Here is a 56,247-nt window from a genome sequence, read left to right on the forward strand (position 1 = left end):
CCAGGTCCTCGCTCGCCTTCACGGTCACGTCGACCCCGGCCGTCGCCCAGCCCTGGGAGAGGTTGCCGATCCGCTTGACCTCGCCGTTGCGGACGTACCAGATCTCCCCGCCGTCACCGCGCAGCTTGGTCACGCGCAGCCCGACCTCGATCACCTCGCCGGTGGCCACACCCGCGTCGATCACGTCCCCGACGCCGTACTGGTCCTCGAGGATCATGAACACGCCGGACAGGAAGTCCGTGACCAGGTTCCGCGCGCCGAAACCGATCGCCACACCCGCGACACCGGCCGACGCCAGCAGCGGCGCCAGGTTGATCTTGAAGGTGGACAACACCATCAGCGCGGCCGTACCGAGGATCACGAAGCTCGCCACCGACCGCAGCACCGAGCCGATCGCCGCCGCCCGCTGCCGCCGCCGCTCGGCGTTGACCAGCAGCCCGCCCAGCGCGGTCCCGTCCACGGCCTGGACGGTGCGGTTCATCCGGTCGATCAGCTTGGTGATCGCCCGCCGCACCGCCGCGCGCAGCGCCACCGCCACGACCACGATCAGCAGGATCTGCAGCCCCATCGCGAGCCACGTCGACCAGTTCTGCTCGACCCAGCTCGCCGCGTTCGTCGCGCTCTCCTGGGCGTCCTGGAGCGACGGCACGGCCGGGGCCGTCGACCCCGACGGGGACGGGGACGGCGATGCCCCGGCGGCCAGCAGGACGGCGGGCAGGGACGACACGGCAGGTACCTCCCAGGTGCTGCACGGTCCGTACCGGCGGGCGGTCAAGGTCACGAAAAGGTCACCGGACGGACAGGACCACCACACTAACGGGGCATTGTGTGTGCCTCCTGCCGATCCGCACAGGAGGCGCGAAGGAGAGACACGGCTCACGCGGGCTTGAACAGGCCATGATCCGGGGGATGTATCGGGTGTGGTCGAAAACACTCCCAGCCCGTTACCGGGACATGGTGGCGCGTTCACCAGGCATGAGGGGAGACTGACTGCAGATCGTCCCGGCGCGAGCCACGCGCCGCCGACGCCCAAGGAGGCACCCGTGCCGCATGTCCTGGTCCTCAACGCGTCGTACGAGCCGCTCGGCGTCGTACCGCTCCGCCGCGCGCTCGTCCTCGTCCTGGAGAACAAGGCAGTCTCCCTGGAGGAATCCGGCGCCTATATGCACAGCGCAACCGTCACCCTCCCCGCACCCAGCGTGGTCCGGCTCAAGCGATTCGTCCGGGTCCCCTACCGGGGGCCTGTTCCTCTGACCCGCCGTGCGCTGTTCGCGCGCGACGGGGGCCGGTGCATGTACTGCGGTGGCGTCGCAACCAGCGTCGACCACGTCATCCCGCGCAGCCGCGGGGGCAAGCACGTCTGGGACAACGTGGTGGCCTCGTGCCGCCGCTGCAACCACGTCAAGGCCGACCGCCACCTGGTGGAACTGGGCTGGAGGCTGCGCCACAAACCGGCTCCGCCGACAGGGCTGGCCTGGCGGATCATCGGCACGGGGCATCGCGACCCGCGCTGGTTGCCGTACCTGCAGCCCTACGGCGCGGATGATGCTCTGGCCCGGATCGACGGTATCTCCGCCTAGTCGACACGGGCCGGTCGTGTGTCCGGGGTGGTTGCGGTCGCAGGACACGCACAGGTGTTCAGGCCCGCGGCCCCTCCGGGCGGGCACCACGTACCGCGTACATGGCCGCCCCCAGGACGAACGCCGTCACCGCCGTCGCCCACGCGCCCGTCGCCGCCCCCGGCTGCATCGGCCACGCCCAGACCGTGGCCGCCCGGCCGCGTGCCGTGTTGGAGCCCAGGTAGACGGCAGTGACGTAGGCGAACGCGGGGAGCCAGCTGAGGCGGGCGCCCAGGAGTACGGCCGCCGCCGCGGTGAGGCCCGTACAGCCGAGGGTGTTGCGGAGCACGGCGGGCGGGCCGAAGGTCTCGGTATGGCCGAGTACGGCCGGGGTCACCAGCAGGGCGGCCAGCGCGGTCAGGCCGACCAGCTGCGTCAGACGGCGCGGCCACCAGCGGCGTACGGCCGTGCGGTCCAGCTCGTCCGACGGCGTGTACAGGCTCGCTCCGATCACCGCCGACGCCAGCAGCGGTGCCAGGGCGACGATCGGCACCCGGCGGTCGGGATCGAGGTAGGCGTCCAGCCGGCCGGCCGCCCAGACCGCGAAGCCGGCCGTCGCGGCGAGCGCGGCCAGGGCGGCGGGGAGGGCGCGCGAGCGGGCGTACAGGAGGAGTCCGGTCACAGGGCCGGCACCCCCTTGGCGTCACAGCCGGCGCGGGCGGCGAAATAGGCCGACAACCACTCCCGCCGGCCGTGCTCGTCCATTCCGGCCAGCCTGGCCCGCGCGGCAAGGATCCTGCGCTCCTCGGCAGGACCGCTCCCGGGCACCTTGCCGCTCTTCTGCAGGGAATTCGGCGCGAGGTACGACTCCACCGCGTCGTCCGCCCACAGGACGCGGGTGGTCACCGCCCCCTCGGAGCAGTCGCCGCGTCCCCACAGCGCGGTGACGGCCTCCCACGCGAACTGCTCCGGATCGGTCAGCCGCCCCCGTACGGCCGACCAGCCCAACGGGCTGATCATCGGCAGCTGGGCCTCGCCCTCGCGCAGGGCACCACCGTGGTCCGCCCAGCGCGCCGGCAGGTTCCGCACACCCTCCAGCTTGCCCGTGACCCCCGACAGGGCCTCGCTGACCTGCGGGAGCATCCCGGCGTACCGGGCGTTCACGCACACCGCCGGGGTGCTGGAGGTGTCGCACACCTGACGGTCGGCGAGCGGGTCGGTGTGCCACAGGCCGTCCCCGGCCTGCACCAGCAGCGTGCCCGCGGCCAGCGCGGCGGCCAGCGGCAGCAGCGCCGTCACCCGGTGCCGGGCCGCGTACGCCAGCGCGGCGGCGCACGCCAGTCCGCCGGTCCACACCGCCATGGCCCACGGCTGCCACCACACCGGCAGCTCGCCGACCGCGAGGGGCGTGGCCGGACTGAGCGGACGGGTCACGTCCGGGCCGTCGGCCGACAGCACGCCGAGCCCGAGGTACCCGGCCATCGCCAGCAGCGGGGCCGCCAGCCGGACGGGCACGGCCCGGCCCAGCACATGCCCGGCCAGCGCGCCCGCCGCCATGGCGACCGTGTCTCCCGGAAGCAGGGCCGGGTGCGGGTGGTCGCCCTGCGCGTAGGGCCAGGTGGCGAGCAGCGCCAGGGCCGCCGTGACCAGGTAGCCGGCGGCCACCCAGAGCGCGACGGGCAGAGCCGGGGCGAGCAGGCGGGTCAGCGGCGGCCGTACGGTCGTACGCCACAGCTCCTCGGTGCGGCGCCGCCGTTCCCGGCCGCCCTGCCAGCAGCCCGCCGCCGCGGCCAGCGGAAGGGTGATCAGCATGGCCGTGTGCACCTCGGTGGCGGTCTCCGCCCACCCGCCCTGCCAGCGGTCCGCCGTGCCGGCGAGCATCGCGCCGAACGTCAGCAGCACCGCCGCCCCGGCCCAGGGCGCGAAGCCGCGTACGGCCTCGGCGCGCAGCGGGTGCGGCGCGCGTACCGGCGCCTGCGGTTCGGTGACGACGGGCATCACACCGCCTCCCGCGCACCCGGCGCGCGGTGCGCGCGCAGCGCCGCCGTGTACCCGCGCTCGATCGGATGGTCGCCCGGCCCGCCGGACGCCTCGCCGAGCAGCGAGAGCGCCTCCGGCGTGCCCCGGTACGCGATCCGGCCCCCGTCCAGCAGGGTCACCTCCGTACATGCGGCGGCCACGTCCTCCACCAGATGCGTGGAGACCACCACGGTCGCCGAGGCCCCCAGCTCGCGCAGCAGCTCGCGGAACTCCACCCGCTGCTCCGGGTCCAGACCGGCGGTCGGCTCGTCCAGCAGCAGCACGGCGGGGTCGTTGACGATCGCCTGCGCGATCCCGACCCGGCGGACCATGCCGCCCGACAGCGTCCGCACCTTGGCGTCGACACGGTCCGCGAGGCCGACCCGGGCCACCGCCCGTTCCACGGCCGCCGGCACCCGCGCGGCCGGCACCTCCTTCAACCACGCCACGTACGCGACGAACTCCCGCACGGTGAAACCCGGGTAGTAGCCGAACTCCTGCGGCAGATAGCCCAGCCGGCGCCGCACCCCGGCCAGGGCGCGACGGCCGGCGGTGTCCTCGCCGAGCAGCTCCACCCGGCCGGCGTCCGGCCGCGCCACCGTGGCCAGCACCCGGATCAGCGAGGTCTTCCCGGCCCCGTTCGGCCCCAGCAGCCCGTGCACACCGGTGCCGAGCGCCAGGTCGAGCGAGTCGAGGGCGAGCGTTGTGCGGTGCCGGACCCGCAGGCCGGTCACACGTATGGAACCCATGGCTCTCCAGGAGAGGGATGAGAGGGATGAGAGGGGTGAGGGGGCGCCTGCTCCGGGCCCGGCCCGGTCGGCGGGGGAGTGGCCCGGGCGCCGTCAGGGGCGCAACGGGCGGTCGTACGCCGGGCGGCGGAGCGCCAGCAGGGCCGCGCTCAGGACGGCCGCCGCCGCCCACGCGCCCTGCGTGGCCGTGCCGTCCAGGCAGCGGGAGAGCTGCTCGGACAGCCGTGCGGTCGCCGCGGCGTCCGGCGTGACCGCCACCGGTGACAGGACGGCGCACAGCCAGCCGCCCCCCGTCACCCCGGCCGCGACCCGGCACCCCACGAAGGAGGCCAGGGCCAGCGAGGCCAGCGCCAGCGTCAGCCCCGGCAACAGCCAGGCCGCCGCGGCCGGCGCGCCCGAGGCGGGCAGCAGCAGCCCGGCCAGCGTCAGCAGCGGCACGCTCACCACGAGCACGGCGACCGTACGGGTGAGCGCGAGCCGCAGCCCGCCGCCCGGAGTGGCCGCGGCCACCTCGTGCAGGGGGTCCGCGTGCGGGCCGTAGGACAGGGCGACCCCGGCGACGGGCACCACCGGCGCGACCGCCAGCAGCAGCGCCCGCGCTCCCGCGAACCCCGCCCCGTAGGAGAGGGCGAGCGCGGCGACGGCCACGATCAGCACCGCCGGCAGCCACGCCCCGCGTACGGCGGGCCCCGCGGCCCACAACAGCCGGGCGAGCCGGGACAGCGCGGGCCGTCCGGCAGCCGCGGGGGACACGACCGGCGCCGGCGCCGACTCCAGCACCGCCGCCCGCACCCGCGCGAGCACCGCCCCCGCCGCCGTACCGCGCACCGCGGCCGACACCCGGGACGCGCACCCCGCGCAGTCCTCCACGTGCTTCTCCAGGGACCACGCGTCCGGCTCCGGCAGGACGCCCTCGGCGTAGCGGGCGACCAGGTCGTCGGAGGCGTGCCAGGGCCGCCGTCCGCGGTGTGTCATGCCGTACCTCCCAGCGGGGACGGGTGCAACCGGTCGAGGGCCTCCCGCAGTTCGGCGCGGGCGCGGCGGGCCCGGGACTTCACCGTGCCCTCCGGGATGCCGAGCAGCCGGGCCGCCTCCCGGGTGCTCAGCCCGTCGACGACCGTCGCCCGCAGCACCTCCCGCAGCTCCGGGGAGATCCGGTCGAGCGCGGTACCGACATCGCCGTACTCCAGGCCGGCCAGCACCCGGTCCTCGGCGGACGGCGCGGCGGCGGAGCCGTGGCGCCAGGATCCGCGGTCCGGGGCCTCCGGCTCCGGCAGCGGTCCCGCCACCCGCGCGGCCCGCTCCTGCGCCCGCCGCGCGTCGACCAGCCGGCGCGCGGCGATCGTCCACAGCCAGCCGCCGGCCTCCTGCCCGCGGTGCCCGGCCGCCGACCGCCACACCGTGACGAACGTGTCCTGCAGCACCTCCCGCACCAGCTCCGGGTCGGCGCACCGCCGGGACAGCCGCGCGTGCAGCCACCCGGCGTGCCGGTCGTACAGCTCGGCCATCGCCTCCGCGTCGCCCTGTGCGACGGCCCGCACCAGGGCGGCGTCCGCGCCGCTCCCGTCGTCCGTCTCCCGCTGGCCCCCCATGGGGCGGAACAGTCTCACACCCCCTCTATCGATCACCGGAGCGGTGCCGGATCACCCCGGCGCCGGTTTTTGCCGGGCGTGGCGCGGGGCTCACGGGGTAGGCCTGCGGTAACCCGACCCGTCCCAAGCCCCAGCATCCGCACACCGACAAGGAGGCCCCCGTGGCCGCACCGGTCCGACTCTCCATCCCGGCCCAGCCCCAGTGGAAACCCGTGGCGGAGCCCTCCGCCGACACCGACCGGGCGCCGCTGTGCGTGTTCAGCGCCGAGAGCGCGTGCGCGCAGGCACCGCTGACCAGTGAGCCGCCGCTGCCCGAGGCCGCCCCCCTGACCAGCGAGCCCCCGCTCGCCGAGGCCGCCCCGCTGACCAGCGAGTCCGACCCGGTCCCGGACTCCTTCGCGCCGGGGCTGTAGATGGCCGCGGCGCCCGACGAGCACCCAGCCGAGGACCTCGCCCGGCTCGCCGAGCTGCACGGGGTCGCCACCTCCTACCGCCCCGCCCCGGACCGCACCGTCCAGGTCCCCGCCTTCGCCGTGACCGCCGCCCTCGCCGCCCTCGGTGTCGACGCGACCGGCGGCCCGGACGCCGTACGCACCGCCCTCGCCGCCCGGGAACGCGAACTGCGCGAGCGCCTGCTGCCGCCGACGGTGGTCCAGTGGACCGGCGCGGAGCCGGCCGCCGCCCTCACCGCCCTGCCCGCCCTCGCCGAGCTGCCCGCCGGCACCCGGCTGCACGTGGAGACGGAGGACGGGGAGGAGCGGGCCGGGACCGGGGATCTTCCGCTCGGCGTCCACCGGCTGACCGCCACCGCCCCCGACGGGCGCACCGGTGAGGCCTGTCTCGTCGTCGCCCCGGACCGGCTGCCCGCCCCGCCCGGCCGCTCCTACGGCCTCCTCGTCCAGCTGTACTCCCTGCTCTCCCGCCGCTCCTGGGGCATGGGCGACCTCAGCGACCTCGCCGAACTGGCCGGCTGGGCCGGGCGCACCGCGGGCGCCGGGTTCGTCCAGGTCAACCCGCTCCACGCGGCCGTACCCGGCGCCCCCACCGACCCCTCGCCGTACCGCCCCTCCTCCCGCCGCTTCCCCGACCCCGTCCACCTGCGGATCGAGGACATCCCCGAGTTCGCCTACGCCGAGGACCGCGAGCGGCTGACCGGGCTGCTGGAGCGGGCCGGACGGCTGCGCGCCGACGTCCTGGAGAAGGGCGCCCTCATCGACCGGGACGCCGTGTGGGAACTGAAGCGGGAGGCACTGGAACAGATCCTGGCCGTCCCCCTCGGCCCCGGCCGCCAGGCCGCCTACGACGCCTTCCGCGCCGCCCACGGCCAGGCCCTGGACGACCACGCCACCTGGTGCGCCCTCGCCGAACTCCACGGCTCCGACTGGCACCGCTGGCCGGACGGGCTGCGCGACCCCCGCTCCGCCGCCACCGCGCGGGCGCGGGCCGAACTCGCCGACCGGGTGGAGTTCCACGCCCGCCTCGCCTGGCTCACCGACGGCCAGCTCCGGGCCGCCCAGCGCGCCGCCCGCGAGGCCGGCATGCCCGTCGGGATCGTGCACGACCTCGCCGTCGGCGTGCACCCGGCCGGCGCCGACGCCTGGGCCCAGCAGGACGTGTTCGCCGCCGGCATGTCCGTCGGCGCCCCGCCCGACGCCTTCAACGCCCGCGGCCAGGACTGGGGCCTGCCGCCCTGGCGCCCCGACCGGCTCGCCGCCACCGGCCACGCCCCCTACCGCGACCTCCTGCGCGCCCTCTTCCGCTACGCCGGCGCCCTGCGCATCGACCACGTCATGGGCCTGTTCCGCCTCTGGTGGGTCCCCCAGGGCAGCCCGCCCACCGACGGCACCTACGTCCACTACGACGCCGACGCCATGCTCGCCCTCCTGGCTTTGGAGGCGACCCGCGCCGGAGCCGTCGTGATCGGCGAGGACCTCGGCACCGTCGAACCCGGCGTCCGCGAGACGCTCCAGCGGCGCGGGGTGCTCGGCACCTCCGTGCTCTGGTTCGAACGGGACTGGGAGGGCGACGGCCGCCCGCTGCCGCCGGAGCGCTGGCGCGCCGACTGCCTGGCCACCGCCACCACCCACGACCTGCCGCCCACCGCCGCCCGGCTCACCGGCGACCACGTCGACCTGCGCGACCGCCTCGGCCTGCTCACCCGTTCGGCCGCCGAGGAACGCGCCGAGGCCACCGCCGACGCCGCCGAGTGGCTCGCCCTGCTCGGCAGCCTCGGCCTGCTGGACAGCCCGGCGGCCGGACCGCCCGGCTCCGACGAGGAGGAGGAGATCCGCGCCGTCCACCGCTTCCTGCTGCGCACCCCCGCCCGGCTGATCGGCGTCTGGCTCCCGGACGGCACCGGCGACCGCCGCCCGCAGAACCTGCCGGGCACCTGGGACCAGTACCCGAACTGGCGCCTGCCGGTCGCGGACTCCGCCGGCCGCCCCGTGCCGCTGGAGGAACTGGTGACCTCGCCACGGCTACGGGCCCTGCTGGAGGTACTACGGCCGGCCGGCGCCGGAACGACGACTCGGCGCTGACCCGGGGTGCCCCCAGTTAGGCACCCCGGGCGCGCGGCCCCGACACCGGTTCGCTAATTTGATTCCGTGGACAAGAAGAACGCCCTGCGCGCCGGCGCCCTGGCCGCCGGTACGACGCTGATGATGCTGCTCATGTCGTCCCCCGCGCTCGCGCTGACCCGCGACGACGGCGACGACCCCGGCAACGGCCTGAGCGTCATCGAGACGCTGGGCCTCTACGTCATTCTCCCGGTCGTGCTGTTCCTGGTCATCACCGGCCTGGTGATGGTTCTCGACCGCTCCCGGGCCAAGAAGGACACCACCTCGTCCAACATCAACGTCAAGCCCGAGGCCCGCGCCAAGGCCTGACCGGCCCATCGGTCCCTTCGCCGGGGCGCCGCTCACCCTCCCACCGGTACGCGCACACGCCGTACCCGGGGTGAGACGGCGCCCCGGCGTTTTTCCGCCCGCGTCCAGCGGTGCGGCTCAGGGGTGCGGTTCAGGAGTGCGGCTGAGGGGTGCGGCTGAGGGGTGCGGCTGAGGGGTGCGGCTGAGGGGTGCGGCTCAGGGGTTCGGGGCCGTCAGGTAGCGCTGGACCGTCGGGCCCAGCCACGCCAGTAGTTCCTCGCGGGGCAGTTCCCGGGCCGGTGGCAGGCGCAGTACGTAGCGGGTGAGGGCCAGGCCGAGCAACTGGGCGGCGCACAGCGCGGCCCGCGCGGGGACCTGCTCGGGGTCCGGGCACACCTGCCGGGCCACCGGCAGCATTTGCTCCCGGAAGACGCCCTGCATCCGCTCGGCACCGGCCTGGTTGGTGGCGCCGACCCGGAGGACGGCCGTCAGCTCCTCGTTCTCCTCCCACAGATCGAGAAAGTGGCCCACCAGCGTGCGGCCCACCTCGTCCCGGGCGATCCCCGTCAGGTCCGGCAGCCGCAGGTCGAGCGCGACGGCGGCGGCGAACAGCCCCTCCTTGCTGCCGAAGTACCGCATCACCATGGACGGGTCGATCCGCGCGTCCTTGGCGATGGCCCGGATGGTGGCCCGCTCGTAGCCGTCGGCGGCGAAGCGCTCGCGGGCGGCGGCGAGGATGGCGGCGCGGGTGGCGTCGGAGCGGCGTGCGGTCATGCCAACAAGCGTAGGCCTACATGTGTTGGCTCCACAAGCGTTGGCCCACGGCCGTTGGCCGGCGACCGCTGGCCCGCAACCGTTGGCCCGCAGCCGTTGGCCACCAATCGTTTGCCAACGGCTGTTGACTCGCCGCCCGACCCGTCCTACCGTCGTAGCCAACAAGCGTTGACCAACACATGTTGACCAACAGGCGTTGGCACCCCCAGGAGGCCACCATGAACGGCACCACTGGCACCGGCGGCAAGGGCAGCACCCCCAACCCCTCCGCCCCCTCCGCCCCCTCCGCCCCCTCAACCCCCTCAACCCCCCACATCCTCATCGTCGGCTCCGGCCCCACCGGCCTCCTCCTCGCCGGCGACCTCGCCACCGCCGGCGTCCCCGTCACCGTCCTGGAAAAGCGACCGCACAGGATCAGCAACCTCTCCCGCGCCTTCGTCCTGCATGCCCGCACCCTCGAACAGCTCGACGCCCGCGCCCTCGCCGACGACCTGGAGTCGGTCGGCCAACGCCTGGACCGGCTCCGCCTCTTCGGCCGGCTCACCCTCGACCTCTCCCGCCTCCCGTCCCGCTACCGGCACCTCCTCGTCCTCCCGCAGTACGAGGTCGAGAAGGCGCTGGAGCGGCGGGCGGTCGAGGCGGGGGCCGGGTTCCGGTACGAGACCGAGCTGACCGGGCTCACCCAGGACGCGGGCGGAGTGACGGTCCAGGTCCGGGGGCCGGAAGGCCGGACGGAGACGCTCCGGGCCGCGTACGTCGTCGGCGCCGACGGCATGCGCAGCGCCGTGCGGCAGGCGATCGGGCTGCCCTTCCCGGGCCGGTCGGTGATCCGGTCCGTCGTACTCGCCGACGTCCGGCTCGCCGAGGAGCCGCCGACGGTGCTCACGGTCAACGCGGTCGGTGACGCGTTCGCCTTCCTCGCGCCCTTCGGTGACGGCTACTACCGGGTGATCGGCTGGCACCGGGGCCATGACGTCGCGGACAGCGAGCCGCTGGACCTCGCCGAGATCAAGGAGATCACCCGCCTCGCCCTCGGCCGGGACTACGGGATGCACGACGCCCGCTGGATGTCCCGCTTCCACAGCGACGAGCGCCAGGCGCCGGCCTACCGGGTCGGACGGGTCTTCCTCGCCGGGGACGCCGCGCACGTGCACACCCCGGCCGGCGGTCAGGGCATGAACACCGGACTCCAGGACGCCGCGAACCTGAGCTGGAAGCTCGCCGCGGTGGCCGGCGGTCACGCGGATCCCGGGCTGCTCGACACCTACCAGGCCGAGCGGCACCCCGTCGGCCGGGCGGTGCTGCGCAGCAGCGGCGGGATCGTCCGCCTCGCCATGGCCAAGCGGCCCTGGACGCTGGCGGCGCGCGCGGCACTCACCGCGCTCCTCGACACGGTCGGCCCGGCGCGCCGCAAGGCCGTCGGCCAGATCACCGGCATCGGCTACCGCTACCCCGCGCCCCGCGGCGCCCACCGCCTCACCGGCGCCCGCGTCCCGGACGTCGCCCTCGCGGGCGGCGGCCGGCTGTACGAGGCGCTGCGCGGTGGTCGGTTCGTACTGATCGCCCCGGAGCCGTACGAGGCGGGGGCCGGACGCGCGGACCGGCTGGCCGTGGCCCGCTGGGCGAGTGGCCGTCGTACGACCGTGCTGGTGCGTCCCGACGGATACGCGGCCTGGGCCGCCGACTCGGCCGGCCCCGCGGAGACCGAGGCGGCCCTCGCCCGGCACCTCGGCCCGGCCGGCCTCACCCGCGAGGCGGTCGGTCCCGCCCGCTGAACCCGGCGACGGCTACTCGGCCGTCGCGTCCAGCAGTTTCCGCAGCAGGCCGGCCAGGTGGCCGGCCTCTTCGGCGTCCAGGGCGGACAGGGCGGCGCTCTCCGCCGCCAGGCCGGCGCCCACCGCCTCGTCGATCAGCCGCAGTCCCTCCTCGGTGAGGGTCACCTTCAGGCCGCGCCGGTCGTGCGGGTCGGGGGAGCGGCGCAGCAGGCCGGCGCGTTCGAGCTTGTCGAGCCGGCCGGTCATCCCGCCGGTGGTGAGCATGAGGGTGGCCGACAGTTCGCGGGGCGAGAGGGTGTACGGCTCGCCGGAGCGGCGCAGGGTGGCCAGGACGTCGAACTCGCCGCGCGAGATGCCGTAGGGCTTGTACGCCCGCTCCATCCGGTCGCCCATCGCGCGCGAGAGCCGGAAGATCCGGCCGAAGACCTCCATCGCCCGGGTGTCCAGGTCCGGCCGTACCCGGCCCCACTGCTCGATGATCGCGTCGACGGCGTCCGCCGGCTGTTGCTGCATGCGGAGAGTATCGGCCCCGCTTCCGCTCACCCGCAAGAAAGTCACTTGCAAATAAGTAGCTTAGAGCTAAGCTACTTAGCAGTGACCCACTCGACCCGCTGATCCCAGTGGATCCAGCGATCGAACACCACCCCCGCCTCTCTGGAAGGGGTTCACCATGGCCATCACCCGTCCGGCCGGAACCACCGCCGTCATAGCCGTCACCGCCCTCGCCCCCGTCTCCTGGGGCACGACCTACGTCGTCACCACGGAGTTCCTGCCGCCGGACCGCCCCCTCTTCACGGCCCTGGCGCGGGCCCTGCCCGCCGGTCTGCTGCTGCTCGCCCTCACCCGGGTGCTGCCGCGCGGGGTGTGGTGGGCCAGGGCGGCGGTGCTCGGGGTGCTGAACATCGGGGCCTTCTTCCCGCTGCTGTTCGTCGCGGCGTACCGGCTGCCCGGCGGGATGGCCGCGGTCGTCGGCTCGGCCGGGCCGCTGTTCGTCGTCGGGCTCTCCGCGCTGCTGCTCGGCCGGCGGCCGGAGCCGCGCACGCTGCTCACGGGACTGGCGGCCGCGTTCGGGGTCAGCCTCGTCGTGCTGAAGGGGGCCGGTGCGCTCGACCTCGTCGGCGTCCTCGCGGCCCTCGCGTCCACCGCCGCCATGGCCACCGGCACCGTGCTGACCAAGCGCTGGGGCCGGCCGGAGGGGGTCGGTCCGCTGGCGCTCACCGGCTGGCAGCTCACCGTGGGCGGCCTGCTGATCGCGCCGGTCGCCCTCCTGGCCGAGGGTGCCCCGCCCGCCCTCGACGGCCGTGCCGTCGGCGGTTACCTCTACCTCGCCCTGGCCAACACGGCCGTCGCCTACTGGCTCTGGTTCCGCGGGATCGGCCGGCTCACCGCCACCCAGGCCGGCTTCCTCGGCCCGCTGTCCCCGCTGACCGCGGCGGTCGTCGGCTGGGCGGCCCTCGGCCAGGCGCTCACCCCGGTGCAGGTGGCGGGCATGGCGCTGGCGTTCGGGGCGACGGTGGCCGGTCAGCTCGGCGGCGGTCGGCGACGACTGTTCAGTTTCGCTGAAAAGAACGGTCGTAAAGATTCGATGGACCTGACAGTTCCGGCGCTGCGACGGTAAGGGCACCCCCTACGGCTCACGGAAAGGTTCCCTGTGACTGCAGTCGCGCACCAGACCGCCACCACCGCCCCGGCGGCCCGCCCCCGCAGGGCCGCCGCCCCGCTCCTCGGTCTCGCCTGTGCCGCACTCGCCACGGTCGTCTGGTCCGGCAGCTTCGTCACCTCCCGCGGGCTGCACGACAGCGTCCCGCCCGTCCAGCACGCCTTCTGGCGCTGGGTGATCGCGCTGGTCACCGTCGCCCCCTTCGGCGCCCGGCAGGCCTGGCGGCAACGCCACCTGTTGCGCCGTCATGCCCGGTACGTCCTCCTCGCCTCCCTCCTCGGCGTCGCCGTCTACAACACCCTCGTCAACCAGGCCGGACTGACCACCCCGGCCGCCACGATGGGCATGATCATGGCGGCCTCGCCGGTGCTCATGGCGCTGCTGGAGCGGCTGGGCGGCGTACGGCTGGGGGCGCGCCGTGCCGCCGGGCTGCTGCTGGCGTGCGCGGGCGTGGCCCTGCTCCTCGGCGGCGAGGCGGGCTTCACGGCCGGCGGACTGTGGATGCTCGCCGCCGCCTGCTGCTTCGCCGGCTACAGCGCGCTGCTGCGCCGCCGGCCGGCCGAACTCGCCGGCACCGCCTTCCTGTTCACCACGTTCCTCGCCGGCACCGTCCTGCTGCTGCCCGCGCAGGCCGTCAGCCTCGCCGTGCAGGGCGGCTTCCGCCCCGCCCCCGGCACGATCCTGCCCCTCCTCTACGTCGGCGTGGCCTCCTCCGCGCTCGCCTTCTTCGCGTGGAACAAAGCCGTCGCCCTGGTCGGCGCCACCCGCGCCGGCATCGTCTACTACCTCCAGCCGGTGTGTGTGGCCCTGCTGTCCTGGGCGCTGCTCGGCGAGCACACGGGGTGGCCGCAACTGCTGTGCCTGGCGCTGATCCTGGCCGGAGTCATGCTGGGCGCGGGCTCCCGTCGCTGACGGCGGTGTCCGCGAGGCCGCGCTCGGGCAGCCGTAGCGGCGGCAGGTACCGTGCGTGCATGGCCGAGTGGGACCTGAGGAAGCTGCGGATCCTGCGCACCCTGCGCGAACGGGGCACGGTCACCGCCACGGCCGAGGCCCTGCACATGACTCCGTCCGCGGTCTCCCAGCAGCTCACCAACCTCGCCGCCCAGCTCGGCGTGCCCCTGCTGGAGGCGCAGGGCCGCCGGGTCCGGCTCACCGACGCGGCCCGGCTGGTCCTGGCGCACACGGAGCCGGTGTTCGAGCAGCTGGAGCGGGCGGACGCGGCCCTCGCCGCGTACGCGCACGGCGAGGCCGGAGAGGTCCGCGTCGGCGCCTTCCCGACGGCCGTCCCCGCCCTGGTCGTACCGGCCGTACGGGCCCTGCGCGCGACCCATCCGCGGGTGACCGTCCGGGTCCGGGAGGCGGAGGCCGCCGAGGCCTACGACCTGCTGGCCGCCGGTGAGGTCGACCTCGCCCTGTCCCTCGCGGCCGAGGCCCCCAGCGCGGCCGACCCCCGCTTCACCCACGTCCCGCTCCTCGCCGACCCGCTGGACGTCGCCCTGCCCCCCGATCACCCCCTGGCCTCCGCCCCCGACCCGACCCTCACCGACCTGGCCGCCGAGTCCTGGATCTTCGGCGGCAGCGGCCCCTGGTCGGACATCACCCGGCGCGCCTGCGAGGCGGCCGGCTTCAGCCCCCACCAGGGGCACTCGGCCTCCGGGTGGACCGCGATCCTGGCCATGGTGGAGGCGGGCATGGGCGTCGCCCTGGTGCCGAGGATGGCGGCCGGCCGGCGAGCGGGCGTGGTCCTGCGGGAACTGGGCGCCGACGGCCCGGTACGACACGTGGTGGCAGCGGTACGCCGCGGCGCCGCCGACGCCCCGGCGACCGCCAGGGTCCTGCACGCCCTGCGCCGGGCGGCGAACCCGGCACCCGAGGGCTGAGCGCGGACGCGGCCCGGCGGTCTTCCCTCAGCACGGTGGCCGGGGCCGGGCCCGAGATGCTGAGTCACCGAAGGGCGGCTAGCGTGAAGTGAAAAGGGCCGCGATCAGGGGTGTGCCCGCCGCAGGCGGCGAGTGCCCCGTCCACCGGGGCCGACAGCCGATGTGGCGCAGGCCCGCTGCTCGTCCCCCCGCGGCAACACCTACGACCGCGCCGCCCGATCCCCGCGGCCGCGGCCATCGCCCCGCACCGGAAACCCCGCGAGGGCGTGGAAGGAAGGTAGGCCCATGAAAGCACAACGCGTGAGGCGTCTCTTCGCGGTCACCGCGACCGGCGTCCTCCTGGCCGGTGGCGCCGCGATCGGCACGGCGGGCACGGCCTCGGCCGCGACCCCGACCCAGGTCTCGACCCACCACGGCTGCTGGGGCAACTGCTTCGACAACGGCTTCCGCACCGGCTTCGCCCCCGGCTTCGGCTTCGGCGGCGGTGTCGTGGTGATCGTCGTCAGCTGAACGCCCGACGCGGCCCCGAACCGCTGAACCGACCGCCCTGCCGGGCGGGCTGACTGCCCGTCCGGCAGCGGCGTGCCGGGCGTCGCGGACCCGGGCTGATCCAAACGAAACCCCCTAACCCCGCCGTACCTCGTACAGGAAGCAGCCGTACTCCACCGCCCGCACATGCACCAGCGCCACCTCCGGGTCGGTGAAGGCCTCTGCCAGGGCCGGCCGGAAGCTGTCCGCGTCCCTGACCAGGCGGCCGCCGAGGATGTGACCGGCGGACGAGTAGCGGCGCAGGACGCGGTGGTCGTTGGTGAAGGGCAGGGTGTCGCCGGCCGGGCCGGGGCACTCCTCGGCGTGGATGAAGACGGGGCCCTGCTCGTCGTAGGCACCGGGGTCGGCGCCCGTCCCGGCGGCCCACCGGCGCAGCGGCGCGTACGAGACGAGGGCGATCCGCTCGCCGGGCTCACTGCGGCGCAGGCAGCAGCGCAGCGGGGCGCCGCCCTCCTCGTCGGTCACCGCGGCCATGGGGCGGCCGGCGTCGTCGGTGGTGCGCAGTTCCTTCAGGACGGCGGGATCGATGGGATGTGCGATGGGGGTCGTCATGCCCCCAGCGTCCCGTCCCGGCGCCACGCGCACCGGCGGGATGCGGACATCGCGTTCCCCGTCGATCCCATGGAAGGATGGCGCAACCGACACATAACGAGGAGATGACCGCGTGCCTGGCACAAACCTGACTCGCGAAGAGGCGCAGCAGCGGGCCGAGCTGCTCACCGTTGACTCGTACGAGATCGATCTCGACCTCTCCGGCGCGCAGGAGGGCGGTACCTACCGGTCCGTGACCACGGTGCGCTTCGACGTGGCGCGCGGTGGTGCCGAGTCGTTCATCGACCTGGTGGCCCCGACCGTCCACGAGGTGGTCCTCAACGGCGACCAGCTGGATCCCGCCGAGGTCTTCGCGGACTCGCGGATCGCGCTGCCGGGGCTGCTGGAGGGCCCTAACGTCCTGCGGGTCGTCGCGGACTGCGCCTACACCAACACCGGCGAGGGCCTGCACCGCTTCGTCGACCCGGTGGACGAGCAGGCCTACCTGTACACGCAGTTCGAGGTCCCCGACGCCCGCCGCGTCTTCGCGTCCTTCGAGCAGCCGGACCTGAAGGCCACCTTCCAGTTCACCGTGAAGGCGCCCGAGGGCTGGACCGTCATCTCCAACTCGCCGACCCCGGAGCCCAAGGACAACGTCTGGGTCTTCGAGCCGACCCCGCGGATGTCGACGTACGTCACCGCGCTGATCGTCGGCCCGTACCACTCGGTGCACAGCGTGTACGAGAAGGACGGGCAGTCCGTGCCGCTCGGCATCTACTGCCGGCCCTCGCTCGCCGAGTTCCTGGACTCCGACGCGATCTTCGAGGTCACGCGGCAGGGCTTCGACTGGTTCCAGGAGAAGTTCGACTACGCCTACCCGTTCGAGAAGTACGACCAGCTGTTCGTGCCCGAGTTCAACGCGGGCGCCATGGAGAACGCGGGCGCGGTCACCATCCGCGACCAGTACGTCTTCCGGTCCAAGGTGACCGACGCGGCGTACGAGGTCCGCGCGGAGACCATCCTGCACGAGCTGGCCCACATGTGGTTCGGCGACCTGGTCACCATGGAGTGGTGGAACGACCTGTGGCTGAACGAGTCGTTCGCCACCTACACCTCCATCGCCTGCCAGGCCTCCGCGCCCGGCTCGCGCTGGCCGCACTCGTGGACCACGTTCGCCAACTCGATGAAGACCTGGGCGTACCGGCAGGACCAACTGCCGTCCACCCACCCGATCATGGCGGACATCCGCGACCTGGACGACGTGCTCGTCAACTTCGACGGCATCACCTACGCCAAGGGTGCCAGCGTGCTCAAGCAGCTGGTCGCGTACGTCGGCGAGGACGAGTTCTTCAAGGGCGTGCAGGCCTATTTCAAGCGGCACGCGTTCGGCAACACCCGCCTGTCCGACCTGCTGGGCGCGCTGGAGGAGACCTCCGGCCGTGACCTGAAGACCTGGTCGAAGAAATGGCTGGAGACGGCCGGCATCAACGTCCTCCGCCCGGAGGTGCGGACGGACGCGGACGGTGCCATCACCTCCTTCGCCGTCCGCCAGGAGGCCCCGGCCCTGCCGACGGGCGCCAAGGGCGAACCGACCCTGCGCCCGCACCGCATCGCGATCGGCCTCTACGACCTCTCCGACTCCGGCAAGCTGGTGCGCACCGACCGGATCGAGCTGGACGTCGACGGCGAGCTGACCGCCGTACCGCAGCTGACGGGCAAGCGCCGCCCCGCGGTCATCCTCCTCAACGACGACGACCTGTCCTACGCCAAGGTCCGCCTGGACGAGGACTCCCTGAAGGTGGTCACCGAGCACCTCGGCGACTTCGCGGAGTCCCTGCCGCGCGCCCTGTGCTGGGCGTCGGCCTGGGACATGACGCGGGACGCCGAGCTGGCCACCCGCGACTACCTCGCCCTGGTGCTGTCCGGCATCGGCAAGGAGTCCGACATCGGCGTGGTGCAGTCCCTGCACCGCCAGGTCAAGCTGGCCATCGACCTGTACGCCGCCCCGGCCGCCCGCGAGTTGCTGCTCACCCGCTGGACCGACGCCACGCTGGCCCACCTGCGCACGGCCGAGGCGGGCAGCGACCACCAGCTGGCCTGGGCCCGCGCCTTCGCGGCCACCGCCCGCACCCCGGAGCAGCTGGACCTCCTGGAGGCCCTGCTCGACGGCACGCAGACCATCGAGGGCCTGGCCGTCGACACCGAGCTGCGCTGGGCGTTCGTCGAGCGGCTCGCCGCCGTCGGCCGGTACGACGAGGCGGAGATCGCGGGCGAGTACGAGCGGGACAAGACGGCGGCCGGCGAACGGCACGCGGCCACCGCCCGCGCCTCCCGCCCGACCCCGGAGGCGAAGGCGGAGGCCTGGTCCTCGGTCATCGACTCCGACAAGCTGCCCAACGCCGTGCAGGAGGCCGTGATCAGCGGCTTCGTACAGACCGACCAGCGGGAGCTGCTCGCGGCGTACGCGGACAAGTACTTCGAGGTCGTCAAGGACATCTGGGAGTCCCGCTCGCACGAGATCGCCCAGCAGATCGCCATCGGCCTGTACCCGGCGATCCAGGTCTCGGAGGCCACCCTGGCCCAGACCGACGCCTGGCTGGCCTCGGCCGACCCGACCCCGGCCCTGCGCCGCCTCGTCTCGGAGTCCCGCTCGGGCATCGAACGTGCCCTGAGGGCCCAGGCGGCGGACGCGGCGGCGGACTCCGCCGAGTAGCCGCCGCTACGACGACAAGGGGCGCCCGGTGCAGCACCGGGCGCCCCTGCGCATGCGTGGTTACTTCGCCGACAGCTCCGCCGCCACCAGCTCCGCGATCTGCACCGCGTTCAGCGCGGCGCCCTTGCGGAGGTTGTCGTTGGAGATGAACAGGGCGAGGCCGTGGTCCACCGTCTCGTCGCGGCGGATGCGGCCGACGTACGACGGGTCCTGGCCGGCCGCCTGCAGCGGGGTCGGGATGTCGGAGAGGGCGACGCCCGGCGCCTTCGCGAGCAGCTCGGTGGCGCGCTCCGGGGAGATCGGGCGGGCGAAGCGGGCGTTGACCTGGAGGGAGTGGCCGGAGAAGACCGGGACGCGCACACAGGTGCCGGCGACCTTCAGGGCGGGGATCTCCAGGATCTTGCGGGACTCGTTGCGCAGCTTCTGCTCCTCGTCGGTCTCGTTCAGACCGTCGTCGACGAGGTTGCCCGCGAACGGCAGCACGTTGAAGGCGATGGTGCGCTTGTAGACCTGCGGCTCGGGGAAGTCGACCGCCGCCCCGTCGTGGGTGAGCTTGTCGGCCTCGGCGGCCACCTTCTGCACCTGGCCGTGCAGCTCCGCCACGCCCGCGAGACCCGAGCCGGACACCGCCTGGTACGTGGCGACGACCAGCGCCTCCAGGCCGGCCTCCTCGTGCAGCGGCTTCAGCACCGGCATCGCGGCCATCGTGGTGCAGTTCGGGTTGGCGATGATGCCCTTGGGACGGTCGGCGATCGCGTGCGGGTTCACCTCGGAGACCACCAGCGGGACCTCGGGGTCCTTGCGCCAGGCCGAGGAGTTGTCGATCACGACGGCGCCCTGGGAGGCGACCTTTTCGGCCAGCGCCTTGGAGGTCGCGCCGCCCGCAGAGAAGAGCACGATGTCCAGGCCGGTGTAGTCGGCGGTGGCCGCGTCCTCCACCGTCACGCCGTCCAGCACGGACCCGGCCGAGCGGGCCGAGGCGAACAGGCGCAGCTCCGTGACCGGGAAGTTCCGCTCCGTGAGGATCCTGCGCATGACCGTGCCGACCTGACCGGTGGCTCCGACGATTCCGACCCTCACAGCGACTCCCTCTATGTGTCTCTTGCCTGACCGGGGCGTTTCCATCATGCGGCCGACCCCGGTCCACCTGTCCAATTCTTTGCCGCGCGTGCCCGAGGAATGGGACACCCTCACCCGGCGGGCGGTTGCACACGTCCGCCGGGCACCCCGCTGAGCTGCAGAAATTCTCTCCGCGGCGGGCACGCGCCGGAAGCCGTGCTGTCCCGCCCCTGCCCGTCCGGGTCCGCGCCATACGAGGGTGTGACGTACGCCTCTGCGCCCGCCCGGCGCCGGCCGAACGTTCCGGCCCGCTGCCGCGTCGTAGGGGCACACGCGTGAGGGGGTGGCTTGTGCTGCGCGGAAGGACGCGCCGTGACCAGGGGGCGTACGCCGCCGGTGCGGATCGCATCGGCGGTGATCCGCTGGACGCGGCCCAGGAACGCCGGGTGCGGGCGGTGCTCGCGCTCGGCGGGGTGCCGCAGTCGGACCTGCCGGACGGGGTACAGCAGGTCCGGCTGCGGCTGCTGGAGCGGGCCGCGAGCGGTCGTGAGGCGCCGCGGGACGTGTCGGCGTGGGCGGCGGTGGTCGCCTCCAACCTGGCCATGGACTGGCACCGGGCCAAGCGGCGCCAGGAACGGCTGGGGGAGCGGCTGGCCGCGCTGCGCTCGCCCGCGCACCCCTCCGGAGAGGAGACCAGCCTGCTGTCCCTCGCCGTCGCCCGGGGCCTGGACGAACTGCCCGCCGCCCAGCGGCAGGTGGTCGTGCTGCGCTTCTTCGCCGACCTGCCGGTCCGGGACATCGCCGCCGAGCTGGGCATCCCGGAGGGCACGGTCAAGAGCAGGTTGCACACGGCGGTCCGCGCGCTGCGCGACCGGCTGCACGGGGACGAGGTGGTGTGACATGACCGCCGGACACGAGGGCGCTCGCGGCGCCGACGACAGCGCCGGGAGGCGCGGGGAGTACGACGGCATGGACGCCCTGATGGCCGCGATCATCGGCGACCCCCTGCCGGAGGAGGCCCGGCGGGACCCCGCCTTCCTCGCCGAACACCGGGCGGCCGAGGCCGACGTGGCGGTGCTGCGCGACCAGCTGTCCTGGCTGGCGGAGGCGCTGACGGGGGAGGAGGAGACAGAGGAGACAGGGGAGGAGACCGCGGAGGACGCGGAGGACGCGGAGGACGCGGAGGACGCGGAGGGCGTACAGGGCGCGGAGGACAGGTCCGGGGTGTCCGGGGACGCCGTGCCGGCCCTGCCGCCCGCCCGTCGTCCCCGGGGCCGTGCCCGCCCCGCCGGACCGGACCGGCCGCCCCGGCCCCCGCGGCCGGGGCGGCCGAGCGGGCCCCGGCGGGCCCTGCGGATCGCGCTCGGCTCGCTCGCCGGTGCGGCGGCCTTCTCCCTGGCCCTGGGCCTCGGCTGGCTGGTGACGCAGGCCGGCGGCGGCGCGGACGACAGGGGCGGGGCGTCCTCGGCCGCGAAGGGCGCCGGGCACCAGGAGGCCGGGACCGGCTGGCAGCCGCCGGACCCGGAGCGCGAACTGGCCTGTTCCCGGCTGGTCGTGGAGGGCACGGTGGCGAAGGTGGAGCCGTCGGAGGACTCCTCCGGGAGCCGGGTGACGCTGACCGTGACCCGCTCCTACAAGCCCGCGCACGCCCCGGCCGAGGTCGCCTTCCTGCTGGACGCGGACGCACGGCCGGCCCCGCGCCGGGGACAGCATGTGCTGGTCCGGGTCGGTCACGGCGACACGTACGCGACCCAGTGGGCCGTCGGCGACTCCCGGGTGGCCGCCGAGCGTGCCTGGATCACCGACGCCCTGCCCGCCTCCCGGACCACGCTCTGCCCCTCCGGCGACGCTCCCTGAGCGGAAAAGGAGGGGCGGGAGTCCGTCAGGACGCCCGCCCCTCCCCTTCGCGTCACTCCGTTACGGCGTGACCTTATCGATCTTCACGCTGCCGGTGCCCGCGACCGTGCCGCGCGCGTTCACCAGCTGGACCCGCCCGAAGAACTCGCGGCCGGCCGGGGCCTCCGCGGCGGCCGTGACCTGGCCGGTCACCGTCGCCGAGTCGCCCGTGCCCAGCTTGACCGGGGCCGAGCCGTCGACCGTGACGGAGCCGAGCGCGGTGGAGAAGAACACGTCCCGGTAGTCGTAGTCGGTCGAGCCGGACGGCACCGAGTAGCCCACGACCTCGATGGTGTAGGTGCCGGCGGCCGGGGACGGCACGGAGACCGCCTCCTCGGAGTCACCGTCGGCGGACTTGCCGACCTCCTTGCCGGCGGAGTCGTACACCGTCAGGTCCAGGTCGGCGGCCGTGTCCGAGACGCCCCCGATGGCGACGTCGAGCGAGGTCGCGCCGGCCGGCACCGCGACCGTGGTGGTCTGCGTCTCGCCCTCCTTGATGGCGGGGCGGGTCGTCTTGGCGGAGCCGAGCGGGCCGCCGACCAGCTTGCCGTCCAGAGCGGCGTACGTGTTGGTCACCTTCCAGGAGGCGGTGGCCGGGGTGCCCACCTTGGCCTCGGGGACGGTCACCGTCTGCGGGTCGAAGGCCGCGCCGAGGACGGTGACGTCCAGCCGGTACGGGTTGTCGAGCAGCGGGGACGTGCGCCGGGACTCGACCTCGACCTCCCAGACGCCGGGCTGCGGGTCGGCGTAGGAGCGTACGTCGGGCTTGCAGCCGTTGCCGTCCAGGTAGTTGTTGTAGCAGTACGGGGTGCCGGTGGTGTCGGACGGGGTGCCGTACGGGTGGATGGCGATGAACCGGGTCTGGCTCTTGTCCTTCAGCCCGCCGATCGCGACCTCGAGCGACGTCGCGCCCTCGGGCACGGTCAGGAAGTAGGACCGGGTGCTGTTGCGCTGCACCGAACCGGACGCGGAGTAGGTGTACTTCACCGGGGCCGCGACCACGACCGTGGTGAGGATCTGCTTGTCGACGCCCTCGGTCCTCGGGTCGTCGACCTCCAGGATCGCGCTCTTGAGGCCCGCGGAGCGCGGGGCCGCCTGCACCTTGACCGTGACCGGCTGGTTCAGCGGCAGCCGCACCGCGTCGTCGCCGACGATCCGGAAGGTACGGCCGGCGTTGTTCTCGAAGTGCAGCTCGTGCCGGACCGCCTTGTCCGGGCCGGACGTACGGGTGATCGTCACGTCGTACGTCTTCTTCCCGCCCGCCTTCAGACCGCCCTCACGGTCGTACAGGCCGGTGCCGAAGCCCGGGGTCTTCAGGGCGTAGTCGATCGCGGTGTCGACCGGGGCCTTCACGGTGTAGTCGTGTGCGGAGGCCTCGTCCTTGATCGACTCCCAGGCGTCCACGATGTCGATGAGGCCCGCGCCCTCCTCGTACGCCTGCACACCCTTGATGTGGTCGGCGGTCGAGGTCAGTGCCGTGCGCAGCTTGGCGGGCGTCAGGTCGATGCCCTTCTGCTCGGCCGCGGACAGCAGCAGCGCGGAGGCGCCGGCGGCCTGCGGGGAGGCCATCGAGGTGCCCTGGAGCATCGAGTAGCCGGCCGGCAGCGCGTAGCCCGCCTCGGCGACCGGGCCGCCCGGCAGCCAGGTCTGGGTGGTGTTGATCGCGGCGCCGGGGGCGACCAGGGTCGGCGTGAAGCCGCCGTCCTCACGCGGGCCGCGCGAGGAGAAGGGCATCATCGCGTACTTCTTCTCCACGACCGAGCCGTAGTTGGCGGCCCAGGTCTCCTTGGAGATCGCCGCGCCGACCGAGATCACCTTGTCGGCGAGGCCGGGGTCGCCGATGGTGTTGGCGCCGGGCCCGGAGTTGCCGGCGGAGATCACCAGCTGGACGCCGTAGGTGTCGATGAGCCGGGTGTACAGCTCCGCGCGCGCGTTGTTGCCGTCGTTCAGCGCGGGCAGGCCGCCGATCGACATGTTGACGATGTCGACCCCGCGCTTGGTGACGAGGTCGATCATGCCCTCGGTGAGCGCGACGTTGGTGCAGCCGCCGGTCCAGGTGCAGGCCCGCGAGGAGACCAGCTTGGCGCCCGGGGCAGCGCCGTTCATCCTGCCGCCGAACAGGCCGTTGGCGGCGGTGATGCCGGCGACGTGGGTGCCGTGCTCGGACTCGATGACGCCGATGTTGACGTAGTCGGCCTTCGCGCCGGAGGAGTTGTAGACGACGTCCTTGCGGGTCTCGACCACGAACGGCACGCGCTCGGCGACGTCGGTCGAGGGGTCGTCGGTGCCGAAGTACCCGACCTGGAAGTCGTCCTTGTACGGCTTCATCGCCGGGTCGTCGGAGAAGTCCAGGTTGTCGTCGGTGTCGACCCGGACCGTGCCGGCGGCCGCGTCGTACAGCACGCCCCAGGCGTCGGTGGTGTCACCGTCCCGGTTGAGGTCGCCCTTCTCGTCGCCGCCGGTGGTGGCGGACTCGTACATGTAGTTGAACTTGTACGAGCCCTCGGGCGCCGAGAACTTCTCGGTGCCCTGTGTGGCGGTGGTGATGGAGAAGGACGGGCCCGTGACACCGGTGGTCATCCGCCGCCAGGTGCCGTCGGCGTCGGCGACCGGGTCGGTGGCGGTGACCCAGTCGACGATCTTCCGCTCGCCGGTGGTGGTCTTCTGCAGCGCCGGGTGGCCGAGGTCGATGCCGGAGTCCAGGATGCCGATGGTGATGCCGCGGCCGTCCGCCTTGGGGTGGTCCTGGACGAAATCGACGGCACCGGTCTCGAAGGACGGGTTGTACGGGTTCTTCGCCGGGGTCTTCCTGCCCGGAGCGGCGTAGCCGGCCGTACCGGCCGTGGACTTGGCGGCGCCGGGCGCCGGGTCGTCCAGCGGGATCTCCTGCTTGAGGTCGATGGCCCGTACCGAGGAGAGCTTCACGGCGGCGGCGATCGCCGAGTCCGCCCGGCCCGTGGGGACGGTGGCGCGGACGTAACCGAGCTTGTCGTCGGTACGGCCCACCAGGCCGCCCTTGACCGCGTCCAGCTCCGCGGCGACCTGCTCCGTCTGCCCGGGCGAGGTCGCGATCATCATCGTGACGTTCTTGTCGCCGTCGGCCTTGGCCTCGGCGAGCAGGGCGGCGTCGTCCGAACCCAGCTTGTCGTCGGCGGACTTGACGGCGGGGTCGGCGGCCGGGGCGGGGGCCGGGTCCGCGGCGAGGGCCAGGGGTATCGGCCCCGCGGCGGAGAGGGCGGCCACGACACCCACGGCCACGGCTATGCGGGCCAGGCGTCTCGGGCCGGATATGGGATCACGCTCGGGCGTGTGGGTCATCGGCATTCCCTCAGGTCAAGGAACGAGCGGACGAGAGCGCTCAGCCTGACCCAAGGGTTCGGACTTTGGGGACCGTTGACCCAATCGAAATGAAGGTATGGGGAAAACCCGCGATGAGATATGAGCGAAGTCAGCCGTTATGGACCGGAATCCGCTCAGTTCTCCTTCGAACGCGCGTAATGCCGGGAGGCCTTGGCCCGGTTGCCGCACGCGGCCATCGAGCACCAGCGGCGGGTGCCGTTCCGGGACGTGTCGAAGAAGTACAGGACGCAGTGGCCCCCGGCGCAGCTGCGGATCCGCTCCGGTGCGCGGGTGAGCAGCTCCAGGTAGTTCCGGGCGGCGAGCCAGGCCGGGCCCCAGGCGGGGTCGGCGAACTCGGGTTCCTCGGCCGGACCGCCGGCGGTCAGCCGGGCCCGGATCCGGCCGTGCTCCAGTACGGCGTCCACGAGTGGTGCCGCCTTATCCGGCGGCCCGTCCACCGCGGCCTTGATCGCCTCGCGGGCCGCCCGCAGATGGTCCAGCGCCTCCGCGTCGGCCGGGTGGGCCCCGGCGAGTCCGTTGCTCGCGAGCCACACGGCCAGCCCGTCGGTGTCCGCGAGCAGGTCCTGGATGACTCCGTCCCGGTTCCACCGGGTGTTGAGCAGGTCGAGCGCGAGCGGCTCGCCGGTGAGCGGGCGGGGATCGCGGGCGGTGGACATCGGGCACTCCTTCACGGCTAACCAGTCAAGCGTACGTGACCGGTTGACCCGGCCGTCTATAACCCCTAACGTGAAGAACAACGGTTAGACATGCCCGGCAAGGGCACACCGAAGAGGAGAGTCATGACCTTGCGCACCGGCCACACCGGCCTGAACGTCACCGACCTCGACCGCTCGCTCGCCTTCTACCGGGACCTCCTCGGCTTCACCCTGCTCGCCGAGGGCAAGGAGGACGACCGGCGCTACGCCTTCCTCGGCGACGGCGGCGACCGGCCCGTCCTCACCCTCTGGCAGCAGGCCCAGGGCTCGTACGACCGCGGCCGGGCCGGGCTGCACCACCTCGCCTTCACCGCCGACTCGATCGACCGGGTCCGGGAGTACGAGACCGCGCTCAGGGCCGCCGGTGTCGACTTCGCCCATGACGGCGTCGTCGCCCACCGGGAGGGCGCGTCCTCCGGCGGGATCTTCTTCCACGACCCGGACGGCACCCGCCTGGAGATCTCCGTACCGCACGGTGCCGAGACCGCCCCCGCCCCGCACACCTCGGCCCCGACCTGCGGCTTCTTCTAGTCATGAGCGTCTACCACGCGGGTTCGCGGGCGGTGCAGGACCGGGCCGGCGTCCGCGACCGCGCCGACCACGTGGGCCGCTCCCTGGGCCAGGACATCAAGCCGGTCGCGGCGGCCTTCCTGGAGCAGCAGCCCCTGCTGGTCGTCGGCGGGCCGGACCCGGGGACGGGGAGGGTGTGGGCGCACGCCCTCACGGGCACCCCGGGTTTCGTACGGGCGACGGGGCCCCGGCGGATAGCGGTGCACGCGGCTCACGCTCTCAGCGGAGGCACAACCGTCGGCACCATCGCCCTGGACCCTCGAACCCGCCGCCGCATGCGTCTCAACGGCCGGCTCGAGCCGACGGCAACCGGCTTCACCGTCGACGCGGACCAGGTCTTCTCCAACTGCCCCAAGTACATCCAGCGAAGGGAGTCCTACGAGACGGTCGACCGCACCCCGGGCACCCCCCGCCACCTCACCGAACTCGGCGACGAGCAAGCGGAGTTCATCCGAGCCGCCGACACCTTCTTCCTCACCACCGTCCACCGCACCGGCGCCGACACCAGCCACCGCGGCGGCAACCCCGGCTTCGTCCAGGCCGCCTCACCGTACGAGCTGACCTGGCCGGACTACTCCGGCAACGCCATGTTCCTCAGCCTCGGCAACCTGTACGCCGACCCCCGTGCCGGCCTGCTCTTCCTGGACTGGGAGACGGGCAGCACCCTCCAGCTGACCGGCGAGGCCCGCACCGAGTACGCCGAGGACGGCACCCGTACCGTCCGCTTCACCCTCACCGAGGCCCTGTGGACCCCGGACGCCCTGCCCCTGCGCTGGTCCGCGCCGGAATATTCACCCGCCAACCCGGAGCCGTAGCGTTAACGTCCGCCCATGCGACGGAACTTGAGGGTGGCGGCCTACGCCGTGTGCGTCCGTGACGGACAGATCCTGCTCGCCCGGTCACCGGCGCCCGACGGCAGGCCCGAGTGGGTGCTGCCCGGCGGCGGCATGGAGCACGGCGAGGACCCCTACGACACGGTCCGCCGCGAGGTCACCGAGGAGACCGGCTACCGCATCGAGGTGACCGGTCTCCTCGGCGTCGACTCCCACCGGCTGATCGGCGACCCCCGCGTCGGCCGCCGCATGGACCACCAGGGGCTGCGGATCGTCTACGAGGGCGAGATCACGGGCGGTGAACTCCGCTACGAGGTCGGCGGATCCACCGACTTCGCCGCCTGGCACCACCTGGACACCGTGCCCGGCCTGGTCCGGGTGCCGATGGTCGACATCGCCCTGCGGCTCTGGCGTGAACGCCCGCCCCACGGACACCTGGAGGACGTACCCGTACCCCGGCAGATGAACGAGGAGTGACCGGTCCCCGGCCGGCCGCGATCCACTCCATGACCGCACCCGGTACCCCGTGATCCACGTACGGTGTTCGGCGCTGCGCGTTGCGGCCGTGTTCACGCGCAGGTCATCCCCGGTGCCAACGATCCACAGTGAGCGGGCCGTTCGTGTGTGCGACGGTCCGCGAACACTGCCGACGCGTTCGCACTCGGGGAGATCGCGCCATGTCGCGCATACGCTCTGTCGCCGCCTCCGCCCTGGAGGTCAACCGCCGTACCGTCCTCGCCGCCGCCGGAGCGGTCTCGCTCTCCGCGGGCGTCGGCTACGCCCTGCGCTCCACCGGCAGCCAGGCCGCCACCGCGCCGCCGGAGGCGGCGCAGGCGCCGGTCGTCAACTCCCGGCGGGCCGCCGCGACGGCCCCGCTCGCCCCCTACACCAAGGGCACCACCGTCGCCTCCGTCGCCGCCCCCCGCAGCGGCTCCGGCTACCGCCGCCTCGGCGACGGGCCCGGCTGGAAGCGGGTCGTGCGCGCCGAGCTGGCCGCGCCCAGGTCCGGCCGCGCGGAGCACCGTACCGCGCTCGCCGCGTTCGTGCAGTTCACCGACCTGCACCTGATGGACGTCCAGCACCCGCTGCGCCTGGAGTACCTGCGCTCGAACGACGTGCACGCCTGGCGCCCGCACGAGGCGCTCACCGTGCCCGGCGCGATCTCCCTCGTGGAGCGGGTCAACGCGCTGCGCGGCGCCCCCGTCACCGGCGCCCCGCTGCACTTCGTGATGACCACCGGCGACAACACCGACAACAACGCCCACTCCGAACTGGAGTGGTTCATGAGGGTGATGAGCGGCGGCCGGATCACCCCCAACTCCGGGGACCCGCGGCACTACGAGGGCGTGCAGAACTCCGGGCTGAAGCTGTACTGGCAGCCCGGGTCCGGCACCCGCGACCACGACAAGGCGCTCGGCTTCCCCTACCTCAAGGGCTTCCTGGCCGCCGCCATCCGCGAGGTGAGGAGCCCCGGCCTCAACCTGCCCTGGTACTCCACCGTCGGCAACCACGACTCCCTCCCGCTCGGCTGCTACGGCTCCCACGGCGACCGCTACCTCGCCGAGGCGGCCATCGGCGGGAAGAAGCTGATGAGCGTCTCCGCCGCCGACGCCAGGAGACTCCAGGACGCCATCCGATACGCCAAGGACCCCAAGGGCACCGGCTACCGGGACTTCCTCAAGGCCCACGCCCGCTCCATGCGCTCGGTCACCCCGGACGAGAAGCGCGCCCCGTACACCCAGGCCGACTACCTGAAGGCCCACCTGGACCCGGCGTACCAGGGCCTCGGCCCGGTCGGGCACGGCTACTCCTCGGCGAACCTGGACGCGGGCACCCAGTACTACGCCTTCCGCATCTCCGACGACGTCATCGGCATCAGCCTCGACACCACCGACGCCGGCGGCCACTACGAGGGCTCCATCGGCACCGCCCAGCTGAAGTGGCTCGACCGGACGCTGAAGGACAACAAGGACTCCTACGCCGTCGTCTTCAGCCACCACACCAGCAAGACCATGACCAACACCCGGCCCGACCCGGCCCGCCCGGGGGAGAAGCGGCACGGCGGCGCCGAGGTGGTCTCGGTCCTGTCCGCCCACGCGGGCGTGCTGGCCTGGGTGAACGGCCACATCCACAAGAACGTCGTCACCCCGCACCAGGCCTCCGGCGGGCGCTCCTTCTGGGAGATCTCCACCGCCTCGCACGTCGACTACCCGCAGCTCGCCCGGATCATCGAGCTGGTCGACAACAAGGACGGCACGATCTCCCTGTTCACCACGCTGATCGAGTCCGCCGCCCCGCACCGCACCGACTACGCGGACCTCTCCCAGACCGGCCTCGCCGCCCTCTACCGCGAGCTGTCCTACAACGCCCCCGGCGCCAACAAGACCCTCGCCGGAAGCGCCGCCGACCGGAACACCGAGCTGGTGCTGAAGAAGGGCTGAAAGTCACTCAACCGGGTTACACCAGGCAACCCTCGCACAACGCACCGAGGTCCCTCCCCCCGACCGCACCACACATCACAGGTTGGGGAAGACATGCGCGTACGCACGGCTCTGGTGGGCACCACGGCCCTGCTCCTCTCCGCGGCCCTCGCGGCCCCGGCGGTGGCGGCCACCGGCACCCGGTCCACGGGTGGCCACACCGACACCCGCAAGGCGATCGAGGCGGCGGTCGCGGCCGGCGTGCCGGGGGTGACCGCGACCGCGCGGGACAGCCACGGCACCTGGTCGGCGACGGCCGGCGTGGGCGACACCCGCACGGGCGCGCCGCGCTCGGCCGCCGACCGCTACCGCGTCGGCAGCATCACCAAGACCTTCGTCTCCACGGTCCTGCTCCAGCTGGAGGCGGAGGGCCGGCTGTCCCTGGACGACAAGGTCGACACGTGGCTGCCGGGCGTCGTCCGCGGCCACGGCCACGACGGCCGCCGCATCACCGTCCGCCAGCTCCTCAACCACACCAGCGGCATCTACGACTACACGTCCGACGCCGGTTTCGCCCGCGCCTACTTCGCCAAGGACGGCTTCTTCGAGCACCGCTACGACACCCTCGCGCCGCGCGACCTCGTGGCGATCGCCCTGCGGCACAGGCCGGACTTCGCCCCGGGCACCTCCTGGAACTACTCCAACACCAACTACGTCGTAGCCGGCATGGTGATCGAGAAGGTCACGGGGCATGCGTACGCCACCGAGATCCGCCGCCGCATCCTCCAGCCCCTGCACCTGACGGCCACCTCCGTGCCCGGCACCAAGGTCACGGTCCCGCGGCCCAGCAGCCGGGCCTACTCCAAGCTCGCCGAGACGGACACGGGCCCCACGTACGACGTCACGACCCTCAACCCGTCCATGGCCTCCTCGGCCGGCGAGATGATCTCGGACTCCGCGGACCTGGACCGCTTCTACAGTGCCCTGCTCGGCGGCAAGCTCCTCCCGCCGCGCCAGCTGAAGGAGATGAAGACGACCGTGAAGATCGACGGCGTGCCGAACATCCGCTACGGCCTCGGTCTCATGGACACCAAGCTGACCTGCGGCGTTCACGTCTGGGGCCACGACGGGGGCATCCACGGCTCCGCGTCCTCGGCGGTGACGACGGCGGACGGCCGCCACTCTCTCGCCCTCAACTTCAACGGGGACTGGACCGGGGACACGGACGCGGTGATCGAGGGGGAGTTCTGCTAGCCGCCGTTTCATTCGCGTAGTTCTGCGTTAACACGTACGCAATGTCCGTACCGCCTCATATCGGCTAACCCGCTTTTCACGGGGATGGCTCGATTTATGTGCAAGGCGGGTGGTCGTGTGCGAACGAGGCACGGACTGCGTGTGCTGTCGGTCTACGAGGGGTTCTTCTCCGGGGGAGCCCGGATCGTGCACTCCGACGTCGTACGGGGACTGGCCGAGGGCGGCCAGTCCCACCAGGTGCTCAGCATCCATGGCGAGGTCCACCGCGAGGCCACCCGGCAGCGCATGGAGGACGACCCCTGCTACCGGGCGCTGACCGCCGGCGGGGTCGGCGTCACCTCGCTCGGCCGCACCGCCGGGCTGGTCGACGGCACGCTCGCGGCGAACGTTTTCAGCGGGCCCGAGCTGGCCGAAACCGCACGGTCCATGGCCGCCGCGGATGTGATCCTCTCCTTGAAGGAGCAGCCGCTGGCGCTGCTCAACCAGGCCGGGCTGCCCCGCCGCCCGGTCGTGGTCTGCCTGCACCGCTCCGACCCGGAGAACCAGGGCCCCGCCCTGGCCGAGCTGAAGGCCGCCATCGCCGACGGCACGGTGGCCGCCTGCGTCTGCTGCGCCGAGTCCACGCGGGACGCCTACGAGGCCGCCGGTGTCCCGCGCGAGCTGCTGCACGTCATCCCCAACGGGGTGGACCTGCTCCGCTTCCGCCCCGACCCGGCCGCCCGGGTCGCCTTCCGCGCCTCCCTGGGCATACCGGCCCCGGCGCCGGTGACCGTGTTCGCGGCCCGCTACGCCCCGATGAAGAACGTCCCGCTCTTCCTGCGCGCCGCCCGCGCCTGGCTCGCCCGCGAACCCGAGGGGCACGTCCTGATGTGCGGCGCGGGCATGACCGACGGCAACCCGGCGCTGCGGGCCGGCATCGAGAGCGCGTTCGGCGCGGACCGGCACCTCGCGGACCGGGTCCGCCTCCTCGGCGTGCGCGGCGACATGGAGACCGTGTACGCCGCCGCCGACGTCGTCGCCCTCACCTCCGTCTCCGGGGAGGCGGCCCCGCTGTGCCTGATCGAGGGCATGATGTGCGGCGCGGTCCCGGTGACCACGGACGTGGGCGACAGCGCCGGGATCGTCCGGGGCCACGGCTTCGTGACCCCGTCGGACCCCGAGGCCGTCGCCCGGGCCTGGACGGCGGCGGCCGCCGGCCGCGCCGGTCTCGCCCCGGCCCTCGCGGCGAGCCGCGAACGCTTCAGCCGTACGCGCATGATCGCGGCGTACGCGGCGCTGCTGGACGATGTGCACGCGAGGGCCTCGCGCCTGCCGGAGCCGCTGTAGCGGTCACGACACCCGGCTGAGCACCGGCAGGTAGCCGAGGGACTGTCCCGGTGCCGTCGGGTGGTACGACTCGGTGATCGCCAGCACGTCGACACCGCGCAGCCAGGGCCGGGCCGAGCAGATCTCGTGACCGGCGAAGGCGGCGGTGACGTCGGCGAAGGTGAACCCGTGGGCGGTGGCGCGCCGGGCGATCACGGCGTTGAGGTGGTCCACGGCGTCGTTCAGGGTGGCGCGTTCGCTGTCCGGGAGGCCCAGCGCGCAGGCGCCCTGGAGGTGGTACAGGTGCGGGTAGCCGAGCACCACCACATGGGCGGCGGGGGCCCGGTTGCGGATGGCCGAGTAGAGCCGGTCCAGGCCGGCGGAGAGGGACCCGTCCATGGTGGTGCGGGCCCGGGCGACCGCGGACGTGCAGCCTTTGGCGCCGCCCAGCGCGCAGTTCGCGATGACGGAGACGAAGCCCGAGTCGCTGCCGCCGACGGTGAGCGTGACCAGTGCGGTGCGCGGGCTGAGATGGCCGAGCTGCTCGGTCAGCACCTCGTCGGCGCCGGCACCGTTGCAGGCGGCGAAGGCGAAGGAGGCCGGCGCGTGGGCCTCGGCCCACAGCACGGGGAAGGCCCGGCTGCTGCGTTTGCACTCCTTGCCGGAGGCCAGGTAGTCGCCGGCTCCGGCACCGGAGGAGTAGGAGTCGCCGAGGGCCACGTAGCCGCCGGCCGCGGTGCGGGGTACCACCTGTGCCGTCGCGGGATCGGCGAACGCGCAGGCGGCCGCGAGGAGGAGGGAGCACGCGCCTGCCGCTATTCGGGGGTGTCTCATGACTCTCCTCTACCGTGGCCCGCCCGCGCCCCGCCCGCCCGGCTGGTCCGTTCCGGTGAGTCCTCACCCGGCCGGCGCAGGAGAACAGGACAAGCGGGCGGCCGTCGCTACCGGGGCAGCACCACGACGTACGCGGCCGGGTCGCGGTCCCCGGACGCCATGAGCGCGGTCCGCACCACCGCCGCCTGCTGCTCCAGGGAGTCCCGGAGCTTCTTCGGCGTGAGGTACACGACCGTGATGCCGAGGCGCTCCAGGTGCTCGCGCTTGCGGGCGTACTCCGACCACAGGGCGTCGTCGTCCTGCCGGGGCGCGCGCGTGTCGAGTTCGACGGCGACCGCCTGGTCCGGCCAGTAGGCGTCGACGCCGCCGAGGTGCGGGCCGCCGGGCAGGCGCAGGTCGACGTTCCAGACCGGGTCGGGCAGGCCGTACTCGCCGACCATCCGGTACAGGCGGTCCTCGGCGATCGAGCGGCCCTCGGCGAGCAGCGCATCCACCGCGTCCACCACGTGCGGGCGGCCGAGCAGCTTCGCCTGGGTCAGCTCGCGGACCACGGCCGCCGGTTCGCAGTGGCCGCCGCGCACCGCCTCGGTCAGCAGCCGCCGTACCGCCTCCGCGTCCGTCAGCTCCGCCACCGCGTCCGCCAGCGCCCGCGGCACCGGCGCCACCGGCAGTCCCGCGACGGTGTGCGGGGCGGGCAGGGCGGGGGTGCGCAGGACGCGGACGTGGCCGGTGGAGCGCAGCCGGCGCAGCCGCGGGACCAGGACGTCCACCTGGTCCAGTGCGGGCAGCGGCGGGGCGCACGAGAAACCGTGCAGGGCCAGCGCCGCGAGGCCGGTGAGCACCGCGTCCGCGTACAGCGGCCGGTGCGGGCTGTCGGCCGTCGGCTGGGCGGGGACGGCCGGTTCGGCCGCGCGGGCCGCGTACAGCAGGGCCCCGTGCAGCCGCTCCTCGGCGGTGGGCGGGCCCGGGTGCAGCAGGATCACATTCGGGAGCAGTTCCCGCCAGGGGCCGTCGGGGCGGCACTGCTCGGACAGCTCGGCCGTCGTCACACCGTGGGAGCGGAGTTGAGCGGCCGTCACCACGCGGCGGTGGACGTCGGCGAGGTGGCGCAGGGGGCGGGGGGAGAGCGGGGTGTTGTGGGTCATGGCGTCGGGATTCCCGTGCCCCGTCCCGCCTTTAACCGCTGTTACACGCCCGTCGAGGAATGCGGACAACACAGGACTAAAGGTCAGGTGTTCGGATGCCGAGTAGGGACGGAAAACCCCTGGTCCGAATGGGTGCGGACCAGGGGTTACGGCTATGTTTGCCCGAATTTCGTAACGGTCACCGACCGGGCAAGCTCAGGCCAACGCTCACCGGTCGGTGGCCGCCGCGTCGCACTCCTGCGCGCGCAGCGCCCGCGCCAGGTCGTCCCGCGCCTCCAGCACCAGCCGGCGCAGCGCCGGCGCCGCGTCCTCGTGCGCCCGCAGCCACGCGTCCGTCGCCCGGAGCGTCTCCGGACGGTCCTGGTACGCCGGGAACAGGCCCCGCACCACGTCCATGCCGATCTGGATCGACCGCTCCCGCCACACCCGCTCGATCGCGGCGAAGTACTTCTCCGCGTACGGCGCGGTCAGCTCCCGCTGCGAGGGCCGGGCGAAGCCCGCGATCGTCGCCTCCACCAGCGCGTTCGACAGCGCGTCGGACTCCACCACCTGCGCCCACGCCTGCGCCTTGACCGCCGCCGACGGCCGCGCGGCCAGGCAGCGCACCTGGTGCCGCTTGCCCGACGCCGTGTCGTCCCGGGCCAGCTCCGCCGCCAGCACCGACTCGTCCGCCACCCCGTACGCGGCCAGCGGCTCCAGGAACGCCCAGCGCAGCTCCTGGTCCACCTCCAGGCCCTCGATCTCGACCGTGCCGTCCAGCAGGTCCTTCAGCAGCTTCAGATCCGGCTCGGCCGACGCCACGGACGCGAAGAACCGCGCCCACGCCAGCTGGTGCTCGCTGCCCGGCCCGGCCTCCCGCAGCTCCCGCAGCGCCCCCTCGGCCAGCAGCTCACCGCCGGTCTCCCGCCACTGCGGCGCCGCGTAGTGCACCAGCGCCGAGTTCACCCAGGCGTGCAGCATCTGCAGCACACCGATGTCGGACTCGCGGCCCGCGAACCGCAGCACCAGGTCCACGAAGTCCCGGGCCGGCAGCAGCGCGTCCCGGGTCATGTTCCACAGCGCCGACCAGCACAGGGCGCGCGCCAGCGGGTCGGTGATCGCGCCGAGGTGCTCGCGCAGCGTCGCCAGCGAGGTCTCGTCGAACCGGATCTTGCAGTAGGTCAGGTCGTCGTCGTTGACCAGCACCAGCTCCGGCGCCTCGGCACCCGCCGGCTCCGCCACGACCGTACGCGGCTCGTGCACGTCCGTCTCCACGCGCGCGTACCGCTGAAGAGCGCCCTCGGGCGTACGGCGGTACAGGCCCACCGCGATCCGGTGCGGACGCAGCTCCGGGTGCGACTCGGGCGCCTCCTGCACGATCGCCAGCTCGGCGATCCGGGCGCCCTGGGTGTCCAGCAGCACCTGCGGGGTCAGCGCGTTCACCCCGGCCGTCTGCAGCCAGGACCGCGACCACGCCGTCATGTCCCGGCCGCTGGTCTCCGCCAGCACCGACAGCAGATCACCCAGGCGCGTGTTGCCGTACGCGTGGCGCTTGAAGTAGCGCCGGGCGCCCTCCAGGAACGCGTCCTGGCCGACGTACGCCACCAGCTGCTTGAGCACCGAGGCGCCCTTGGCGTAGGTGATGCCGTCGAAGTTCAGCTTGGCGTCCTCCAGGTCACGGATGTCCGCCGTGATCGGATGCGTCGACGGCAGCTGGTCCGCCCGGTACGCCCAGGCCTTGCGGCGGTTGGCGAAGGTGATCCACGCGTCCTTGAAACGGGTCGCGCCCACGTTCGCGAACGTGCCCATGAAGTCCGCGAAGGACTCCTTCAGCCACAGGTCGTCCCACCACTCCATGGTGACCAGGTCGCCGAACCACATGTGCGCCATCTCGTGCAGGATGACGTTGGCCCGGCCCTCGTAGGAGGCCTGCGTCACCTTCCCGCGGAAGATGTACTCCTCCCGGAAGGTCACCAGACCCGGGTTCTCCATCGCGCCCAGGTTGTACTCCGGCACGAACGCCTGGTCGTACTTCCCGAACGGGTACGGGTAGTCGAAGTGGTCGTGGAAGAAGTCCAGGCCCTGCTTGGTCACCAGGAACACGTCGTCCGCGTCGAAGTGCGGGGCGAGACCCTTGCGGCACATCGCGCCGAGCGGGATCTCCAGCTTCGTGCCGTCCTCGAAGGTGCGCGTGTAGGAGTCCGTCACATAGTGGTACGGGCCCGCCACCACACACGTGATGTACGTCGAGATCGGCTTCGTCTCCGCGAACCGCCACACCCCGTCGGCCTGTTCGCCGGCGCCGTTGCTCCACACCGTCCAGCCCTCGGGCGCCCGCACCTCGAAGCGGTACGGCGCCTTCAGGTCCGGCTGCTCGAAGTTCGCGAACACCCGGCGGGCGTCGGCCGGCTCGTACTGCGTGTACAGGTAGACCTCGCCGTCCTCCGGGTCGACGAAGCGGTGCATGCCCTCACCCGTGCGCGAGTAGGCGCACTGGGCGTCCACCACCAGCTCGTTCTCCGCGGCGAGGTCCTCCAGCGCGATCCGGGAGCCGTCGAAGACCTCGCCCGGGTCCAGGTCCCGGCCGTTCAGCGACACGGAGGTCACGCGCGGCGCGACCAGGTCGGCGAAGCTGGAGGCGCCCGGCTCGTTGCAGCGGAACCGGATGGTGGTCACCGAGCGGAAGGTGCGCGGCTCGCCGCCCCCGTCGCCGACGGCGGACCTCAGGTCCAGGGACACGTCGTAACCGTCGACGGACAGCAGGGCGGCCCGCTCCCGGGCCTCGTCGCGGGACAGATTCTCACCGGGCACGGACGGCACTCCCTCGTGATCGCGTGTATGGCGGCTGAACAGGACCGATCCTGCCATGAGCCCCTGACACGAGGACCGGGGAATGGCACAGCGAGCAGCGGCGTTTTCCCGGGAAAGCGTTCCTCACGAGGAGAGACATGTCGGACAAGACCCCCGTCGATTTCTGGTTCGACCCGCTGTGCCCCTGGGCCTGGATGACCTCCCGCTGGGTGCGGGAGGTGGAGAAGGTCCGCGACATCGAGGTCCGCTGGCATGTGATGAGCCTCGCCGTCCTCAACGAGGACAGGCTGGACGAGCTGCCCGAGGAGTACCGCGAGATGCTGGAGACCAAGGCGTGGGGCCCGGTCCGCGTCGTCATCGCCGCCCAGCAGGAGCACGGCGAGGCGGTGCTCGGCGACCTCTACACCGCGCTCGGCACCCGCATCCACAACCAGGGCGAGGGCCCGGAGAAGTCGGCCGTGGCCGCCGCGCTGCGGGACGTCGGCCTGCCCGAGTCCCTCATGGACCACTGGGACTCCACCCCGTACGAGCCGGAGCTGCGCGCCTCCCACAAGGAGGGCATCGAGAAGGTCGGCCAGGACGTCGGCACCCCCGTCATCGCGGTGCCCGGCCCCGACGGCGAGCAGATCGCCTTCTTCGGCCCCGTCGTCACCCCCGCCCCCAAGGGCGAGGAGGCCGCCCGCCTCTGGGACGGCACCCTCGCCGTGGCCTCGGTACCGGGCTTCTACGAGATCAAGCGCAGCCGCACCAAGGGCCCGGACTTCAGCAACCTGTGACCGCTCGGCGCCGGGCCCGTTCCCGTGCCCCGGCCAGCAGTTCCAGGTGCTCCTCGTAGCCCTTCGTGTAGTACGCCGCCCGGTCCGGGTCCGGCTCGATCAGCCGGGCCGGCTCGGTCCAGGCGGCGGTGTCCAGCGGGACGCCGTACCGGGCGGCGGCCGCGAGCACCGCGCCGCGCGCGCCGACCTCGCCCTCCACCACCCGCAGCGGCCGGCCCAGCACATCGGCCAGCAGGCCCGTCCACGCCGCGCTGCGGGTGCCGCCGCCGCACACCGCCAGCGAGCCGGTCAGGCCCGCCGCCTGAAGGCAGTGCCGGGCCGCGTAGCCGATGCCCTCGCAGGTGGCCCGGACCAGATCGGCGGGCGTCGACTCCAGGGACACACCGAGGAGTTCGGCCCGCAGCCCCGGCTCCACGAAGGGCGCCCGCTCACCGGACGGCGCGAAGTACGGCAGCACCCGCACCCCGTGCGCGCCGGGCGGGGCCGCGCCCAGCAGCTCGTCCAGTTCCCCGTGCCCGGCCCCCGTCGTGCGCAGCACCCAGTCCAGTGCCGCCGTGCCGACCATCGCGGGCATCGCGCGCAGCCAGTGCCCCTGCCGGTCGGTGGAGATGTACAGCCCCGCCGGCTCCCCGCCCAGGTCCGGCTCGGTGGTGGCGACCAGGCTCGCCAGACAGGTGCCGACGATCAGCAGGCCGTCGCCGGGCGCGGTGACGCCCGCGCCGAGCGCGCAGGCCGGCAGGTCGTACGGGCCGTTCGCCAGCGGGGTCCCGGCGGGCAGCCCCTCGCCGCTCGCCCCGCCGGTGGCGACCGGATCGCCGATCGGGGGCAGCAGCCGGCGCCGGTGGGTCAGGCCGAGCAGCTCCACGACCCGGTTGTCGTACGCCCGGGTGCGCGGGTCCAGGAACGGCATCGACGCGTCCGACACGTCCGTCACCGCCCGCCCGGCGCCGGTCAGCCGCTGGAAGACCATGTCCTTGCAGTAGACGGCCGCCGCGGCCGAGTCCAGCGCCTTCGGCTCGTGCCGGTCCAGCCAGGCCAGCAGCGGCCCCGGGCAGCCCGGGAACATCGCGCTGCCGGTGCGCCGGAAGACGGCCTCGAAGGTGCCGTCCGCCAGCCACTGGTCCACCAGCTCGTGCGCCCGGCCGTCCATCCAGGAGATCGCCGGCCGCACCGGGCGGCCCGCCGCGTCCACCAGCCACACCCCGTCGCCCTGCCCGGTCAGCCCGGCCAGCTCCACGGGCTCCGGCACCCGCGCGGTCAGCGCGCCGAGCACCGCGACGAGGGCGCCGTACACCTCCTCCATGTCCTGCTCGACGGCCCCGCCGCGCAGCTCCAGGCCCACCGGACGGGCCTCCACGGCCAGTTCCCGCCCGTCCCGGTCGAAGGCGGCGGCCTTCACCAGGGACGTGCCCACATCGATCCCCACCAACATGCCGACTCCTCAGGTCAGACAGTGCGCGAGCGGTTCCCCGCGCACCCAGCGGCCCACCTCGGCGGCGGCGATCCGGGCGGCCTTCTCCGCCACCGCACGGCCGGCCCCGCCCAGGTGCGGGGTGAGCACCACCCGGTCGGCCAGGGCCCGTAACCGGGAGTCCGGCGGGAGCGGTTCGCGGGCGTAGGTGTCCAGGGCCGCCGCCGACAGCCGCCCCCCGGCCAGCGCGTCGCACAGCGCGTCCTCGTCCAGCAGCGGACCCCGGGCCGCGTTGACCACCAACGCGCCCGGCGGCAGCAGCGCCAGCTCGCGGGCGCCGATCAGGCCGCGGGTCTCGGCGGTGAGCCGGGCGTGCAGGGTGATGACGGCCGACCGGCGCAGCAGCTCCTCCAGCGAGGACAGGCGCAGCCCGTGCACCTCGCCGCGCACATACGGGTCGTACACCATCACCCGCGCCCCGAACGCGCACAGCACCCGCGCCACCCGGCTGCCGACCGCGCCGTAGCCGACGAGCCCGACGGGCAGGTCCTCCAGCTCCAGGCCGCTGTGCTCGTAGGTGTAGTAGGACGAGCCGGCCCAACTGCCCTGCCGGGCCAGCAGGTCGTGGGCCTGCGGGATGCGGCGCAGGGCGGCGAGCAGCAGACCGACGGTGAACTCGGCGGTGGCGGCGGCGTTGCGGCCGGGCGCGAAGCAGACCCGTACGCCGTGCCGTTTCGCCGCCGCCAGGTTGACGTTGACCGGTCCGCCCCGGCAGACGGCGACCAGCCGCAGCCCGGGGCAGGCGGCGAGGACGCGTTCGGTGACCGGGCCCATCTGGGTGACCAGCACCTCGGCACCGGCGAGGGCCGCGATCAGCTCGTCCTCGGCGTCGCTGGCCTCGCTCACCTCGGCCACCGGCCCGAACGGCTCCAGCGGCCAGCCCAGGGTCAGCTCGTGCACCGCGCAGTCGGCCTCCTTCGCGAGGGCGGCCGTGATGAGGGACGGCAGGACGAAGTGGTCGCCGGCGGCCACCACACGCACAGCACCGGAGGTCATCTGAGGGAGTCTCCCGTCTCGGCGTCGAAGACATGGGTGAGCCCGGCCGTCACCCGCACCCGCTCGTCGTGGGCGAGCCGCACCTCGGGCCCGGTGAGGACCACCAGGTGCCGCTCCACCCCGTCCAGGGCAAGGGTGGCGATACCGGACTCCAGCAGGGGTTCATGGGCGACGACCCGGGCGGGGATGCCGTCCGCGCCGGTGAGGCTCAGGTCCTCGGGGCGGATGCCGACCAGCACCGGGCGGCCCGCCCGCACCGGCACGGGCAGCGGGATCCGCACCCCGGCGGACAGCCGGGCACAGCCCTCGTCGGCGACTGCGGGCAGCAGGTTGATCGCGGGCTCGCCGACGAAGTCGGCCACGAAGGCGGTGGCCGGATGGTCGTAGATCTCGTACGGGGTGCCGAGCTGCTGGATCACGCCGTCCCGCATGACGGCGATCCGGTCGGCGAGGGAGAGGGCCTCCTCCTGGTCGTGCGTGACGAGGATCGTGGTGTGCCCCGTCTCCCGCTGGATGCGCTTGAGTTCACGGCGGGTGGTGTCGCGCTGGGCCGCGTCCAGGTGGGACAGCGGCTCGTCCAGCAGCAGCACGTCCGGTTCCCGGATCAGGGCGCGGGCCAGGGACACCCGCTGTTTCTGCCCGCTGGACAGGCCGGCCGGGCGGGCGTCGAGGACGTCGGTGAGCCCGACCCGCTCGGCGATCTCGGCGACCTTGGCGAAGACGTCCCCCTTACGGCTGCCGCGGCGGGCCCTGAGCCCGAACGCCAGGTTCTCCGCGACCGTCAGCGGCGGATACAGCGCGTAGTTCTCGAAGGCGACCCCGATGTTCCGCCGCCGCGCCGGCCGGTCCGTCACCGAGGCCCCGCCGACCAGGATGTCCCCGCCGGTCACCGCCTCCAGACCGGCGATCATCCGCAGCGTGGTGGACTTGCCGCAGCCCGACGGTCCCAGCAGGCCGAGCAGCTCACCGGAGTCCAGGCGCAGGTCGATCCCGCGGACCGCCTCCACCGCCGGCCGGCCCCGCGCCCGGTAGGTCTTGCGCAGCTCACGTAGCTCCAGTCCCGTCATCTCGGCCCTTCGTCGCGCACACCTCGTACCTGACCTTGTGCTCTTCCAGGTCCCGCAGCGCCTCGGCCGGCGCCCCGTCGTCCACCAGGAGCAGGTCGAAGCGGGACAGCGGGACGACCCGGTGCAGGGCTGCCCGGCCGAACTTGGTGTGGTCGATCAGCAGGACGTTCCGCGCGGCCGCGTCGAGCATCGCCCGCTTCACGGACACGATGTGCTGTTCCTGGTGGTAGGCGTAGCCCCCGTGCACGGCCGACGTCGACGCGAAGCACACGTCCACCCGCAGCTGCCCGATCGCCTCGACGCAGGACACCCCCAGGAAGGAGGAGTGCAGCGGGTCGTAGTCGCCGCCGAGGGCCATCAGACGGATGCTCCGCCGGTCGGCGAGCAGGTTGATCGCCTCCAGGAAGTTGGTGACGACCGTGAGCGGGGTGATCTCGCCGAGCCGGAGGAGGCGGGCTATCTCCAGGGCGGACGTGGAGTCGTCCAGCATGATCGCCATGCCGGGCTCGATCAGCTTCAGCGCGTGCGCGGCGACGGCGGCCTTCTGCGGGCGCATGGTCTTCAGCCGGTACTGCACGTTCGACTCGAACACCCCGGACGGCTGCGCGGTCACCCCGCCGCGGAACTTGCGTACGATGCCCTGCCGTTCCAGCTCGTCCAGGTCCCGGTGGATGGTCATCAGACTCACCCCGAACCGCTCGGCCAGCTCGGCCGCGCTCGCCGAGCCCTCGGCGAGGACGTGTTCGGCCAGGGCGGCCTGCCGGGCCGCGGGTCCCTGCTGTGCACCGGTGCCGCTCATCACGCGCTCTTCCCGATCCGTCGTCCCGGGGCATCCGCCCGGTCGGCCTCGAACACCAGCAGGTTCTCAGGCCGGACGGACAGCCGGACCGGGTCGTCGGGGCGCAGTCCGGCCGCGTCGCTGCGGGCCGCGACGAGCGCGAGGTGCTGGGCGCCGATCCGCACGGTCACCTCCACGGACCGGCCGAGCACCTCGGTGACGTACACCGTCCCGGTGAGCCGGTGCCCGTCGCCGGTCAGCGACACCTCCCGGGGCCGTACACCCACCAGCACCTCGGTGCCGGCCGGAACCCGTACCGGGAGCGGTAGTCCGAGCGCGCCGTCCGCCGACCTAAAGCTCCCGGCCTCCGTGACCGTGCCCGGCAGCAGATTGATCCGGGGCCGTCCGAAGGCGCGCGCGACCTCCGTGTCGTACGGCCGGTACCAGATGTCCTCGCGGGTGCCGGTCTGCACGAGCCGCCCGTCCCGGATCACCCCGATCCGGTCGCCGAGCGCGAGCGCCTCCACGGAGTCGTGGGTGACGTACAGGGTGGTCGTGCGCTGGACGGCCCCGATCGCCTTCAGTTCGGCCCGCATCTGCTGGCGCAGCTTGGCGTCCAGGTGGGACAGCGGTTCGTCCAGCAGGAAGGCGCGGGCCGGGCGGACCAGCACCCGGCCGAGCGCGACCCGCTGCCGCTGCCCGTTGGACAGCTGCCCCGGCATCCGGTCCAGCAGGCCGCCGATGCCGAGCAGTTCCGCGATGGCGCCGACCCGGTCCCGGGCCTCGGCCGCGGGCAGCCGGTGCCGCGGGGAGCGCAGCGGCGAGACCAGGTTGTCGTACACGGACCGGTGCGGATACAGGGCGTAGCTCTCGAAGCACATGGCCACGCCCCGGTCGTACGGCTCCACGTCCCGCATGTCCCGGCCGCCGATCTCGACCGTGCCGGCGTCGGGCCGCTCCAGACCGGCGACGGTCTTCAACGTGGTCGTCTTGCCGGCCCCCGACGGCCCGAGCAGACAGAAGAACTCCCCTTCCCGCACGTCGAGTTCGAGCCCGTCCAGGGCGGTCGTGCGGCCGTACGCCTTCCGTACGCCGCGCAGCGCGATGCTCATGACTTCACCGCCCCGAAGGACAGCCCGCGCACCAGGTACCGCTGGATGGTCAGGGCGAGCAGCAGCGGCGGGACGACGGAGACGAGGGCGGCGGCTGCCGTGAGGTGGTACTTGGGCCGGTCACCGCCGAGGAAGGACAGCGCGCCGACGGTCACCGTCTGGGCCTCGTTGGACGTGAGGATCAGCGGGAAGACGAAGTTGTTCCAGGCGAAGATGAACGCCAGCAGGGACACGGCCGCGACACCGGGCCGGACCAGCGGCAGCGCCACCCTGAAGAACGCCTGCGTGCGGGAGTAGCCGTCGAGCAGCGCCGCCTGCTCCAGCTCGGGGGTGAGGTCGGCGAAGTACGACCGCATGATCCACACCACCAGCGGCAGGGTGACCAGTTGCAGCACCCACACCATGCCCACGTACGTGTCGAACAGGCCCAGCTTCTGGTACAGCACGAACAGCGGGATGATCACGGTGAGTTCGGGGGCGAACCGGAACGACAGCAGCGTGAACATCAGGTTCTCCGAGCCCTTGAACCGCCAGCGCGCGGAGGCGTAGGCGGCCGGCAGGCCCACCAGGAGGGACAGCGCGACCGCGCCCACCGACACCACCAGGCTGTTGACGAAGAACCGGACGAACGGGACGCCCTCGCTGTCCCCGAGCACCGTGCGGTAGGCGTCCAGGGTGGGGGTGAAGGAGAAGTAGGTGCTGAAGAGCTGGTTCGCGGGCTTCAGCGACAGGATCACCATCCAGGCGACCGGGAAGAGCGCGAAGACGAAGTAGAGGATGAGCGCGGCATCCGCGAGCCACCCCGGCAGGCGCCTTTTCATGCGGACACCTCCGCCGCCTTGCGCTGGATCCGCCCCAGACGCCGGACCAGCACCATCGCGGCCAGGTAGACCACGGCCCACAGCACGATCGTGTAGGTGATCCCGAAGGAGTACCGCTGGAAGCGGATCGCCTCCAGGTACGCCCGGATCTGGAGGACGACCGTGGAATCGCCCGGTCCGCCCTCGGTCAGGGCGTAGATGATGTCGAAGACCTTCAGCGAGTCCATGAACCGGAAGATCACCGCGACCAGCACGTACGGCCACAGCATCGGCAGGGTCAGCCGACGGAAGGTGTACCACCGGCCGGCGCCGTCCACGGCCGCCGCCTCGAACGGGGAGGCGGGCAGCGACCGCAGTCCGGCCAGGGCGAGGACGGCGACGAACGGGGTGTACACCCACACGTCCACGGCGATCGACGACAGCAGGGCACCGGTCGGGGTGTCCGTCCACTGCACTCCGCCCAGCCCGACGGGTTCCAGCAGGTGGTCGACCACCCCGACCGACGGCTGGAGCATCAGCTTCCACATGATCGCCGCGATCACCGGGGCGATCATCAGGGGCAGGATGAGGATCTTCTCCAGGACCCGGCCCACAGGGGACGAGCGGTGCAGCAGCAGGGCCACGGCGACCCCGAGCACGGTCTCCACCCCGGCCGCGCCGACCGCGTAGAGCACGGTCACCCAGGCCGAGTTCCAGAAGGCGTCCTGGGTGAAGACCGTCTCGTAGTTGTGCCAGCGGACCAGGTCCGGCTGCGGCTTGGCCGCGGAGAAGTCGAACAGCGTGTAGTACAGGCCGAGCGCGAACGGGTAGAGGATCCCGCAGGTCAGCAGCAGGGCCGGGACGACGAGGAGGTAGGGGCGCAGGGCGGGGCGCATCAGGCGACCTTCGGCTTCAGGTCGCCCGCCAGCCCGTCCAGCACGGACTGGGCGTTCTTCCCGCCGTAGATCTCCTGGAGGGCCGCCGCCCAGCTGGTGGTGGCGTCGAAGAACTGTGCCTGCGGGGTGAACTGGATCCTCGTCCGGTCCACGACCGTCTCGAAGGTCTCGATGAAGCCCGGCAGGTGCCGCATCTTGTCCTTGTAGGCGCCGTCCTGGCTGACGGACCTGCGCACCGGGTCGATGTGGTTGCCGGTGAGCGCCGCCCGGCGCAGGTGCTCCTTGCCGGTGGCCCACTGGAGGAACAGCCAGCCGGCGCTCTTGCGCCTGCTCCTGGCGTTCATGCCGAGCGACCAGATCCACATGTTGGTGGCGAGGGAGCCGTCCGGCGCCTTGGGCCCCGGATGGAAGGCGATCTTCCCGGAGGCGGGACTCGCCCCCTTCACGGCCTGGAAGTAGGCGGCCGTGTCCGCGTCGAAGAGCATCCCCGCCTTCTGCGCGCCGAGATCGCCGGAGCACTGGTACCAGGTGTACGACGTCCAGGACGGCGGCCCGCCCTGCTTCACCATGGCCGCCCAGTCCTCGGTGAACGCGACGGCCTCCGGGGAGTTCATGGCGGGGGTGAGCTTCCCGCCCTCGACGGTGAAGTCACGCAGGCCGTTGCGGGCGTACATCGTCATGAACCCGGGGTGGATGGTGGCCCAGCTCCGCGAGCCGCGCACCGCGATCCCGTACATCCCGTCGAACCCGGCGCCGGGCGCCCTCTTCTTGATCACCCCGGCCAGCTCGCGCAACTCCTCGAAGGACTCGGCCGGTTTCAGCCCCAGTGCGCGGAACACCTCGGTGTTGTAGGCGACCACGTTGGTCTCCCAGCCCCACGGCAGCGCGTACTGCCCGCCCCGGCCGAGCGGGGCGCCCGCCTTCAGCGACCACTGGTCGGCCTGGAGGAGGTTCGGGAAGAAGTCCGCCTGGTCCCACTCGGCGTCGGTGGCCGAGGAGTTGGCCATCCAGGGGCCCAGGTCCTCCAGCCAGCCCGGCGGGCCGTACTGCCACACCATGTAGGCGCCGAGCATGAAGACGTCGTAGGAGGCGCGCCCGCCGGCCAGGTCGACGGTGAGCTTGTCGAAGTAGTTGTCCTCGGGGAAGACGTCGTACTTCACCTCGATGCCGGTCTTCTCGGTGAAGGACCTCAGGTCGGCGATCAGGGCGTCCGTGTACGGGTGCTTGTTCAGCAGCGCCTTGACGGTGGTGCCCTTCTCCCGCTTCCAGTCGAAGGAGCCGGTGATGTCGTCCGCGGCCGAACCGCCGCCCTTGTCCCCGTCGCCGCCGCCGAAGCCGGTGCCGCACGCGGAGAGCAGCGGGGCGGCGGCGAGGGCCCCGGTGAGCGCGAGGAAGCGTCGGCGGTCGTGCACGTGCCTGTCCATCCGGGACCTCCGTCGGTGGGGCGGTGGGGTCGGGCGGTCAACAGCGCGAGTCGACTCGACAACAGAGGGTGTAACGGCGGAGAAAGGCCGTCAATCCCTTGTGCACGGGGAAACCACGCGGAAATCTCAGCGGAACGTGGGAAGTTCACAGCGAAGTTCACAGGGCCGGTCGCGAAGAGCGGGAGGTTCGGATGGAGCGTGCGTGGCTCGGGGTCGACCTCGGCACGCAGGGGGTACGGGCGCTGCTGGTGACGGCCGACGGCACGGTGCGCGGCACCGGGTCGGCGCCGCTCACGCGCGGACGCCGGGACGGGGTGCGGCACGAGCAGGACCCGGGGGAGTGGTGGGCCGCGGTGTGCGCGGCCTGCCGGGCGGCGCTCGCCGGGGCGCGGATCCGGGTGGCCGGGGTCGCGGTGTGCGGGACGTCCGGGACGGTGCTGCTCACGGACGACGGGGCCGGCCGGTGAGCCCCGCGCTGATGTACGACGACCGGCGGGCGGCGGCCGAGGCGGGGCGGCTGCGGTCGGCGGGGCTCGCGGTGCAGGACACCTGGGCGCTGCCCAAGGTGCGGTGGCTGGTGGACGCGCACGGTCCGGGCCGGGTCGCCCACCAGCCCGACGTGATCACCGCCCGGCTGGTCGGCCACCGGGTGCCCAGCGACTCCAGCCACGCCCTGAAGACGGCGTACGACCTGCGGCGCGAGGCCTGGCCCGACGTCACCGGACTCCCCGTGGGCGTCCTCCCCGGCGTGGTACGCCCCGGCACCCGGCTCGGCGAGGTCGGCGCGGCCGCCGCCGAGGCCACCGGCATCCCGGCCGGCACCCCCGTCATCGCGGGCATGACCGACGGCTGCGCCGCCCAGATCGCCGCCGGCGCGCTGCGCGAGGGCGCGTGGAACTCGGTGCTGGGGACGACGCTGGTGCTGAAGGGCGCGGCGGCGCGGCCGGTGTCCGACCCGGCCGGCGTGGTCTACAACCACCGCGCGCCCGACGGCACCTGGCTGCCCGGCGGGGCCTCCAGCGTCGGCGCCGGCGTGCTCACGGCCCGCTTCCCGGGCGCGGACCCGGCCGCGCTGGACGCCCGCGCCGCCGCCTTCGAACCGTCGACCGCGGTCGCGTACCCCCTGGTCTCGCCCGGCGAACGCTTCCCCTTCCACGCCCCGCGGGCCACCTCCCTGCTGCTCGGCGACCCGGAGTCGGACGCCGACCTGTGGGCGGCCCTCCTCCAGGGCGTGGCCTTCACCGAACGCCTCTGCCTGGACTACCTCCACCACCTGGGCGCGCCCCTGGACGGCCCCCTCACCGTCACCGGCGGCGGGGCCCGCAGCGCCTACTGGACCCAGCTGCGCGCCGACGTCCTGGGCCGCCCGCTGCTCGTCCCGGCCACCACCGAACCGGCACTGGGCATGGCCGCTCTCGCCGCGTACGGCACCGGGGCGGGGCCGACGCTCGCCGAGGTGGCGGAGGGCATGGTGCGGCCCGGTACGACGGTCGAGCCCCGGCCCGGCCGCACCGCCCGCTTCGCCGAGCCGTACGCCCGGCTGGTGGGGGAGCTGGAGGCGCGGGGGTGGCTGCCGCGCGCGGTGGCCGAGCACGCGCGGGAACGGCTGTGAGGCGCGGATCCGCCCGGGATACTGCTCCCCATGACTCCCACCACGCTCCTCCTCGCCCGTCACGGGCAGACCGTGTGGCACGCCGAGAACCGGTACGCCGGGGTGAGCGACGTCGACCTGACGGACACCGGGCGCGCCCAGGCCGAGGCGCTGGGGCGGTGGGCCGCCGGGCATCCCGTGGACGCGGTGTGGACCTCGCCGCTGTCCCGGGCCGTCGCCACCGCCGAGCCCGCCTGCCGGGCCCTCGGTCTCACCCCGCACCGCGAACCGGACCTGCGGGAGTGCGACTTCGGGGTGGTGGAGGGCCGTACCCTCGCGGAGTTCGCGGAGCGGGAGCCGGCCGCGGCCGAGGCCTTCCGCGCCGACCCGGTGGCACACCCCTTCCCCGGCGCCGAGGACCCCCGCGCGGCGGCGGCACGCGGAACCGCGGCGCTGCGCCGGATCGCCGCCGCCCACCCCGGCGAGCGGGTCCTGGTCGTCGCCCACAACAGCCTGCTCCGCCTGGCGCTGTGCGCCCTGCTGCACATCCCCCTGTCCGAGTACCGCCGGGTGCTGCCGCGGCTGCGGAACACGGCGCTGACCGAACTGCGGATCGAGGGCGAGCAGACCGCGCTGCTCTCCCTCAACGTGCCCTGCTCTTATTGATCGTCTGCCGTAACTGCAATACAGTTGCAATAAGGCGCCCCGGCCTCGTGATCGTCTTCTCACCCTTCACGGCGGCGGGGGAGCCGGAGCGACGGAAAGGCCCCCACGTCTCGCACGTGGGGGCCTTTCCGGGACGCGGGGGTCAGCGCCGGGCGCGCGCCCGCTGCCAGCCGTAGCCGACGGCCGCCAGGACCAGCGTCATCACACCCGTCGAGTACAGCTGGACCCGGGTGTCCGGCTCACGGGCCATCAGCACGAAGATCGCCGCCATGCCGGCCAGGGCGACCCAGGTCAGCCACGGGAACGCCCACATGCGCACGACCAGCTTCTCGGGCGCCTCGCGCTCGATACGGCGGCGCAGCAGCAGCTGGGAGACCGCGATGAAGACCCAGACGACCAGGATGACCGCGCCGATCATGTTCAGCAGCCACTTGAAGATGTCGTCCGGGCGCCAGTAGTTCAGCACCACGCAGACGAAACCGAGGACGCAGGAGGTTAGGACCGCGATCCGGGGCACCCCGCCGGACAGCCTCGCCAGCGTCTTCGGGCCCTGGCCGCGCTCGACCAGCGAGTAGGCGATGCGCGAGGCGCCGTAGATGTTCGCGTTCATCGCGGACAGCAGGGCGACCAGGACGACCACGTTCATCAGCTGGCCCGCGCCCGGGATGCCCAGGTGGTCGAGGGTGGCGACGTACGGGCCCTTCGCCACGACCTCCTCGGAGTCCCACGGGACCAGGGTGACGACGACCGCCATCGAGCCGATGTAGAACAGGGCGATCCGCCACATCGCCGTCCGTACGGCGGACGCCACGCCCCGCACCGGGTCCTCCGACTCGGCCGCCGCGATGGTGACCGTCTCCAGGCCGCCGTACGCGAAGACCGAGGCGAGCAGGCCGAGCAGCAGGCCCTCGCTGCCGTTGGGCATGAAGTCGGTCAGGTTCGAGGCGCCGGGGGCGTCCGTGCCGGGCAGTACGCCCGCGATGGCCAGCACGCCCAGGATCAGGAAGAGGCTGATCGCGCCGACCTTCAGCGCGGCGAACCAGAACTCGAACTCGCCGAAGTTCTTCACGGCGGCCAGGTTCGCGCCGCAGAACACCACCATGAACAGCGCGACCCACATCCACTGCGGGGTGTCCGGCACCCAGCCCTGGACGATCTTCGCGGCGCCGATGCCCTCCAGGCCGACCGCCGTGCAGAGCAGCACCCAGAACGACCAGCCCGCGGTGAAGCCGGCCCAGGGGCCGATCGCCCGCTCGGCGTGCGCGGAGAAGGAACCGGAGGACGGGTAGGCGGCCGACATCTCGCCGAGCATCCGCATCACCAGCATCACCAGGAGGCCGGAGAGGGTGTAGGCGATCACGATGGACGGACCGGCGGCGGCGATGCCCGAACCGGAACCGACGAACAGGCCCGCGCCGATCACACCGCCGAGGGCGATCATCGACAGGTGGCGCTGCTTCAGGCCATGGGAGAGGGAGCCGTCCGCCCGCTGCTGCGGGGACGTCTCCCTGGTCGTGCTGCTGGGCATGGGGCGCGGCTCTCCCAGTGCGATGGACGGGCAAAAACCCCGCCAGTCTGGGCGGACCGTCCGCTCACGCGAAGAGGTTGCCCACTATCCGGACACCGGCCGCACACAAGGTGAAGGACCGGCTACCGACTGGCGGCGCGTACTTTGGTGGGACCCTACAGTTCTTGATCGACGCGGGGAAGTGAGCGGAACGTCTCTGCCTCCGTGACTGGTATCACGCCCCACCGTGTGTAAGCGGCACCGTTTGTGTGAAGCGCACCAAGTCGCCGTTGCCGCCTTTGTCGACCACTGACGGTGATCGCGCGAGCGCGCCGGTATAGCGTCACGGTGTCCCGACGTGTCCACACCATCCCGCGGAGTCCCCATGAGCACCGCCACCACCGCTGTCCGCCCCGGCGCAGTCCTCGCCGACCTGCTCCCCGCGTCCCGCGTGCGCGACGCCGCCCTCGTCGTCGGCGGCGCCGTGCTCACCGGCCTCGCGGCCCAGCTGTCGGTGCCCGTGCCCGGCTCCCCGGTGCCGGTGACCGGCCAGACCTTCGCCGCGCTGCTCGTCGGCACCTCCCTCGGCGCCCGCCGCGGCTTCCTCTCGCTCGCCCTGTACGCGGTCGCCGGCGTGGCGGGCGTGCCGTGGTTCGCCCAGGGCGCCTCCGGAGCGGGCCTGGTCTCCTTCGGCTACGTCCTCGGCATGCTGCTGGCCTCCGCCCTCGTCGGTGCCCTGGCCCGCCGCGGCGCCGACCGCTCCGCGCTGCGCATGGCCGGCACGATGATCCTCGGCGAGGCCGTCATCTACGCGGTCGGCGTCCCCTACCTGGCCCTGGCCGCCCCCCTCTCCGCCTCCCAGGCGATCGCGGCCGGCCTCACCCCCTTCCTCCTCGGCGACGCCCTCAAGGCCGCCCTGGCGATGGGCGTGCTGCCGACGGCCTGGAAGCTGGTGGGCAAGCGCTGACGCGGTACTTCCCGTAGAAGAGGCCCGCCGGATCCCAGGTCCCCTGGATCCCGGCGGGCCTCTTCCGTGTCCCGGGCCGGCGCACACGGCCGGCCCGAACCGGGGGAGGTGCCCCGGGCGGTGCCGGCCCGTACGGCTCGGTCGCCGCGACGTGGACCCCGCGCACCCCGGCCCGCACCCCGATGGGCAGGCGCAGCCGGCGGTGCGTGCGCCGTGCGCCGTGCGCGTCGGGGAACGCGCAACGGCCGCATGACCTGACGGAAGGCGTCAGGTCATGCGGCCGTGCGGGTCCCGGAAGGGATCAGCCGACGGAGATCTTGTCGGCCGGGGCCTCGGCCGCCGGGGCCGGGCGGTTCGCCGTGATCCGTTCCTTCACCACGGCGATCACCAGCACGACCGCCGCGACCAGCAGCGACAGCAGCACGGTCTCCCGGCCGTCGTGCTCGGTGTCGGTCAGCATGTAGCCGAGGACGAACACGATCAGCGCGGCCGTCGCCCAGGTCAGGTACGGGTACAGCCACATCTTCACGATGAGCTTCTCCGGCGCCTCCCGCTGGAGGATCTTCCGCATCCGCAGCTGCGAGAAGCAGATGACCAGCCACACGAACAGCGCCACCGCGCCGGAGGAGTTGACCAGGAAGAGGAAGATCTTGTCCGGGGACAGGTAGTTGAAGAAGACGGCGACGAAGCCGAACACCACCGACGCGAGGATCGCCGCCAGCGGCACACCCCGGCTGTTGACCCGGGCGAACGCCTTGGGCGCGTCGCCCCGCTCGCCGAGCGAGAAGGCCATGCGGGAGGCCGTGTACAGGCCCGAGTTCAGACAGGACAGCACCGAGGTCAGCACGATGAAGTTCATGATCTCGCCGGCGTGCGCGATGCCCAGCGAGTTCAGCGCGGCGACGTAGGAGCCGTCCTTCGCGATGGACGCGTCGTCCCACGGCAGCAGCGAGACCACGACCAGGATCGAGCCCAGGTAGAAGACGCCGATCCGCCAGATGATGCTGTTGGTCGACTTGGTGACCGCCTGCTGCGGGTTCTCGGACTCACCGGCCGCCAGGGTGGCGATCTCGCTGCCCATGAAGGAGAAGACGACCAGCAGCACACCGGTGAGGATCGCCCCCGGACCGTGTGGCAGGAATCCGCCGTGCGAGGTGAGGTTGCCGAAGGAGGCCTTCTCGGCGTCCACGCCCGGCAGCACGCCGAACACGGCGAGCAGGCCGACGACGATGAACGCGCCGATCGCCACGACCTTGATCCCGGCGAACCAGAACTCGAACTCGCCGTAGGAGCCGACGGAGACCAGGTTGGTCGCGGTCAGCACGATCATCACGATGAGTGCCCAGCCCCACTGCGGGACGGCCGGTACCCACCCTTCGAGAATCTTTGCGCCGGCGGTCGCCTCGACGGCGAGCACGACGACCCAGAAGAACCAGTAGAGCCAGCCGATGGAGAAACCGGCCCAGCGGCCCAGCGCGCGGTCGGCGTGCGCGGAGAACGAGCCGGAGGTCGGGTTGGCCGCGGACATCTCGCCGAGCATGCGCATCACGAGCACGACGAGCGTGCCGACGAGGGCGTAGGACAGGAGGATGCCGGGTCCCGCGGTGGCGATACCGGAACTGGAGCCGACGAAGAGACCGGCTCCGATGACGCCACCGATCGCGATCATCGACAGGTGGCGGTTCTTGAGTCCTGCTTGGAGGCCCGAACCAGGGGTCATGGTGGGTTTCCTTTGCGCCAGGTGTGGAGCTGCCCGTACGAGCGGTGTACGAGTCGGTCCAGTGAATCCGAGGCGAACAGATTGGGGAACCTCTGAATCCGTATCGTTACTTGAGGTTCCCTTGAGGATCTATGGCCTCGCTCACATTTTTCGGGCGCTTTCACCCCCCGCACCCTGAGGCTGCTGCCCGGGAACGGCCGTGTCACACTCGTGGCATGCGCGTGTATCTCGGCTCCGACCATGCGGGCTACGAACTCAAGAACCACCTCGTCGAGTGGCTGAAGGCCGCCGGCCACGAGCCCGTCGACTGCGGGCCGCACATCTACGACGCCCAGGACGACTACCCGCCCTTCTGCCTCCGCGCCGCGGAGCGGACGGCCGCGGACGAGGCCGCCCTCGGCATCGTGATCGGCGGCTCCGGCAACGGTGAGCAGATCGCCGCGAACAAGGTGAAGGGCGTGCGCGCGGCGCTCGCCTGGAGCGAGGAGACGGCGGCGCTCGGACGTCAGCACAACAACGCCAACGTGGTGGCCGTGGGTGCGCGGATGCACAGCACGGAGGAGGCGACCAAGTTCGTCGAGGTCTTCCTCAACACGCCGTTCTCGGGCGACGAGCGGCACCTCCGCCGGATCGACATGCTGTCGGCCTACGAAACGACAGGCGACCTCCCCCCGATCCCCGCCCACCACCCCCAGCAGTAGCCCTTCGGCCCACGCCCCTCCACCCGGCCACCCGGCTCGGCCGGCTGGAGGGGCCGGCAGGAAAGGACACCTCCGCCGTGCCAGAAGGGCACACCATTCACCGGCTGGCCCAGGACTACGCCGACCGCTTCCTGGGCAGGCCCGCCCGCGTCACCAGCCCCCAGGGCAAGTTCTCCGACGCCGCCGCCCTCCTGGACCGTACCGAGCTGACCGCCACCGAAGCCCACGGCAAGCACCTCTTCCTGCGGTTCCGGCACGCCGACTGGGTCCACATCCACCTCGGCCTCTTCGGCAAGGTCGGCTTCGGCGAAGCCCCGCCGCCCCCGCCGACGGACACCGTCCGGCTCCGCCTCGCGAACGACACGTCGTACGTCGACCTCCGCGGCCCCACCACCTGCGCCCTGATCACGGACCCCGAGAAGCGGGCGGTCCACGACCGCCTCGGCCCCGATCCGCTCCGCACGGACGCCGACCCGAACGCGGCGTACCGGAAGATCTCCCGTAGCCGTACCACGATCGCCGCGCTCCTCATGGACCAGAAGATCGTGGCCGGCGTCGGCAACGTCTACCGCGCCGAGGTCCTCTTCCGGCACGGCATCGACCCGTACCGCGCGGGAAGGGACATCACCCCGCCCGAGTGGGACGCGCTCTGGACCGACCTGGTCGAGCTGATGCGGGAGGGCGTGCGGAACAACCGCATCGACACCGTCCGCCCGGAGCACACCCCGGAGGCGATGGGCCGCCCGCCCCGCGTGGACGACCACGGCGGCGAGGTGTACGTCTACCGCCGCGCCCCCCTGCCCTGCCACGTCTGCGGCAGCGAGATCCGCACCGCCGGCCTCGCCGCCCGCAATCTCTTCTGGTGCCCGACCTGCCAGAGACGGTGACCTGCCGGAAACGGTGACCTGCCCGAAACGGTGACCTAGAAGCCGTGCGGCAGCCACGGGGCCACGGCTGATCCGAAGCCCACCGAGGCCTCCGCCAGCGCCCCCGGCCGCAGCTCCCGTACCCGTCCGGCCGCCGCCAGCGACAGCAGGCTCACCCCGCCCAGATAGGCCGCGCCCAACTCCCGTACGGACAGGGCGAGATCGGCCGGGTCGGCCGTACGCTCGCAGGACGCGCCCTTCGGGTCACCGGTCAGCCGCCAACGCCCGGTGTTCCAGGGACAGAAGGCGTCCTCGACCTCGAACACCACGTCCACGGGCGTCAGATACGTACGCGCCGACAGGGCCGCTCCCACGTCCACGAGCCGGACGTACCCGGCGTCCCGCGGCTGCGGCAGACAGCGGCGCAGGTCGGAGACCAGGTACTGCCAGGTGTCGTCGACCGGCCGTGACCGCACCCTGAGCGTCGTCATCAGGTCGATGCCGAACAGGAAACGCCACAGCGCGCCCTCGCTCGCGGGGTCGAGCGCGCCCAGGTCCTCCAGGGTCACCGTGCCGTCGTGACCGCTCGGCCCCCAGCCCATCTTGGTGCGGAAGCGCGCGTACCCGGTGACCTCGCCGTCCCGTTCGGCGACCACGCACTGCAGTGCCGACGCCCCCTCCCGCTCGCTCTCCGGGTCGACCAGCCCGGCCCGCTCCCAGCCGGGCTGCCGCGCCAGCATGCCCGGGCGCCGGGGCACGAGGGCCGCGTACACCGCCTCGCACTCCTCCAGGACGTCCGCGGGCGGCGCGTACCGCACCCGCACCTCGTCGGTGCCCGCGGGCAGCGCCAGTGCCACCCGGCCGGTGTCGATCTCCGCGTTCAGCTGGAAGGTCGCCGTGCCGTACCCGAAGCGGCCGTAGATCGCGGGCTCGGAGGCGAACAGCGCGGCCAGCGGCTCGCCCTTGGCGCGCGCGTCGTCCAGCAGCCGCCGCATCATCGACGTCATCACCCCGCGCCGCCGGTGCGTCGCGGCCACACTGACCATCGTCACGCCGGCGGTGGGCACCACCGCCCCGCCCGGCACGGTCATCCGGAAGCTGAAGGCCCCGGACGTACCCACGAGCGTGTTCCCGTCCCAGACGGCCAGGGAGCGGTCGAACTCGGTGAGCGATTTGTCCAGTTCGCGCTCTTCGGCGGAGGCCGGTCCGCCGCCGAAGGCGCGGACCACGTGGTCCCACCACCGGTCGAACTCCTCCGGGCGCAGCGTCTTCAACTCGGTCCCGTGGTCAGTCCCCATGAGCCATGCCTATCAGGGCGAAGGGGGACGAGCCACCGATTTTCTCCCCGGTTTCTCCCCGGCCGAATTCCGGCGGGCGGACGGCGAAGTGGAATCTCGCAGGGGGGACAAGTGGGACCTCCCGTGCCAAGCGGCCGGTCCGCTGGATAGGGTCGCGAACTAATGGCAGCAGGACGACAGCGGCGCTCGAAGGCCGAGACGTTCACGGCCCGGTGGAACAAGCAGTGGCACCGGGTCCGCGTCGGCCTGCGCAAAAGCGCCGTGGACTACTTCCGCGGGGACGGCTCCGACTGGATCGCCTTCGCCGGACTGCTGCTGACCGTCCCGGTCCTCGCCGCCATGACCCTGTTCGACTCGGTGTGGTGCTCCCCGGCCACCCTGGTGCTGCCGATCGTCGCCGGCGGCCTGCTGCTGCGCCCGGCGAGCCTGCTCGGGCTGTACGCGGCGGCGGCCACCGCGCTCATCGTGGAGTCGGTGCGGCTCGGCCCGTACACCGAGGGCCCCTCGCGGGTCACCCCGGGCATCGTACTGGTGGTCGCCGCGTGCGGCTTCTTCGGGCTGCTGACCGCGCAGTTCCGCAGCCGGGTCGGCGTGCCGTGGCGGCGCGGCGGCACCATGCTGTTCGACCTGCGCGAGCGGATCCGGGTGCAGAGCAAGCTGCCGAAGCTGCCGCGGGGCTGGCACCACGAGATGGCGCTGCGTCCGGCGGGCGGCCAGTCCTTCTCCGGTGACTTCGTCGTCGCGGCCCGCACCAACGGCGGCCGCACGCTGGAGGTCGTGCTGAC

General features: G+C 73.1%; 50 protein-coding genes and 1 pseudogene (2 of these 51 running past the window's edge). 25 read left to right on the forward strand and 26 right to left on the reverse strand.

The window, feature by feature from the left end:
* Positions 1-727, reverse strand: partial view of a mechanosensitive ion channel family protein gene (locus ACZ4U1_RS07590; protein WP_467900812.1) — the 5' portion only. Its footprint begins 380 nt before the window's first position; the window shows 727 of its 1,107 coding nt (coding positions 1-727); its start codon is at positions 725-727; its stop codon lies beyond the left edge, outside the window.
* Positions 728-1,043: 316 nt separating this feature from the next.
* On the opposite strand from ACZ4U1_RS07590, the gene ACZ4U1_RS07595 reads away from it, so the two are divergent.
* A complete protein-coding gene (locus ACZ4U1_RS07595) occupies positions 1,044-1,580 on the forward strand; it encodes an HNH endonuclease (RefSeq protein WP_014672759.1) in 537 nt (178 codons plus the stop codon).
* Positions 1,581-1,638: 58 nt separating this feature from the next.
* On the opposite strand, the gene ACZ4U1_RS07600 is transcribed toward ACZ4U1_RS07595, so the two are convergent.
* The 5 genes from ACZ4U1_RS07600 to ACZ4U1_RS07620 form a co-directional block, all read right to left on the reverse strand.
* Entirely contained in the window at positions 1,639-2,241 is a 603-nt protein-coding gene (locus ACZ4U1_RS07600) for a hypothetical protein (protein WP_467900814.1), read from the reverse strand.
* On the reverse strand, positions 2,238-3,557 hold the full coding sequence (locus ACZ4U1_RS07605; RefSeq protein ID WP_467900816.1) for a hypothetical protein: 1,320 nt from the start codon (positions 3,555-3,557) through the stop codon (positions 2,238-2,240). Before ACZ4U1_RS07605 ends, ACZ4U1_RS07600 begins: the two co-directional genes overlap by 4 nt.
* Complete coding sequence (locus tag ACZ4U1_RS07610; protein ID WP_467900819.1) at positions 3,557-4,327, reverse strand: ABC transporter ATP-binding protein; 771 nt, start codon at positions 4,325-4,327, stop codon at positions 3,557-3,559. Before ACZ4U1_RS07610 ends, ACZ4U1_RS07605 begins: the two co-directional genes overlap by 1 nt.
* A gap of 93 nt (positions 4,328-4,420) precedes the next feature.
* Positions 4,421-5,302, reverse strand: coding sequence for a zf-HC2 domain-containing protein (locus ACZ4U1_RS07615; protein WP_467900821.1), 882 nt, complete (start codon positions 5,300-5,302; stop codon positions 4,421-4,423).
* On the reverse strand, positions 5,299-5,919 hold the full coding sequence (locus ACZ4U1_RS07620) for an RNA polymerase sigma factor (protein ID WP_467901456.1): 621 nt from the start codon (positions 5,917-5,919) through the stop codon (positions 5,299-5,301). The genes ACZ4U1_RS07615 and ACZ4U1_RS07620 overlap by 4 nt, the downstream gene beginning before the upstream one ends.
* Positions 5,920-6,080: 161 nt before the next feature.
* Between ACZ4U1_RS07620 and ACZ4U1_RS07625 the strand changes: the two genes are divergently transcribed.
* From ACZ4U1_RS07625 to ACZ4U1_RS07635, 3 genes are all read left to right on the forward strand, one after another.
* Entirely contained in the window at positions 6,081-6,332 is a 252-nt protein-coding gene (locus ACZ4U1_RS07625; RefSeq protein WP_467900824.1) for a hypothetical protein, read from the forward strand.
* Positions 6,333-8,456: a 4-alpha-glucanotransferase gene (gene malQ / locus ACZ4U1_RS07630; protein ID WP_467900826.1), complete on the forward strand. Its 2,124-nt coding sequence runs from the start codon at positions 6,333-6,335 to the stop codon at positions 8,454-8,456.
* Positions 8,457-8,522: 66 nt separating this feature from the next.
* Positions 8,523-8,804 (forward strand): hypothetical protein, encoded by a 282-nt coding sequence (locus ACZ4U1_RS07635; RefSeq protein WP_467900828.1) that lies wholly within the window; start codon positions 8,523-8,525, stop codon positions 8,802-8,804.
* A gap of 195 nt (positions 8,805-8,999) precedes the next feature.
* On the opposite strand, the gene ACZ4U1_RS07640 is transcribed toward ACZ4U1_RS07635, so the two are convergent.
* Positions 9,000-9,557: a TetR/AcrR family transcriptional regulator gene (locus ACZ4U1_RS07640; protein WP_467900830.1), complete on the reverse strand. Its 558-nt coding sequence runs from the start codon at positions 9,555-9,557 to the stop codon at positions 9,000-9,002.
* Positions 9,558-9,775: 218 nt separating this feature from the next.
* Here ACZ4U1_RS07640 and ACZ4U1_RS07645 point away from each other — a divergent pair, with 218 nt between their 5' ends.
* The gene (locus ACZ4U1_RS07645; protein WP_467900832.1) at positions 9,776-11,332 is read left to right on the forward strand and encodes an FAD-dependent monooxygenase; all 1,557 of its coding nucleotides are present in this window, start codon (positions 9,776-9,778) and stop codon (positions 11,330-11,332) included.
* 12 nt (positions 11,333-11,344) lie between these two features.
* Here ACZ4U1_RS07645 and ACZ4U1_RS07650 read toward each other — a convergent pair whose 3' ends face one another.
* The gene (locus tag ACZ4U1_RS07650; RefSeq protein ID WP_189294305.1) at positions 11,345-11,845 is read right to left on the reverse strand and encodes a MarR family winged helix-turn-helix transcriptional regulator; all 501 of its coding nucleotides are present in this window, start codon (positions 11,843-11,845) and stop codon (positions 11,345-11,347) included.
* 157 nt (positions 11,846-12,002) lie between these two features.
* On the opposite strand from ACZ4U1_RS07650, the gene ACZ4U1_RS07655 reads away from it, so the two are divergent.
* From ACZ4U1_RS07655 to ACZ4U1_RS07670, 4 genes are all read left to right on the forward strand, one after another.
* A complete protein-coding gene (locus ACZ4U1_RS07655) occupies positions 12,003-12,950 on the forward strand; it encodes an EamA family transporter (protein ID WP_467900835.1) in 948 nt (315 codons plus the stop codon).
* Positions 12,951-12,983: 33 nt separating this feature from the next.
* On the forward strand, positions 12,984-13,904 hold the full coding sequence (locus tag ACZ4U1_RS07660) for a DMT family transporter (protein ID WP_467900837.1): 921 nt from the start codon (positions 12,984-12,986) through the stop codon (positions 13,902-13,904).
* Positions 13,905-13,963: 59 nt separating this feature from the next.
* Positions 13,964-14,872 carry a LysR family transcriptional regulator gene (locus ACZ4U1_RS07665; protein ID WP_467900839.1) on the forward strand — a complete coding sequence of 303 codons (909 nt, stop codon included), beginning with the start codon at positions 13,964-13,966 and terminating at the stop codon, positions 14,870-14,872.
* A gap of 285 nt (positions 14,873-15,157) precedes the next feature.
* Positions 15,158-15,382, forward strand: a complete 225-nt coding sequence (locus ACZ4U1_RS07670) for a hypothetical protein (protein WP_467900841.1) — start codon at positions 15,158-15,160, stop codon at positions 15,380-15,382.
* Positions 15,383-15,496: 114 nt separating this feature from the next.
* On the opposite strand, the gene ACZ4U1_RS07675 is transcribed toward ACZ4U1_RS07670, so the two are convergent.
* Positions 15,497-15,973 (reverse strand): DUF1203 domain-containing protein, encoded by a 477-nt coding sequence (locus ACZ4U1_RS07675; protein WP_467900843.1) that lies wholly within the window; start codon positions 15,971-15,973, stop codon positions 15,497-15,499.
* A 112-nt stretch (positions 15,974-16,085) separates the two neighbouring features.
* Here ACZ4U1_RS07675 and pepN (ACZ4U1_RS07680) point away from each other — a divergent pair, with 112 nt between their 5' ends.
* Positions 16,086-18,665 (forward strand): aminopeptidase N, encoded by a 2,580-nt coding sequence (gene pepN / locus ACZ4U1_RS07680; RefSeq protein WP_467900845.1) that lies wholly within the window; start codon positions 16,086-16,088, stop codon positions 18,663-18,665.
* 60 nt (positions 18,666-18,725) lie between these two features.
* Here the strand turns inward: pepN (ACZ4U1_RS07680) and ACZ4U1_RS07685 are convergent, their stop codons facing one another.
* On the reverse strand, positions 18,726-19,745 hold the full coding sequence (locus ACZ4U1_RS07685) for an aspartate-semialdehyde dehydrogenase (protein WP_467900849.1): 1,020 nt from the start codon (positions 19,743-19,745) through the stop codon (positions 18,726-18,728).
* A 329-nt stretch (positions 19,746-20,074) separates the two neighbouring features.
* Here ACZ4U1_RS07685 and ACZ4U1_RS07690 point away from each other — a divergent pair, with 329 nt between their 5' ends.
* Both ACZ4U1_RS07690 and ACZ4U1_RS07695 read left to right on the forward strand, forming a co-directional pair.
* Complete coding sequence (locus tag ACZ4U1_RS07690) at positions 20,075-20,623, forward strand: RNA polymerase sigma factor (RefSeq protein ID WP_467901458.1); 549 nt, start codon at positions 20,075-20,077, stop codon at positions 20,621-20,623.
* A gap of 1 nt (position 20,624) precedes the next feature.
* The gene (locus ACZ4U1_RS07695) at positions 20,625-21,581 is read left to right on the forward strand and encodes a hypothetical protein (RefSeq protein WP_467900851.1); all 957 of its coding nucleotides are present in this window, start codon (positions 20,625-20,627) and stop codon (positions 21,579-21,581) included.
* 60 nt (positions 21,582-21,641) lie between these two features.
* Here ACZ4U1_RS07695 and ACZ4U1_RS07700 read toward each other — a convergent pair whose 3' ends face one another.
* On the reverse strand, positions 21,642-24,938 hold the full coding sequence (locus ACZ4U1_RS07700; RefSeq protein WP_467900854.1) for a S8 family serine peptidase: 3,297 nt from the start codon (positions 24,936-24,938) through the stop codon (positions 21,642-21,644).
* 155 nt (positions 24,939-25,093) lie between these two features.
* A complete protein-coding gene (locus ACZ4U1_RS07705; RefSeq protein WP_467900857.1) occupies positions 25,094-25,636 on the reverse strand; it encodes a CGNR zinc finger domain-containing protein in 543 nt (180 codons plus the stop codon).
* 123 nt (positions 25,637-25,759) lie between these two features.
* Between ACZ4U1_RS07705 and ACZ4U1_RS07710 the strand changes: the two genes are divergently transcribed.
* The 6 genes from ACZ4U1_RS07710 (at position 25,760) to ACZ4U1_RS07735 (ending at position 32,078) form a co-directional block, all read left to right on the forward strand.
* Positions 25,760-26,206: a VOC family protein gene (locus ACZ4U1_RS07710; RefSeq protein WP_467900859.1), complete on the forward strand. Its 447-nt coding sequence runs from the start codon at positions 25,760-25,762 to the stop codon at positions 26,204-26,206.
* Positions 26,207-26,208: 2 nt separating this feature from the next.
* Complete coding sequence (locus ACZ4U1_RS07715; RefSeq protein WP_467900861.1) at positions 26,209-27,060, forward strand: pyridoxamine 5'-phosphate oxidase family protein; 852 nt, start codon at positions 26,209-26,211, stop codon at positions 27,058-27,060.
* Positions 27,061-27,075: 15 nt separating this feature from the next.
* Positions 27,076-27,555, forward strand: coding sequence for an NUDIX hydrolase (locus tag ACZ4U1_RS07720; RefSeq protein WP_467900863.1), 480 nt, complete (start codon positions 27,076-27,078; stop codon positions 27,553-27,555).
* A 200-nt stretch (positions 27,556-27,755) separates the two neighbouring features.
* Entirely contained in the window at positions 27,756-29,519 is a 1,764-nt protein-coding gene (locus ACZ4U1_RS07725) for a TIGR03767 family metallophosphoesterase (RefSeq protein ID WP_467900865.1), read from the forward strand.
* Between the two features lie 93 nt (positions 29,520-29,612).
* Complete coding sequence (locus ACZ4U1_RS07730; RefSeq protein WP_467900867.1) at positions 29,613-30,752, forward strand: serine hydrolase domain-containing protein; 1,140 nt, start codon at positions 29,613-29,615, stop codon at positions 30,750-30,752.
* Between the two features lie 141 nt (positions 30,753-30,893).
* The gene (locus ACZ4U1_RS07735) at positions 30,894-32,078 is read left to right on the forward strand and encodes a glycosyltransferase (protein WP_467901460.1); all 1,185 of its coding nucleotides are present in this window, start codon (positions 30,894-30,896) and stop codon (positions 32,076-32,078) included.
* A gap of 3 nt (positions 32,079-32,081) precedes the next feature.
* Here ACZ4U1_RS07735 and ACZ4U1_RS07740 read toward each other — a convergent pair whose 3' ends face one another.
* The 3 genes from ACZ4U1_RS07740 to pepN (ACZ4U1_RS07750) form a co-directional block, all read right to left on the reverse strand.
* Positions 32,082-32,891: an SGNH/GDSL hydrolase family protein gene (locus ACZ4U1_RS07740; RefSeq protein ID WP_467900869.1), complete on the reverse strand. Its 810-nt coding sequence runs from the start codon at positions 32,889-32,891 to the stop codon at positions 32,082-32,084.
* A 107-nt stretch (positions 32,892-32,998) separates the two neighbouring features.
* Positions 32,999-34,036: a hypothetical protein gene (locus ACZ4U1_RS07745; RefSeq protein ID WP_467900871.1), complete on the reverse strand. Its 1,038-nt coding sequence runs from the start codon at positions 34,034-34,036 to the stop codon at positions 32,999-33,001.
* Positions 34,037-34,243: 207 nt separating this feature from the next.
* Positions 34,244-36,826, reverse strand: coding sequence for an aminopeptidase N (gene pepN / locus ACZ4U1_RS07750; RefSeq protein WP_467900873.1), 2,583 nt, complete (start codon positions 36,824-36,826; stop codon positions 34,244-34,246).
* Between the two features lie 137 nt (positions 36,827-36,963).
* Between pepN (ACZ4U1_RS07750) and ACZ4U1_RS07755 the strand changes: the two genes are divergently transcribed.
* Positions 36,964-37,602: a mycothiol-dependent nitroreductase Rv2466c family protein gene (locus ACZ4U1_RS07755; protein WP_467900875.1), complete on the forward strand. Its 639-nt coding sequence runs from the start codon at positions 36,964-36,966 to the stop codon at positions 37,600-37,602.
* Here ACZ4U1_RS07755 and ACZ4U1_RS07760 read toward each other — a convergent pair.
* The 8 genes from ACZ4U1_RS07760 to ACZ4U1_RS07795 are packed head-to-tail and all read right to left on the reverse strand — an operon-like array spanning position 37,589 to position 46,146.
* Positions 37,589-39,034 carry an FGGY family carbohydrate kinase gene (locus tag ACZ4U1_RS07760; protein ID WP_467900878.1) on the reverse strand — a complete coding sequence of 482 codons (1,446 nt, stop codon included), beginning with the start codon at positions 39,032-39,034 and terminating at the stop codon, positions 37,589-37,591. The two genes, ACZ4U1_RS07755 and ACZ4U1_RS07760, sit on opposite strands and share 14 nt — an antisense overlap.
* 9 nt (positions 39,035-39,043) lie before the next feature.
* Positions 39,044-40,069 carry a 2-hydroxyacid dehydrogenase gene (locus ACZ4U1_RS07765; protein WP_467900880.1) on the reverse strand — a complete coding sequence of 342 codons (1,026 nt, stop codon included), beginning with the start codon at positions 40,067-40,069 and terminating at the stop codon, positions 39,044-39,046.
* Positions 40,066-41,136: an ABC transporter ATP-binding protein gene (locus ACZ4U1_RS07770; RefSeq protein WP_467900883.1), complete on the reverse strand. Its 1,071-nt coding sequence runs from the start codon at positions 41,134-41,136 to the stop codon at positions 40,066-40,068. The genes ACZ4U1_RS07765 and ACZ4U1_RS07770 overlap by 4 nt, the downstream gene beginning before the upstream one ends.
* On the reverse strand, positions 41,114-41,935 hold the full coding sequence (locus tag ACZ4U1_RS07775; RefSeq protein WP_467900885.1) for a DeoR/GlpR family DNA-binding transcription regulator: 822 nt from the start codon (positions 41,933-41,935) through the stop codon (positions 41,114-41,116). The genes ACZ4U1_RS07770 and ACZ4U1_RS07775 overlap by 23 nt, the downstream gene beginning before the upstream one ends.
* The gene (locus ACZ4U1_RS07780) at positions 41,935-43,026 is read right to left on the reverse strand and encodes an ABC transporter ATP-binding protein (protein ID WP_467900888.1); all 1,092 of its coding nucleotides are present in this window, start codon (positions 43,024-43,026) and stop codon (positions 41,935-41,937) included. The genes ACZ4U1_RS07775 and ACZ4U1_RS07780 overlap by 1 nt, the downstream gene beginning before the upstream one ends.
* On the reverse strand, positions 43,023-43,847 hold the full coding sequence (locus ACZ4U1_RS07785) for a carbohydrate ABC transporter permease (protein WP_467900890.1): 825 nt from the start codon (positions 43,845-43,847) through the stop codon (positions 43,023-43,025). Before ACZ4U1_RS07785 ends, ACZ4U1_RS07780 begins: the two co-directional genes overlap by 4 nt.
* On the reverse strand, positions 43,844-44,722 hold the full coding sequence (locus tag ACZ4U1_RS07790) for a carbohydrate ABC transporter permease (protein WP_467900892.1): 879 nt from the start codon (positions 44,720-44,722) through the stop codon (positions 43,844-43,846). Before ACZ4U1_RS07790 ends, ACZ4U1_RS07785 begins: the two co-directional genes overlap by 4 nt.
* Positions 44,722-46,146 carry an extracellular solute-binding protein gene (locus ACZ4U1_RS07795; RefSeq protein ID WP_467900896.1) on the reverse strand — a complete coding sequence of 475 codons (1,425 nt, stop codon included), beginning with the start codon at positions 46,144-46,146 and terminating at the stop codon, positions 44,722-44,724. The genes ACZ4U1_RS07790 and ACZ4U1_RS07795 overlap by 1 nt, the downstream gene beginning before the upstream one ends.
* 191 nt (positions 46,147-46,337) lie before the next feature.
* Between ACZ4U1_RS07795 and ACZ4U1_RS07800 the strand changes: the two are divergent.
* Positions 46,338-47,758, forward strand: a pseudogene (locus ACZ4U1_RS07800) (FGGY-family carbohydrate kinase).
* 30 nt (positions 47,759-47,788) lie between these two features.
* Positions 47,789-48,403, forward strand: a complete 615-nt coding sequence (locus ACZ4U1_RS07805; RefSeq protein ID WP_467900898.1) for a histidine phosphatase family protein — start codon at positions 47,789-47,791, stop codon at positions 48,401-48,403.
* A 142-nt stretch (positions 48,404-48,545) separates the two neighbouring features.
* Here the strand turns inward: ACZ4U1_RS07805 and ACZ4U1_RS07810 are convergent, their stop codons facing one another.
* Positions 48,546-49,931 carry an amino acid permease gene (locus ACZ4U1_RS07810; RefSeq protein ID WP_467900901.1) on the reverse strand — a complete coding sequence of 462 codons (1,386 nt, stop codon included), beginning with the start codon at positions 49,929-49,931 and terminating at the stop codon, positions 48,546-48,548.
* Positions 49,932-50,295: 364 nt separating this feature from the next.
* Between ACZ4U1_RS07810 and ACZ4U1_RS07815 the strand changes: the two genes are divergently transcribed.
* Entirely contained in the window at positions 50,296-50,877 is a 582-nt protein-coding gene (locus ACZ4U1_RS07815) for a biotin transporter BioY (RefSeq protein WP_467900903.1), read from the forward strand.
* A gap of 301 nt (positions 50,878-51,178) precedes the next feature.
* On the opposite strand, the gene ACZ4U1_RS07820 is transcribed toward ACZ4U1_RS07815, so the two are convergent.
* A complete protein-coding gene (locus ACZ4U1_RS07820) occupies positions 51,179-52,597 on the reverse strand; it encodes an amino acid permease (protein ID WP_467900906.1) in 1,419 nt (472 codons plus the stop codon).
* A gap of 215 nt (positions 52,598-52,812) precedes the next feature.
* Between ACZ4U1_RS07820 and ACZ4U1_RS07825 the strand changes: the two genes are divergently transcribed.
* A complete protein-coding gene (locus tag ACZ4U1_RS07825) occupies positions 52,813-53,298 on the forward strand; it encodes a ribose-5-phosphate isomerase (protein ID WP_467900908.1) in 486 nt (161 codons plus the stop codon).
* Between the two features lie 77 nt (positions 53,299-53,375).
* Complete coding sequence (locus ACZ4U1_RS07830) at positions 53,376-54,185, forward strand: Fpg/Nei family DNA glycosylase (protein WP_467900910.1); 810 nt, start codon at positions 53,376-53,378, stop codon at positions 54,183-54,185.
* A gap of 35 nt (positions 54,186-54,220) precedes the next feature.
* Here ACZ4U1_RS07830 and ACZ4U1_RS07835 read toward each other — a convergent pair whose 3' ends face one another.
* Complete coding sequence (locus ACZ4U1_RS07835) at positions 54,221-55,462, reverse strand: GNAT family N-acetyltransferase (RefSeq protein ID WP_467900913.1); 1,242 nt, start codon at positions 55,460-55,462, stop codon at positions 54,221-54,223.
* 162 nt (positions 55,463-55,624) lie between these two features.
* On the opposite strand from ACZ4U1_RS07835, the gene ACZ4U1_RS07840 reads away from it, so the two are divergent.
* On the forward strand, positions 55,625-56,247 hold the 5' portion of the coding sequence (locus tag ACZ4U1_RS07840) for a SpoIIE family protein phosphatase (RefSeq protein ID WP_467900916.1). It continues 550 nt past the right edge of the window; the window shows 623 of its 1,173 coding nt (coding positions 1-623); the start codon lies at positions 55,625-55,627; its stop codon lies off the right edge, out of view.

It is taken from the genome of Streptomyces sp. NPDC028928, from assembly GCF_055564915.1.

Bases quoted from the DNA above. Each gene is read 5' to 3' on its own strand.
- ACZ4U1_RS07605 (WP_467900816.1), bottom strand. From the start codon at position 3,557: ATGCCCGTCGTCACCGAACCGCAGGCGCCGGTACGCGCGCCGCACCCG.
- ACZ4U1_RS07610 (WP_467900819.1), bottom strand. From the start codon at position 4,327: ATGGGTTCCATACGTGTGACCGGCCTGCGGGTCCGGCACCGCACAACG.
- ACZ4U1_RS07615 (WP_467900821.1), bottom strand. From the start codon at position 5,302: ATGACACACCGCGGACGGCGGCCCTGGCACGCCTCCGACGACCTGGTC.
- ACZ4U1_RS07620 (WP_467901456.1), bottom strand. From the start codon at position 5,919: ATGGGGGGCCAGCGGGAGACGGACGACGGGAGCGGCGCGGACGCCGCC.
- malQ (WP_467900826.1), top strand. From the start codon at position 6,333: ATGGCCGCGGCGCCCGACGAGCACCCAGCCGAGGACCTCGCCCGGCTC.
- ACZ4U1_RS07640 (WP_467900830.1), bottom strand. From the start codon at position 9,557: ATGACCGCACGCCGCTCCGACGCCACCCGCGCCGCCATCCTCGCCGCC.
- ACZ4U1_RS07645 (WP_467900832.1), top strand. From the start codon at position 9,776: ATGAACGGCACCACTGGCACCGGCGGCAAGGGCAGCACCCCCAACCCC.
- ACZ4U1_RS07650 (WP_189294305.1), bottom strand. From the start codon at position 11,845: ATGCAGCAACAGCCGGCGGACGCCGTCGACGCGATCATCGAGCAGTGG.
- ACZ4U1_RS07655 (WP_467900835.1), top strand. From the start codon at position 12,003: ATGGCCATCACCCGTCCGGCCGGAACCACCGCCGTCATAGCCGTCACC.
- ACZ4U1_RS07665 (WP_467900839.1), top strand. From the start codon at position 13,964: ATGGCCGAGTGGGACCTGAGGAAGCTGCGGATCCTGCGCACCCTGCGC.
- ACZ4U1_RS07670 (WP_467900841.1), top strand. From the start codon at position 15,158: ATGAAAGCACAACGCGTGAGGCGTCTCTTCGCGGTCACCGCGACCGGC.
- ACZ4U1_RS07675 (WP_467900843.1), bottom strand. From the start codon at position 15,973: ATGACGACCCCCATCGCACATCCCATCGATCCCGCCGTCCTGAAGGAA.
- ACZ4U1_RS07695 (WP_467900851.1), top strand. From the start codon at position 20,625: ATGACCGCCGGACACGAGGGCGCTCGCGGCGCCGACGACAGCGCCGGG.
- ACZ4U1_RS07700 (WP_467900854.1), bottom strand. From the start codon at position 24,938: ATGACCCACACGCCCGAGCGTGATCCCATATCCGGCCCGAGACGCCTG.
- ACZ4U1_RS07705 (WP_467900857.1), bottom strand. From the start codon at position 25,636: ATGTCCACCGCCCGCGATCCCCGCCCGCTCACCGGCGAGCCGCTCGCG.
- ACZ4U1_RS07710 (WP_467900859.1), top strand. From the start codon at position 25,760: ATGACCTTGCGCACCGGCCACACCGGCCTGAACGTCACCGACCTCGAC.
- ACZ4U1_RS07715 (WP_467900861.1), top strand. From the start codon at position 26,209: ATGAGCGTCTACCACGCGGGTTCGCGGGCGGTGCAGGACCGGGCCGGC.
- ACZ4U1_RS07720 (WP_467900863.1), top strand. From the start codon at position 27,076: ATGCGACGGAACTTGAGGGTGGCGGCCTACGCCGTGTGCGTCCGTGAC.
- ACZ4U1_RS07725 (WP_467900865.1), top strand. From the start codon at position 27,756: ATGTCGCGCATACGCTCTGTCGCCGCCTCCGCCCTGGAGGTCAACCGC.
- ACZ4U1_RS07730 (WP_467900867.1), top strand. From the start codon at position 29,613: ATGCGCGTACGCACGGCTCTGGTGGGCACCACGGCCCTGCTCCTCTCC.
- ACZ4U1_RS07740 (WP_467900869.1), bottom strand. From the start codon at position 32,891: ATGAGACACCCCCGAATAGCGGCAGGCGCGTGCTCCCTCCTCCTCGCG.
- ACZ4U1_RS07745 (WP_467900871.1), bottom strand. From the start codon at position 34,036: ATGACCCACAACACCCCGCTCTCCCCCCGCCCCCTGCGCCACCTCGCC.
- ACZ4U1_RS07755 (WP_467900875.1), top strand. From the start codon at position 36,964: ATGTCGGACAAGACCCCCGTCGATTTCTGGTTCGACCCGCTGTGCCCC.
- ACZ4U1_RS07760 (WP_467900878.1), bottom strand. From the start codon at position 39,034: ATGTTGGTGGGGATCGATGTGGGCACGTCCCTGGTGAAGGCCGCCGCC.
- ACZ4U1_RS07765 (WP_467900880.1), bottom strand. From the start codon at position 40,069: ATGACCTCCGGTGCTGTGCGTGTGGTGGCCGCCGGCGACCACTTCGTC.
- ACZ4U1_RS07770 (WP_467900883.1), bottom strand. From the start codon at position 41,136: ATGACGGGACTGGAGCTACGTGAGCTGCGCAAGACCTACCGGGCGCGG.
- ACZ4U1_RS07775 (WP_467900885.1), bottom strand. From the start codon at position 41,935: ATGAGCGGCACCGGTGCACAGCAGGGACCCGCGGCCCGGCAGGCCGCC.
- ACZ4U1_RS07780 (WP_467900888.1), bottom strand. From the start codon at position 43,026: ATGAGCATCGCGCTGCGCGGCGTACGGAAGGCGTACGGCCGCACGACC.
- ACZ4U1_RS07785 (WP_467900890.1), bottom strand. From the start codon at position 43,847: ATGAAAAGGCGCCTGCCGGGGTGGCTCGCGGATGCCGCGCTCATCCTC.
- ACZ4U1_RS07790 (WP_467900892.1), bottom strand. From the start codon at position 44,722: ATGCGCCCCGCCCTGCGCCCCTACCTCCTCGTCGTCCCGGCCCTGCTG.
- ACZ4U1_RS07795 (WP_467900896.1), bottom strand. From the start codon at position 46,146: ATGGACAGGCACGTGCACGACCGCCGACGCTTCCTCGCGCTCACCGGG.
- ACZ4U1_RS07805 (WP_467900898.1), top strand. From the start codon at position 47,789: ATGACTCCCACCACGCTCCTCCTCGCCCGTCACGGGCAGACCGTGTGG.
- ACZ4U1_RS07810 (WP_467900901.1), bottom strand. From the start codon at position 49,931: ATGCCCAGCAGCACGACCAGGGAGACGTCCCCGCAGCAGCGGGCGGAC.
- ACZ4U1_RS07815 (WP_467900903.1), top strand. From the start codon at position 50,296: ATGAGCACCGCCACCACCGCTGTCCGCCCCGGCGCAGTCCTCGCCGAC.
- ACZ4U1_RS07820 (WP_467900906.1), bottom strand. From the start codon at position 52,597: ATGACCCCTGGTTCGGGCCTCCAAGCAGGACTCAAGAACCGCCACCTG.
- ACZ4U1_RS07825 (WP_467900908.1), top strand. From the start codon at position 52,813: ATGCGCGTGTATCTCGGCTCCGACCATGCGGGCTACGAACTCAAGAAC.
- ACZ4U1_RS07835 (WP_467900913.1), bottom strand. From the start codon at position 55,462: ATGGGGACTGACCACGGGACCGAGTTGAAGACGCTGCGCCCGGAGGAG.